The 57,671-nt window shown below is 46.2% G+C and carries 50 protein-coding genes (1 of these 50 running past the window's edge); 10 read left to right on the top strand and 40 right to left on the bottom strand.

Annotated elements, in window-relative coordinates:
• The 4 genes in view from A3EU_RS0117875 to A3EU_RS0117860 are tightly spaced (at most 44 nt apart) and all read right to left on the bottom strand, a layout consistent with a single transcriptional unit that may run on beyond the window.
• A protein-coding gene (locus A3EU_RS0117875; protein WP_020537562.1) for a hypothetical protein crosses the window boundary here: on the bottom strand, nt 1–26 show its 5' end (the start). It extends 1,231 nt beyond the left edge of the window; 26 of the gene's 1,257 nt are visible here — the first part of the coding sequence; it begins with the start codon at nt 24–26; the stop codon falls past the left edge of the window.
• Nucleotides 27–44: 18 nt separating this feature from the next.
• Nucleotides 45–1,052 carry a hypothetical protein gene (locus A3EU_RS0117870; RefSeq protein WP_020537561.1) on the bottom strand — a complete coding sequence of 336 codons (1,008 nt, stop codon included), beginning with the start codon at nt 1,050–1,052 and terminating at the stop codon, nt 45–47.
• A 44-nt stretch (nt 1,053–1,096) separates the two neighbouring features.
• Complete coding sequence (locus A3EU_RS0117865) at nt 1,097–2,917, bottom strand: hypothetical protein (protein WP_026211453.1); 1,821 nt, start codon at nt 2,915–2,917, stop codon at nt 1,097–1,099.
• A 10-nt stretch (nt 2,918–2,927) separates the two neighbouring features.
• Nucleotides 2,928–5,006, bottom strand: a complete 2,079-nt coding sequence (locus A3EU_RS0117860; RefSeq protein ID WP_020537559.1) for a hypothetical protein — start codon at nt 5,004–5,006, stop codon at nt 2,928–2,930.
• Nucleotides 5,007–5,220: 214 nt separating this feature from the next.
• Here A3EU_RS0117860 and A3EU_RS0117855 point away from each other — a divergent pair, with 214 nt between their 5' ends.
• Nucleotides 5,221–6,510: a glycoside hydrolase family 2 TIM barrel-domain containing protein gene (locus A3EU_RS0117855; RefSeq protein WP_020537558.1), complete on the top strand. Its 1,290-nt coding sequence runs from the start codon at nt 5,221–5,223 to the stop codon at nt 6,508–6,510.
• Nucleotides 6,511–6,768: 258 nt separating this feature from the next.
• Here A3EU_RS0117855 and A3EU_RS0117850 read toward each other — a convergent pair whose 3' ends face one another.
• From A3EU_RS0117850 to A3EU_RS0117795, 12 genes are all read right to left on the bottom strand, one after another.
• Complete coding sequence (locus tag A3EU_RS0117850) at nt 6,769–7,296, bottom strand: hypothetical protein (protein WP_020537557.1); 528 nt, start codon at nt 7,294–7,296, stop codon at nt 6,769–6,771.
• A gap of 57 nt (nt 7,297–7,353) precedes the next feature.
• The gene (locus A3EU_RS30985) at nt 7,354–9,591 is read right to left on the bottom strand and encodes an efflux RND transporter permease subunit (RefSeq protein WP_020537556.1); all 2,238 of its coding nucleotides are present in this window, start codon (nt 9,589–9,591) and stop codon (nt 7,354–7,356) included.
• Between the two features lie 17 nt (nt 9,592–9,608).
• Nucleotides 9,609–10,244: a 4'-phosphopantetheinyl transferase family protein gene (locus A3EU_RS33055; protein ID WP_020537555.1), complete on the bottom strand. Its 636-nt coding sequence runs from the start codon at nt 10,242–10,244 to the stop codon at nt 9,609–9,611.
• A complete protein-coding gene (locus A3EU_RS0117835) occupies nt 10,241–10,489 on the bottom strand; it encodes an acyl carrier protein (protein ID WP_020537554.1) in 249 nt (82 codons plus the stop codon). Before A3EU_RS0117835 ends, A3EU_RS33055 begins: the two co-directional genes overlap by 4 nt.
• The gene (locus A3EU_RS0117830) at nt 10,482–11,759 is read right to left on the bottom strand and encodes a beta-ketoacyl-[acyl-carrier-protein] synthase family protein (protein WP_020537553.1); all 1,278 of its coding nucleotides are present in this window, start codon (nt 11,757–11,759) and stop codon (nt 10,482–10,484) included. The genes A3EU_RS0117835 and A3EU_RS0117830 overlap by 8 nt, the downstream gene beginning before the upstream one ends.
• A gap of 134 nt (nt 11,760–11,893) precedes the next feature.
• Nucleotides 11,894–12,346, bottom strand: coding sequence for a 3-hydroxyacyl-ACP dehydratase FabZ family protein (locus tag A3EU_RS0117825; RefSeq protein ID WP_020537552.1), 453 nt, complete (start codon nt 12,344–12,346; stop codon nt 11,894–11,896).
• Nucleotides 12,346–13,122: an SDR family oxidoreductase gene (locus tag A3EU_RS0117820; RefSeq protein WP_020537551.1), complete on the bottom strand. Its 777-nt coding sequence runs from the start codon at nt 13,120–13,122 to the stop codon at nt 12,346–12,348. The genes A3EU_RS0117825 and A3EU_RS0117820 overlap by 1 nt, the downstream gene beginning before the upstream one ends.
• 146 nt (nt 13,123–13,268) lie before the next feature.
• Nucleotides 13,269–14,318: a type III polyketide synthase gene (locus A3EU_RS0117815; protein ID WP_020537550.1), complete on the bottom strand. Its 1,050-nt coding sequence runs from the start codon at nt 14,316–14,318 to the stop codon at nt 13,269–13,271.
• A 215-nt stretch (nt 14,319–14,533) separates the two neighbouring features.
• Nucleotides 14,534–15,262: a methyltransferase domain-containing protein gene (locus tag A3EU_RS0117810; protein ID WP_020537549.1), complete on the bottom strand. Its 729-nt coding sequence runs from the start codon at nt 15,260–15,262 to the stop codon at nt 14,534–14,536.
• A 539-nt stretch (nt 15,263–15,801) separates the two neighbouring features.
• Nucleotides 15,802–16,929, bottom strand: coding sequence for an NAD(P)/FAD-dependent oxidoreductase (locus tag A3EU_RS0117805; protein WP_020537548.1), 1,128 nt, complete (start codon nt 16,927–16,929; stop codon nt 15,802–15,804).
• 120 nt (nt 16,930–17,049) lie between these two features.
• Nucleotides 17,050–17,424, bottom strand: a complete 375-nt coding sequence (locus A3EU_RS0117800; RefSeq protein WP_020537547.1) for a hypothetical protein — start codon at nt 17,422–17,424, stop codon at nt 17,050–17,052.
• Nucleotides 17,417–17,794: a hypothetical protein gene (locus A3EU_RS0117795; RefSeq protein WP_020537546.1), complete on the bottom strand. Its 378-nt coding sequence runs from the start codon at nt 17,792–17,794 to the stop codon at nt 17,417–17,419. Before A3EU_RS0117795 ends, A3EU_RS0117800 begins: the two co-directional genes overlap by 8 nt.
• Nucleotides 17,795–17,952: 158 nt before the next feature.
• On the opposite strand from A3EU_RS0117795, the gene A3EU_RS0117790 reads away from it, so the two are divergent.
• Genes A3EU_RS0117790 through A3EU_RS30975 form a run of 4 tightly spaced genes read left to right on the top strand, consistent with a single transcriptional unit; the run spans nt 17,953 to nt 21,270 of the window.
• A complete protein-coding gene (locus tag A3EU_RS0117790; RefSeq protein ID WP_020537545.1) occupies nt 17,953–18,960 on the top strand; it encodes an aldo/keto reductase in 1,008 nt (335 codons plus the stop codon).
• An 11-nt stretch (nt 18,961–18,971) separates the two neighbouring features.
• Nucleotides 18,972–19,328 carry a bleomycin resistance protein gene (locus tag A3EU_RS0117785; protein ID WP_020537544.1) on the top strand — a complete coding sequence of 119 codons (357 nt, stop codon included), beginning with the start codon at nt 18,972–18,974 and terminating at the stop codon, nt 19,326–19,328.
• A gap of 34 nt (nt 19,329–19,362) precedes the next feature.
• Entirely contained in the window at nt 19,363–20,364 is a 1,002-nt protein-coding gene (locus A3EU_RS0117780; RefSeq protein ID WP_020537543.1) for a hypothetical protein, read from the top strand.
• 24 nt (nt 20,365–20,388) lie between these two features.
• On the top strand, nt 20,389–21,270 hold the full coding sequence (locus A3EU_RS30975) for a DUF4349 domain-containing protein (RefSeq protein ID WP_020537542.1): 882 nt from the start codon (nt 20,389–20,391) through the stop codon (nt 21,268–21,270).
• Between the two features lie 405 nt (nt 21,271–21,675).
• Here A3EU_RS30975 and A3EU_RS0117770 read toward each other — a convergent pair whose 3' ends face one another.
• The 3 genes from A3EU_RS0117770 to A3EU_RS0117760 all read right to left on the bottom strand — a co-directional run bounded on the left by A3EU_RS0117770 (nt 21,676) and on the right by A3EU_RS0117760 (nt 25,543).
• On the bottom strand, nt 21,676–22,992 hold the full coding sequence (locus A3EU_RS0117770; protein WP_020537541.1) for a glycoside hydrolase family 2 TIM barrel-domain containing protein: 1,317 nt from the start codon (nt 22,990–22,992) through the stop codon (nt 21,676–21,678).
• Nucleotides 22,993–23,082: 90 nt separating this feature from the next.
• Nucleotides 23,083–24,639, bottom strand: a complete 1,557-nt coding sequence (locus A3EU_RS0117765) for a sugar porter family MFS transporter (RefSeq protein WP_020537540.1) — start codon at nt 24,637–24,639, stop codon at nt 23,083–23,085.
• A 46-nt stretch (nt 24,640–24,685) separates the two neighbouring features.
• Nucleotides 24,686–25,543, bottom strand: coding sequence for a glycoside hydrolase family 16 protein (locus A3EU_RS0117760; RefSeq protein WP_020537539.1), 858 nt, complete (start codon nt 25,541–25,543; stop codon nt 24,686–24,688).
• A 259-nt stretch (nt 25,544–25,802) separates the two neighbouring features.
• On the opposite strand from A3EU_RS0117760, the gene A3EU_RS0117755 reads away from it, so the two are divergent.
• Together A3EU_RS0117755 and A3EU_RS0117750 are read left to right on the top strand one after the other, a co-directional pair.
• Entirely contained in the window at nt 25,803–26,594 is a 792-nt protein-coding gene (locus tag A3EU_RS0117755; protein WP_026211451.1) for a hypothetical protein, read from the top strand.
• Between the two features lie 478 nt (nt 26,595–27,072).
• On the top strand, nt 27,073–28,746 hold the full coding sequence (locus A3EU_RS0117750; protein WP_425412705.1) for a helix-turn-helix and ligand-binding sensor domain-containing protein: 1,674 nt from the start codon (nt 27,073–27,075) through the stop codon (nt 28,744–28,746).
• A gap of 30 nt (nt 28,747–28,776) precedes the next feature.
• Here the strand turns inward: A3EU_RS0117750 and A3EU_RS0117745 are convergent, their stop codons facing one another.
• The 11 genes from A3EU_RS0117745 to A3EU_RS0117685 form a co-directional block, all read right to left on the bottom strand.
• Nucleotides 28,777–29,640: an NAD(P)-dependent oxidoreductase gene (locus A3EU_RS0117745; protein WP_020537538.1), complete on the bottom strand. Its 864-nt coding sequence runs from the start codon at nt 29,638–29,640 to the stop codon at nt 28,777–28,779.
• A 442-nt stretch (nt 29,641–30,082) separates the two neighbouring features.
• Complete coding sequence (locus tag A3EU_RS0117735; RefSeq protein WP_020537536.1) at nt 30,083–30,967, bottom strand: helix-turn-helix domain-containing protein; 885 nt, start codon at nt 30,965–30,967, stop codon at nt 30,083–30,085.
• A 158-nt stretch (nt 30,968–31,125) separates the two neighbouring features.
• Nucleotides 31,126–31,998, bottom strand: coding sequence for a pirin family protein (locus tag A3EU_RS0117725; protein ID WP_020537534.1), 873 nt, complete (start codon nt 31,996–31,998; stop codon nt 31,126–31,128).
• A 149-nt stretch (nt 31,999–32,147) separates the two neighbouring features.
• On the bottom strand, nt 32,148–33,524 hold the full coding sequence (locus A3EU_RS0117720) for a hypothetical protein (RefSeq protein ID WP_020537533.1): 1,377 nt from the start codon (nt 33,522–33,524) through the stop codon (nt 32,148–32,150).
• An 11-nt stretch (nt 33,525–33,535) separates the two neighbouring features.
• Nucleotides 33,536–34,093 (bottom strand): RNA polymerase sigma factor, encoded by a 558-nt coding sequence (locus A3EU_RS0117715; protein WP_020537532.1) that lies wholly within the window; start codon nt 34,091–34,093, stop codon nt 33,536–33,538.
• Between the two features lie 96 nt (nt 34,094–34,189).
• Complete coding sequence (locus A3EU_RS0117710) at nt 34,190–35,212, bottom strand: hypothetical protein (RefSeq protein ID WP_020537531.1); 1,023 nt, start codon at nt 35,210–35,212, stop codon at nt 34,190–34,192.
• Nucleotides 35,213–35,516: 304 nt separating this feature from the next.
• Nucleotides 35,517–35,903, bottom strand: coding sequence for a GxxExxY protein (locus A3EU_RS0117705; RefSeq protein WP_020537530.1), 387 nt, complete (start codon nt 35,901–35,903; stop codon nt 35,517–35,519).
• Between the two features lie 287 nt (nt 35,904–36,190).
• Complete coding sequence (locus tag A3EU_RS0117700) at nt 36,191–37,102, bottom strand: flavin reductase family protein (protein WP_020537529.1); 912 nt, start codon at nt 37,100–37,102, stop codon at nt 36,191–36,193.
• A gap of 78 nt (nt 37,103–37,180) precedes the next feature.
• Nucleotides 37,181–38,416 carry a fumarylacetoacetase gene (gene fahA, locus A3EU_RS0117695; RefSeq protein ID WP_020537528.1) on the bottom strand — a complete coding sequence of 412 codons (1,236 nt, stop codon included), beginning with the start codon at nt 38,414–38,416 and terminating at the stop codon, nt 37,181–37,183.
• A 42-nt stretch (nt 38,417–38,458) separates the two neighbouring features.
• The gene (locus A3EU_RS0117690; protein ID WP_020537527.1) at nt 38,459–38,818 is read right to left on the bottom strand and encodes a four helix bundle protein; all 360 of its coding nucleotides are present in this window, start codon (nt 38,816–38,818) and stop codon (nt 38,459–38,461) included.
• 175 nt (nt 38,819–38,993) lie between these two features.
• The gene (locus A3EU_RS0117685; protein WP_020537526.1) at nt 38,994–40,154 is read right to left on the bottom strand and encodes a homogentisate 1,2-dioxygenase; all 1,161 of its coding nucleotides are present in this window, start codon (nt 40,152–40,154) and stop codon (nt 38,994–38,996) included.
• A gap of 213 nt (nt 40,155–40,367) precedes the next feature.
• Here A3EU_RS0117685 and A3EU_RS0117680 point away from each other — a divergent pair, with 213 nt between their 5' ends.
• Nucleotides 40,368–40,637: a hypothetical protein gene (locus tag A3EU_RS0117680; protein ID WP_020537525.1), complete on the top strand. Its 270-nt coding sequence runs from the start codon at nt 40,368–40,370 to the stop codon at nt 40,635–40,637.
• 183 nt (nt 40,638–40,820) lie between these two features.
• On the opposite strand, the gene A3EU_RS0117675 is transcribed toward A3EU_RS0117680, so the two are convergent.
• Together A3EU_RS0117675 and A3EU_RS0117670 are read right to left on the bottom strand one after the other, a co-directional pair.
• Nucleotides 40,821–42,827: a DUF3857 domain-containing protein gene (locus tag A3EU_RS0117675; protein WP_020537524.1), complete on the bottom strand. Its 2,007-nt coding sequence runs from the start codon at nt 42,825–42,827 to the stop codon at nt 40,821–40,823.
• Nucleotides 42,828–43,364: 537 nt separating this feature from the next.
• Nucleotides 43,365–44,060 carry an outer membrane beta-barrel protein gene (locus tag A3EU_RS0117670; RefSeq protein ID WP_245569372.1) on the bottom strand — a complete coding sequence of 232 codons (696 nt, stop codon included), beginning with the start codon at nt 44,058–44,060 and terminating at the stop codon, nt 43,365–43,367.
• Nucleotides 44,061–44,265: 205 nt separating this feature from the next.
• Here A3EU_RS0117670 and A3EU_RS0117665 point away from each other — a divergent pair, with 205 nt between their 5' ends.
• On the top strand, nt 44,266–45,150 hold the full coding sequence (locus A3EU_RS0117665) for a hypothetical protein (RefSeq protein ID WP_020537522.1): 885 nt from the start codon (nt 44,266–44,268) through the stop codon (nt 45,148–45,150).
• Nucleotides 45,151–45,225: 75 nt separating this feature from the next.
• On the opposite strand, the gene A3EU_RS0117660 is transcribed toward A3EU_RS0117665, so the two are convergent.
• The 8 genes from A3EU_RS0117660 to A3EU_RS0117620 all read right to left on the bottom strand — a co-directional run bounded on the left by A3EU_RS0117660 (nt 45,226) and on the right by A3EU_RS0117620 (nt 57,307).
• Nucleotides 45,226–46,656 (bottom strand): TlpA family protein disulfide reductase, encoded by a 1,431-nt coding sequence (locus A3EU_RS0117660; RefSeq protein WP_156825811.1) that lies wholly within the window; start codon nt 46,654–46,656, stop codon nt 45,226–45,228.
• A 369-nt stretch (nt 46,657–47,025) separates the two neighbouring features.
• Nucleotides 47,026–48,132, bottom strand: coding sequence for a DUF2341 domain-containing protein (locus A3EU_RS0117650; protein ID WP_425412704.1), 1,107 nt, complete (start codon nt 48,130–48,132; stop codon nt 47,026–47,028).
• 310 nt (nt 48,133–48,442) lie between these two features.
• Nucleotides 48,443–49,651: an MFS transporter gene (locus A3EU_RS0117645; protein WP_020537518.1), complete on the bottom strand. Its 1,209-nt coding sequence runs from the start codon at nt 49,649–49,651 to the stop codon at nt 48,443–48,445.
• Complete coding sequence (locus tag A3EU_RS0117640; protein WP_211213948.1) at nt 49,648–50,493, bottom strand: DUF5995 family protein; 846 nt, start codon at nt 50,491–50,493, stop codon at nt 49,648–49,650. The genes A3EU_RS0117645 and A3EU_RS0117640 overlap by 4 nt, the downstream gene beginning before the upstream one ends.
• A 220-nt stretch (nt 50,494–50,713) precedes the next feature.
• Nucleotides 50,714–52,507 (bottom strand): SBBP repeat-containing protein, encoded by a 1,794-nt coding sequence (locus A3EU_RS30965; RefSeq protein WP_083937473.1) that lies wholly within the window; start codon nt 52,505–52,507, stop codon nt 50,714–50,716.
• 288 nt (nt 52,508–52,795) lie between these two features.
• Nucleotides 52,796–54,007, bottom strand: coding sequence for a phosphatidylserine decarboxylase (locus A3EU_RS0117630; protein WP_020537515.1), 1,212 nt, complete (start codon nt 54,005–54,007; stop codon nt 52,796–52,798).
• Between the two features lie 406 nt (nt 54,008–54,413).
• Nucleotides 54,414–55,868: a Gfo/Idh/MocA family protein gene (locus tag A3EU_RS0117625; protein WP_020537514.1), complete on the bottom strand. Its 1,455-nt coding sequence runs from the start codon at nt 55,866–55,868 to the stop codon at nt 54,414–54,416.
• Between the two features lie 191 nt (nt 55,869–56,059).
• A complete protein-coding gene (locus A3EU_RS0117620; protein ID WP_020537513.1) occupies nt 56,060–57,307 on the bottom strand; it encodes an alpha/beta hydrolase-fold protein in 1,248 nt (415 codons plus the stop codon).
• 142 nt (nt 57,308–57,449) lie between these two features.
• Between A3EU_RS0117620 and A3EU_RS30955 the strand changes: the two genes are divergently transcribed.
• On the top strand, nt 57,450–57,671 hold a 222-nt coding region (locus A3EU_RS30955; protein ID WP_156825809.1), incomplete at its 3' end, for a COG3415 family protein.

Below are 57,671 nucleotides of genomic sequence, written 5' to 3'. Positions count from 1 at the left end.
CTTGAATTTTGCTTATCTACATTCATAACTTCTCGTTTTCTGGTTTATAATTCAAGCGGTTGTCCAGCGGTAAAGGTGAGGTAGTCGATCCCGAAATCTACCTGTAAAGGCGGATTCGGTTGACTATTCATATCTGAAATCAACAGTACTCGGATAGCAACGATCTTACTTACCTGCTCTTCCGTCATACCCACGTCGGCCATGGTGTGGCTGAATTGCCGCCAACCGACCCAGTTGAGCGGGAAATCGCCATCCAATTGGAAAGCAGCATCTTGGCCATCTTCAAAAGCACCAGTGTCATTGGAGTCATAGATGAATTGGATCACTGCAATCCCGTGTGGGCCACCGTCTGCATAAAGGAAGGTGTTGAAGTACAGTTCTTCTGGTACGGTGGTAGGAATGGGGGCATACGTATTACCCGTAATTGTAGATTTGATGTCAATCAAACCCGCAAAGAAATTGGGTACAACATTGTCGGTACCTTCAAAAAGGTAATACCAATCTCCTTCTGCAGCCAAACCATCATTTTTACGTCCGGTGTTATTGGTAAGCTCAAACTCGAAGTTTCCAAAAAAGATATTGTCCAGTGGGTCGACTTCAAAATCAGTGAAAAGATTGCCTTCATAGACTTTCGTTCCGACGATTTCTACTGTGCCTGTTTGCATCAATGGGCCAGCTTCAGGGATAATCAATTCAATCTCTACCAACTCTTCCCGAAAGAAAGGCAGCTCAGTTGTTCCTCCTTTCCAAATGGCATTGGTTTCATCCAGTGCGTTGTCAAAGCCAGTAATCAATTTCACAGCACCACTTTCGGTACCCGTGAGCTGAATGGTGAAATTGACGCTCTTGTTGAACCTGGCAGTCATGCGCACATCTTCGCCCGCCGAGAAATCCACGGTAGTACGATTGATCATTAATGGCTCAACTAATTGAAATTCACCAAAGCGATCAACCAGGTTTGGGCCATCAAACTGGTCTGTATCATGGTCACAGGTAGAAAAAACCGTGATCACCAGACTTAGGAATAAAAAAGTTACGATGCTATTTTTCATAATACCTTTAAGCTTTTTTCTAACAATACGATGGGTATTGTGGGTTAAAATTTCATGACATACTGTGCAAATACTTGCTGTAGGTCATAGTCATTGGTTGGGTCTAATGCCCGCTCCAAACTAAACTGCTGGAACTGTATCGTCAGGTATACATCATCCTTGAAGCGGTAGCGTAGGCCTGCTCCGATCATGGTTTCCTGATCATCTGCAACAAAGGCAGCGGGGAAATCTTCGATATTATTGAAAGCATCAATACTTGGAATATAATCCCGTCCTTCCGCAGAAAGCATCTTTGCACCCAGTAGCAGATCGAAACGGTTAAACAGTTCTGCTTCCAAACCAATTTCCAAAAGGGTAGAACTCAGGTCTACTTGCTCTACTTCAACACCATCACGATTGGTTTGTTCCTGCTGTAGGCCCAAAGTGATTTTAGTGGTCTTGTCCCAATCAAGCATCTTGTTTAAGTAAACATTGGCAGCCAAGCGAACCTGGAGGAAATCTTTCAATTCGAAAGTACCTTGTCCACGAATCTCCTTTAGCAATGCTACTCCTAGTTCTGCATCAAAAATGCTGCTGTCGTCACCGTAAACAGCACCGAATTGTAGGCCAGTACGGTTGGCAGTAGCTTTGCCATAAGGCATAACATTAGCATAGCGAGGGTCATAAGTCATCAAGTTTTCCGACAGTTGGAAATTGTACAAGGCCCGATCTCGGCCCAAGTCAAAAAGGGTAGGCATCCGTAGGCCGCGATCATTACCAATACGGTTGTAGAAGGTTTTATTCCTGTTAAAGGCTACTCGCTTGCTTTGTGCAGCAATGCTGAAGAAGTCAGGGCCTACATCCAGGTAAGTCGCAGAAAGGCGCAACTTGCTGGCTTTGAGGTCCACGGCTACTCCTGCTTCCAGGAAGGTGTCATCTTTGGTAAAGGTTACTTTTTGGGAAGGAGTGAAAAGGGGTGGGTCTCCTGGTTGTTCTTCAGACAACTCTATAAGCGACTGACCGACTTCACCCAGCGCTTGGATTTTGATTTGCTTATTCTCGAAAAGGTGAACTGTAAAGTCTAAAGAGATCACCTGGTTGGTAATACCCGAAGTAACAGCACCGGTCTTCAAATCATCCCATACACTGGAAAGATTCAGACCAAAGTCTGCTTGCAAGCCTACAGAGTCACGTAAGCTACGGGTACTGAAGTCCAACGTTCCACCGCCTACAAAACGATTGGGGGTCGTGAAAAAGTCGGTAGGCCGAATCCGTGCCACGAATCCTTCTGCTTTCATCTCTCTGAGGATCATCGGGAAGGCCAAACCAAAGTCCAGCTTGGCACCCTGTAGTCGACGGCTATTGTTATCGGTATAAAACTGTTCGTAATCGATCACGTCTTTCTGTGGGCGGAAGACTTCGGGTTCGTTTACGGTACCTTCCTCGTCGGCCAGGAATAAAGTGTAGGGGGTCATCACGTGATCGAAATCACCCACGCGATAGCGGACGGTATTGGCAATGAGGCCGCGAGCCCAAAGCTCACGAACTTCAACGGTTACGCCAGCACCGAAAAAGCCTCCAAATTCGTTACGAATACGCAGAATACCCTGCACCTCGGTATTGTCATTGGGCTGAGCGTTGATCGCTACATCCAGCAGGAACTCCCCATCGGAGAGGCGGCGGGCTGTAGTGGTATCGGTATCTAACAAAGCGCCATCGATACTGGTATTGTTTAGGATCGTCCGGCCCAAGCCATTGAACTGAACTTTTGCTTTAGCGTCGGCATCTTCTCTGCTGGGCAAGGAAGAACCATCTTGTGTTTGTCCTGTCGTCCAACAGCAAAGTAGAAGCAGGCAAAATATAGGATATAGTAGATTTTTATTCATTACTGGTGGATTAAAAGAAGGTTTTCAATTCAATAGTGATTTCATGGCCTTTGTATTGGTCGAGTTCAAAGTTTTTGTCCTCAAAGTCCATGTGACGATAGCGGAAGTAGAGCCCTGTAGCATCGTTAAGCGTCCAGTCGAATCCTGCACCGATACCTAGACCGGTTTGATCTCGTGGGAGGTCATTTTCTCCCCATTCGGTGAACCGTCCTCCTTGGGTGCGTTCTAGCCCCAGATAGGTAGTCAATACAAATTTCGGGAACAGCTCGTAATAAATATCCAGTTCATGGTATTGAACATAGAGATAACTTTCCGGGCTGAGAGTTGGCCATAAAGTAGCTTTTGATTTGGCCGCCATTAGGTTGCCCAGATAAAAAACGTATAAAGGCTTCTCATTGAGTTGAGTCTTGTACTTTGCCTGTAAGTCTACTGAACTATAGTACTTCTTGGTAAGGGGTGCTGCCGTAGCAGGATCAATGTCGGTAGTTTTAACGACCTCCGCTACTCCTCTGAAAAAGGAAAACTGGCGGTTATAAGGCCCAAAGACGGTCGCCGATGTGGCGTTGGCCGGGAAGGGATTGTAAATCCGTGAAAGTGCCAAGCCATTGATTCGGTGTACAAAAGAAATATCGGAGTTGAGTACTTCCATCTCTCCGGCTAGTCCCCAACCGAAATTGAATTTGAAGTCCTTGTATTTTGCTTCGGTATTTAAGTTAATCCCTCGGCGATTATGTGCCAACTGTCCCACCTGGGTAAGCAAGCCTCCGGTAGAAACTTGCCCCGCAATAACATTGGTCGCAAAATTTCTTTGAATCTCAGGATTAGAGGTCGTATTTATTGCACCATTAAGATTATAAAAATCTTTTCCAATTTGATACACTTGGATGTCCAAAGGAAGTATGGAAACTTCTTTAGGAATGAGGAAGCGCAGCATCAAGGATTCTCCCCATTTGCGTTCTGTAATAGGACTCTCAAAGCTACCGCCTCCTAATTCTCCTTCTACATATACTTTCCCAAATCTCCAGTTGACCGACAGGGTATGTACCTGATAGTTCATGTTGTCGTTGGAAATGCTGTCTAAAGTAGTATGACTATAGATGGTATTAAGAGCGAGCTGGTTCCTCTGCGTTCCGAAAATTTTGGAGATTTTACCACCTGCAATGTAGTTAGGTAGAACTCTTGGAGTACCTGCAAAACCTTGATAGGTAGGTATATTACCCGCTTGTCCTGGGTTTTGGATGGTAAGGTTGGGATCAATTACTGCGTTGGCAAGGCCTCCGTTGGGTTGTGTCTTACCCCAGAATAGATCAAAACCTAAGTCACCGGGAAGGCTCCTGCCGTCGATGATCAGACCTTGAAAGGCTTGGTTGTTCCAACGTAAATCTCCAGGATTGGGCGTGCCAGACCGGAAGTAGTTGTCGTATTTGTCCGTATTATTAACGCCTTCCCAAGGAGTACGATCAAATATAGAGAAACGATCAAGTAACTGGTATACGCCTACGGTAAAAGGACTGAGGTTGTACCAGTGGATACCACCAGCACGGACGCCAAATTTACCAATGTCAGTACGGAAGTTACCATAAAAATTGAGCCCCAAGTTGACAGTAAAAACATTGTCCGTAGCTCGAGTGTTGGTTCCTATATAGGGGGTGAAAAAAAAGAGTTCCGTCCCGAAAGCAGACCGACCATTGGGGCGGGCTAGCAAATTCAAAGACATCATGGGTTCCCGATAGCCATCGCCTACGCCATAAGCACGCTCATAAGGGGCAAGATTGGGATAAGCTTCGGTCATGTTACGACCGTAAAGGAATAAGCGATAATATCCAAAAACAGTCAGTTTTTGTGGCTGTTTTTTTAGTTTATCACCAATGACAGTGCCACCGCGTTGGTCTAACCAAAGCAAGCTTGTTGTATCTGTTTCCAGTGCTGCCTCGGAAGGAGTCGCCCAGCGAGTCATCGTCTGACCAGGTGGTTGATATTGACCGAAAAGGGAGAACCCATAGCAGCAGCCCAGTAGCACAAGAAGTGCCAAGGTGCCACCACGACCAGGAACCTTTCGATGTTGTTCTATACGGTAAATAGATGCCATACACAGGTTGATTGAAATGATAAAAAGGTGCTCTTAACAAATGTAGCTACTCCTTGGGCAGGATTTTAGGAGGAAGCTACATCAAGGCTACATCCAGCCGAAATTGACCTACATCATTAGTACATCAATTCCGTATTTTCTTGGCTTTTAGCCTTGCTTTGCCTAATTTTTGGATAGATTTCTAAAGATTATGAAAATAAACCTTATAGAGGACATGAGGCAGTTTAAATATTTACTACTAGGATTGGTATTCTTTTGGGGAATGAGCATCCAGGCTCAAGAGACCGGGCCTATAAAAGTAGAGCTGGTAGAGCAAGATGGAAAGTGGCAACTGCTACGCGGAGGAGAGCCTTACTATGTGAATGGTGTAGGCGGAAAAGATTACCTGGATCAGGCAGCTGCTTATGGTGCTAACTCTTTGCGTACCTGGAGCCCGGATGGCGCACAGGAAATTCTTGATGAAGCACATAGCAGAGGAATGACGGTTTTAATGGGCCTATGGGTTGGGCAAGAACGACAAGGGTTTGATTACGATGACCCGAAAAGTGTAAAAGCCCAGCTGGAAGGCTTCCGTGAAGTGGTAAAAACCTTTAAAGATCACCCTGCACTGTTGATGTGGGGAATTGGCAATGAAAACGATTTATTCTATTCTAATTTCAAAGTTTGGAATGCGATAGAAGATATTGCCAGTATGATCCACGAAGAAGACCCTAATCACCCGACAATGACGGTCACCGCCGGACTTGATGTGGCAGAGGTGCAACTGATTAAAGAGCGAGCGCCGAGTATTGATATATATGGTATCAATACTTATGCTGGATTGCTAGGGGTTGGCAAAGAACTCCGCCAGTTTGGTTGGGATGGACCGTATATGATTACGGAATGGGGGCCTAATGGCCACTGGGAAGTACCCAAAACAGCCTGGGAAGCTCCGATTGAGCAAACCAGTAGCCAGAAAGCGGCTTCTTACCAAGAGCGTTACAACAAGGGTATTGCAGAAGATACTGATATGTGTATCGGGTCTTACGTATTCCTCTGGGGGCACAAGCAGGAAACGACCGGCACCTGGTATGGTGTATTCTTGGCAGACGGTACCGAAACGGAAGTGATGGACGTGCTAGAGCACTCGTGGACGGGAGAGTGGCCTAAAAACCGCGCGCCTCACATCAATAGCTTTACCATGAACGGGAAGAATGTCACAGAAAGCATTTTCACTCAACAAGGAGACGTTTGTACCATTAATATTGATGCCTACGATCCCGACAATGATAAACTAGATTATCGTTGGGAATTACTACCCGAGAGCACCGACATCCGCTCAGGCGGGGATGCGGAAGCAAAGCCCGAAGCGATGGATTTTAAAATCATCAAAGAAGAGAATGGTACCCTACAGTTTCGAGCACCATTAAAGAAAGGCCCTTATCGCATGTTTCTCGTTATCTATGATGGTAACGGTAATGCAGCCACCGTCAATATTCCTTTTTATGTGAAAGGGGATAGTTGAGGTGGATTTTCGGCTTTGGCCGAAAATCGTAGAGGGATGCGGAGCGATAACATCGCTCCTTGAGGTAAAGGGTATAGGGATTTTGAGAACCCAGGAGGAGTCCATTCTCTCTACTCTATACCTCAGGGACGCATAGCGACCGATTCTCTCTACTGACTTTTGCGGAAGCTCCAACTAAGAATTTAATTTTGAGAAACCCTTACCTAAATTGCTCGGGCGCTCCATCACTACGGGGCGCCCATTTTTGATTAGGTATTGCTATTCCTGATAAATAGAAAACTCATCTATCAATACCTTACCGGTTACCACTTCTGTACCTCCCGCAGAGAAATAGATGACCAGCGATTCATTATCTGCCAAATCAAGGGCAAAACTATGAGAAACAAAGGTCCAATCTTCTTCCGTTAAGGAAACAGTAAGCAGATTTTCTTCATCATCACTACCTGCAAGCCGCTTGTTGATGGCAAAGGTGCCGTCCCAATTGATGGTTTTAAACCAAAAATCTATATGGTAATTGCCACTGCCAGCTAGGAGCGGTACATAAGATGCTTCGCCAACGCTGGGCAGCCATTGCGGCTCAAGGGCCAGGCAGTAGCTGCCTCCGCTAGCCGGGCTGTCTTCAAGCAGGGTGTAAAGTCCTTCCCAGCCTTCTTGTTCCAAGGTCGTTTGTTCTTCAAAGCTAGTGGAATAGACCAGTGTTTCCGGAATTTGATTGATGTCTACTGATTCCTTTTTACAAGAAAAAAACAGGATGACTAATAGCGGGAGTAGGATTATTTTGGTCATGTTACTTGCGTTCGTTTCTGGGTAAGACGGAGAACTGGGGTAGGGGGTTGGGTGTTTTTATAAAGTTTTCTTGAGCAAGGCTGGCAGAACGATTACATCGGCGATCAAGGCCGCTAGAACGGTAAAGGCGCAAAGTAATCCAAAAGTGCTGACAGAGATCACACCGCTCATGCCTACGACCAGGAAGCCACAAACCAACGCAATGGTTGTTGAAAACAACGCTCCGCCGGTATAATGCAATGACTGGTCGAGCGCTGCGGTAACGGTCTGTCCAGCTGCTCGTCGCTCGCGGTATTTGCTCATGAGATGGATAGTGTCGTCCATTGCTACACCCAGCATAATAGGGGCCAGCATGGCATTGGCGGCTTCGAGTGCTACGCCAAAAATAGTCATGACGATAATCGTTAGAAAGAGGGGGAGTAAGTTGGGGATTAAGGCCAGAGCTGCAGTTTTTAGGTCGCCAATAAAGTAGACCAGGATGCCAAAAGCTACTAGGAATGCCAGCCCAAATGACCGGAACTGCGTTTGCAAAATAAATTGATTCAGCTGGCCAAAAAGTGCAAGGAAACCGTGTACCTGTAATTCGTAACCTACTGGATCGAAAGATTGAGCAAAATTACGGTCAATCTCTACCAGAAGCGCTTCTAGTTGTTTTGTTTTGAGTTCTTTGACATTAACGGCTACGCTTACCTCTGAAAAATCGTCAGAGAATAACGAAAAGAAAGGGTTCGCTGTTGCGGATGGTGCCTCTAGTAGACTCGGCAAGTTTACCGGGTTAAAGACTGCCAGTGGCGAACGCCGATTTTCCAAAAAAGTCTTAAAATTAATGATGGAAACAGGCGTCGCCAGCTGTGGATGGTCAGCTATCTTCTGTTGGAAAGTAGCTAGTTTATCCAACTCGTCACTGTTTAGGAACGTGCCGCCGTCGCGTTTGCGAATATTGATCTGAAAACGAGCATTGCCACCTATTTTGGCTTCAATAGCATGCAGATCGGTCTTTGCCTTGCCATCACCCAACAAGTGTAGCGAGTCGGTATTAACCTCCAGTTTAGAGACGGCCGCTATTCCGCCAACAGCTACAATGGCTGCCAATGTGAAAATGAGGGGCGCCCGCTGGCTGGTCCAGAAATTTATGCGGGTTACAATGCGCGGAATATTGATTTTGCGAACGCGTGCTTCTAGCTTCACTTCTTTGAGCCAATAAAAGCCGATGGCCGTCACGATGTACACCAAAACGAAAGCAAGGAGCATACCCACAAAGGTGAAAATCCCCATCACCTTAAAAGCAGGTAACGGCGAAAAATAAAGAGCCAGGTAACCAATAACGGTCGTGAGGGTAGTGAAAAAACAGGGCTTAAGGCTTTTTTGTAAAGCTTCCACAATCTGTTGTTGCCGATTCTGGAATGGGTGGTCTTGCGCGTGCTGATGGAAAATATTGATGACGTGAACAGCATCCCCCACACTGTAGACCATCAAGATGGTAGGGATCAACATGGAAATCAGGTTCAGCGAATACCCTAGACCTGTCATCAGGCCCATCAGCATACTAATGGGCACCGCAATGGCGACCAAGGCAATGGGCACGTAGAGCCAATGAGGTAATAAAAAGAGCAAGAGTAATAAGATGACTACGACAGTAGCAACGGCAAAAAAGTTACTCTCGTTATAGATAGTATCATTGAAAGCCTCGTTGAGAATGGGCTGTCCAGAAATACGAGCATTCGGAGAAATTCCGATAATGAGTTCTTCAATTGCGGTGACAATCTGGTTCCGTTGATCCTCGATTTGGTCGGTAGGATTCAATTGGACATAAAAGAAAATATGCTTGCCTCTGGTGGTCACCAATTGCGTCTTGATGGCCGGCAGCTCCTCCAGTAATTGGTTCATTTGCTCAGCCGTACGCCCCGATTGGTAGATGGGCCGATAATAGATTTTTCGGTTGGAGTATACGGGATAGCGCGCATTGGCCAAGCTAAAGGTAGCCGTGACATCAGGCAAAGAGTCGATTCGCTGGTGCAACTGTTCAAGGAGTTGGATGGCTGAATCTCCCAGGGCTTCCTCTACGGGAAGCATCGCGATGATAATTTCGTCAGAACCTCGTTCTTGTTGAAACGCTAAATAAGCCTGATAATCGGGATTGTCGTCCAAAAACCAGATGGATACCGCATTATTGATACGTAAGTTAACAGCGGTAGAAAGCGCGCCCGCAATGGTTGCGATTAATAAAAAAGCAGCAAAGAGCCACCTAAAGCGGATAACAAAAAGGAGACTGCGCTGGAAGCTGTTCTTAAACATCTAGGATATTATTAGTGTTAGCTCTCACCCTCTGCCAGCACAAAACCTCCGTAACGACCGTGGTGAGCCAATGATAGAGACAACGGACACTTTTTATTTTGGTAATAAACAAAGGGCCTCCCGTGTTCATTTTTTTGAATACTTATGTCTGTTGGCGACCACAGAAAATGCTTGGAAAGGTGTTTCAATAACAAAGACCTGGTAGCTATGGATAAGTCCTGTTGTCCAAGTGGCGCAACTTCCAAGAGGAGGGGTTTTTTACCCTCTGTTAAAGTCCAGCTGTGAATAAGGTCATCTTTTAAGGCGGTGTACACCATATAGTGATGGCCAATGATGCGCACGGAACAAGTGTAATGATGACCTACCTTTTGCTTGCCCATCTCCGTAGTGGTTAAGTCTTGTTCTTGGATTTGATAAAAATCAGTACTCTCCATTTTTTTAGGAAGGAAGCGTCGCTGCTGGGTTTGACTGGCCCACCGTTTGTAGGCCGCTTCTTTGCAGCTCCATAGTAGCCAGACCATGACCTCTGGTGCCTCAGCTTCGGCAATTCGTTGTTGTTCTTCTTGTGTGAAAATTTTCTCCAAATAGCGAGGCCGCTGCCAGTTGCTTTCCTGGCGAGCCTGTTGTAGATCCACTATATCGTTACCGATCACTTTACTTTCTCTTCGATAATCGCAAGGGCAGCGCCTACGGTAAGCATCTTCTCCATGGCTTCGTCTTCGATTTCAATATCAAACTCGTCTTCTACATCGAGGATGATATCTACGAGGTGCGCAGAGTTGATATTTAGGTCTTTGAGAAAATCGGTGTCTTCATTCAGGTTCTCCAAGGCTGCTTTTTCCTGAACATAAGGTTCTACGATTCGCTTAATAGCGGCAATTCTTTCTTGTTTATTCATTCTGGTATTTTTTTAAAAGGACGCAGGCGTTTACATCACCGAATCCAAACCCTGCTTTGGCAATAATGTTTACAGGAATATCTTCTCTTGTCTGGCGGATTATTTTTTCGCTAGAAATTACTTTGAGAATTTCCGGATGGGGATCTTCACAATTAATGGTAGGGAAGACAAAATTGTGATGTAAACCGAGCACGGCAGCCACACTTTCAATGCTTCCAGCGCCACTAATACAGTGTCCAATCATTGCTTTGAGTGAATGAATGTACGGAAAGTCTGCGCCATTTCTCCCCAAGGCAGCGGCCCAGTTTTGTATTTCGTCAGGGTCTTTGGCGGTAGCGGTAAGATGACCATTGATGAGGTCTACTTCGCTGGCTTGCACATCTGCATTGCGCAAGGCATCCTTGATACACCGTTGCACTGCTTCCGAGTTAGGAGCCGTCATGGTGCCTCCCTGTCTTTGGCCGCCAGAATTGACGGCACCACCCAATACTTCAGCGTAGATGGTTGCTCCCCGGTCTTGGGCACTACGTAGTGTTTCGAGTACCAGTGCGCCGGCACCGCTGCCAGGAACAAAACCTGCCGCAGTGGCACTCATGGGGCGAGATGCGGATTCCGGGTTTTCGTTGCTACGAAAATTCATCACTTTCATCGCATCAAAGCCTCCCCAGATGTAGGGCCCACTATCACTGGTGCTACCGGCGAGCATTCGCTTGGCGGAACCATTGGCCACCCGTTCGTAAGCCAACAAAATCGATTCTGTCCCCGTCGTGCAAGCCGATGAATTGGTGGTCACCTGATTGCCCAGCCCCAGTAAGCCTCCGAGGTAGGCACTCACGCCACTGGCCATGATCTGGGGAACGGTGGTACTACCTAGCCGCTTTACTTTGCCACTGTCTAGTCGGTAGGCGGCTTCCCGCATTTTTTCCACGCCAGAGCTGCCAATGCCAAAAATGGTGCCGCTGTCCCAGTCCGGCGCTTCCTCATTACGAGATAGCCCCGCATCGGCCCAGGCGTCCAGTCCAGCCATACAACCGTAAAGGATACCAGAGCTGATGAAATTTCGCAGCATCAAGGGAGGGAAATATTCCAGCTTTAGTGCTTCGCTTACCTCCGGCTTACCGGCGACACAGCACGAGAAATTCAATTCCTGCAGCGCTTCGAAATAGCGAATCCCCGACTGCCCGGCCCGAATAGCCGCAGTAAAGGCTTCTTTACCTACACCATTAGGTGCCGCTACACCCACTCCCGTAATAACTACTCTTTCTTTCATAATTCTTTGCGTCTTGTTCCCAACCACCAACCTCTTCTCAAGATCGGCCTTTTGAAGTATTTGACCCCGCACCTAGCACCCCGCACTCTCGCACCTAGAATCCCGCACCTAGCACTAAATTCGGAAGCTCACCATCAACCAACCCTTACACCCTTACCAACCATCCCCGCCAGCACTCCTTTACAAACCAATTCCCCTTGTGCATTGTACATTTCAACCTGACATTTTAACTTCCCAAACCGGAAATACTGTTTTTTAGCGTGTACTCGTACACGTTCACCGGGGTAAACAGCTTTGTAATAATCGACGGCTTGCGAGGAAAAGGCCATACCGGGTGTTAACCCATTGGCTATTTTATCCCTTAAAAGATAGATCCCCATACAAACCAAACCAATTTGAGCCATCGTCTCCGTGAGGATGACGCCCGGCGTGACGGGGTGGTTTTTAAAATGCCCCTGGTAGAAAAACGCATCCTCGCGGTAGGTGTAGTGCCCCACCACTTCGTCTTCCGTCACCACTTCCAGGGTATCCACAAAGAGGAAGGGTTCTGAGTAGGGCAACAGTGATATAATCTTTTGCTTGTCCATTACCTAATGTGTTCTCCACCATCTACAGGAATGACGGCACCATTGATCCAAGCTGCCGCTGGTTGCACCAATAGGCCTACCACGCGGGCAACATCTTCGGGCTCGGTGAGTCGCCCAAAAGGATTGCGTTGCAAACTGTGTGCTTTGAGCTGTTCACTACCAGGAATCATGCGCAGCGATGGAGTATCTGTGGTGCCGGCCTGGATACAATTGGCCCGAATTCCATAAGGCGCAAACTCCAGGGCAATGTTGCGCGTGATGGCCTCCAGGGCGGCCTTGGCCGCCGACACCGCAGCGTAGTTTTGCCAAGCTTTGCGATTGCCTTCACTGGTGAAACTGATGATGCGGGTATCGTTAGCAAACAATTGTGCTTCAAATAACGCTTGCACCCATTCGTACAGGCTAATCGCCATGGCTTCAATCGTCAGTTGGAAATCATCCTGCTGTAGACGAGGGCCGTTTTCAGCAACCATCGGTTTGAGGTTTCCTTTGGCGATGCTGTGGACCAATACGCCCACCTTTCTCTCGGTACCCAGTAGCGTTACTAATTCGTCAAGAATGGCTTGCCGCTTTTCCGTCCTGAGGGCATCTACATTGAAGGACTGAAAGCCCACGCCCGTCGCAGCGATCTCCGCAAAATGATCTTCCACTTCCCTCATCACCGATTTACGGTCACGATGGACAATGGCAATGTTCCAACCCAAACGGGCCAGTTCTTTGGCTGTCGCCAGCCCTAATCCTGAAGATCCTCCTAGTATAATCGCCCAATTCCTCATTGGTGGATGGTTTAGTTAGCTTGTTTTGGAATAGTGCTTAATGTAAAAACCTGTGTTGATTCGCTTCGCGTCTACTTCGTGGTCTGTCAAATCTGTTTAATCAGCGTTCTATTCTGTTTTGTGAGTTTCTCTTTACGCTTTTATTTCTACCACTCTAGCAAGACCCGCTGCGCCGAAAACCCAGGCCCAAAGCTTAGCATCAGCCCTTGGTCTCCTTCGGGAATTTCACGTTCTAGAAAGCGCTCAAGAACGTACAGTACGGTCGCACTCGACATATTGCCGTAAAGGCGCAACACTTCTTTGGTATCGTTGATGTTTTTTCCCATCGTGCCAAAGAGGTCTTCTACAATTTGTACGATTTTCTTACCGCCAGGATGGAAAACCAAGTGGTCGATTTTCTCAATATTACTCCCTGCTCTTTCGAGGAAGGGGTGGATAATATCCCCAAAATGGGCCTCAATCGTATCGGGTACAGATTGATCGAGGATCATGGCCAAGCCGGAGTTTTTGAGGGCAAAGCCCATCATATGCTGCGCGCCGTAGAAGTGGTACATCTCTTCGTGCAGAATAGCGGGCCCTTCATCATCAGGGTGAGAAGAGAGCAGCACACAAGCAGCACCGTCGCCAAAAATGGCGGCACTGACGACATTGACCATCGAGAAATCATCTTGTTGGAAAGTCGCCATCGGAGACTCTACAGCGATGACGGCCGCGCGTTTTCCGGGGTTGGCCTGAAGAAAATTCTTGGCGTAGATGATACCAGAGACGCCAGCAGCACACCCCATCTCTGTTACGGGCAGGCGCACAATATCCTGCCGCATATCCAACCGGTTAATCAAATGGGCATCCACGGATGGAATCATAAACCCGGTACAACTGACGGTGATAATGTAATCAACATCTTTGGGTACCCAGCCTGCTTTATCAAGCGCCTTGGTGAGGCAAGCTTCACTCAATTCTATGACCCCTTTTATGTAACGGTCGTTGTTTTCCGCAAAGGTGCGAGGCAAAAACATTTCCTCAGGCGGGATGATCGAATAGCGATGATCAACCCCCGCATTGCGGAAAATCTTGACCACCTTCCGCTGAAAGCGTTCCTCTTGCCCGTTTAGCCAATGCTGGATGAAGGGAACGATCTCCGCAGTGCTACGGGAGTAAGGGGGCAATTGTTTGGCAACTGTGGTTATTCTAACCATGAAGTTCAAAGTCTTTTTCGCCGAAGAGGTAGGTAGGCGCCAAGGTTTTATCCAATGCACTTTCCCAGTGTCTTTATAGCGGTTATTATGCTGTCTTTTCTTTAGCTGTACATCACAGTTCTCTCCTTAACAAAGAATTTAGCCACTGTGAAACGGAGTATTCAAAGGGGGGCTTAAAAAAACTCCGTGTCTTTGTGTCTCCGTGGCTTAGATAATTAAGATGAAAATAGCTTATCTGTCCACAATATCCATTGATATCGGAAGGCCCAGCGCCAGCGAAGTCGGCTCCTTCTTTTAGGTAGCTTTTCGGCCAGTGCCAGCAATTCTTGTTGTTTAAACCCACGAAGAATGGAGGTTAAGCCATCTTCTCTTACCATCCTGTTGGGAATAAATAAGGTGATAAGATTAAACAAGAAGTAGGCGATACGGCTACGGTGAAGGTCGTTGATCACGACCCCTACCTTTGCCTGCTTGCTTACTAACATCAACAGGTTTTGCAGGTCTTCCGTTGTAAAATGGTGGAGAAATAAGGTACAGAGTACGACATCGTAATTGCCTTCCGCTAAAAAGGGGGAAGGAATCATTTCCGCCCGATAGCTGATTTCCGGAAAATCGACCGATAGTTTTTGTGCATAGTTAACGGTAAAGGCGTTGCCATCGATACCGATCAATTCCAGTTGACGACCGGTTTTTCTGCCCCATTTAGCCACCACTCGCAAGAGGTCGCCATTGCCACAGCCCAAATCTAGTATTCGCAAAGGTGCCGAAGGCGGCAAGTCTTTTAAAAGTACCTGGAGCCCTACCAAAGTGACACGGTTTCCACCTAACCATTGGTTGATGAAAGCAATTTGATCAAGGGACGAGCGCAGGGTTTCCCCTTCCATCTGGAAATCATCCATGATTTCGGTCGCTTCGCTCCGGTGGCGTGTATTGATAAAGATCATTAAGTAAGAAAGGAAATTTGAGGAGTAATGTTTGGTTATTGGGCTTCTTTATTTCGTAAAGACGCTTTGTCAGAAGTGTAAGGGTTGGAAACGTGGAAGTGTGTAAGGGTTGGATACCCCTCCCTAAATAACGTTGACAGGTTTACATCTTTCCATCACTTCCAACTTCCAAATTGGCGGCAATAACCTTTACACCTTTCCACCTTTGAGAAGGGCGCTCCCACTCCCGGTGGTCGTGGTCGGGTCATTCGCCACTCGCTGCTCGCTCGGCCCTTCCTTTGGTCGGTCTCCCCGCGTTGCGGGGCTGGCTACTACCCCTAGCGCAGGGAGTAGCTTAGGTCTCAACTTTCCCCAAAGAACTACGGCAAAGATCAGAAGAATGTAGCTTTACTATCGTCTTAATGGTTGCTTACTACTAACCCCACTCAAAATGTGTCCCTCGGGAGGGACCGATCCAAAGGATCGAGGGAGGACGACCCTAGCCGCAAGGCCCATTCCGAAGGAGCCCAGGCGTAGTGGTGCTGCGTCTCTACCAACCATCAAACCAATTCCCCATGCGTCTGCCGGATAAAAAACGGCAAAAGGCTCGGCATGACCGTCAAGAAAGAAATAGAAGTGGCGAAGAGTTGGGGCCGATAGAACAACGCATTAAAGGCACGACCAAAGAGGAGGCGCTTACGGAATTGTTGTTTCCATTGAGTGGTGTAGTTCTTTTCAAGCTGTCGGCGATCAGGGTGTTTGCTGGCGAAATATTGGAGGGTTTCTTGAGAGAGTAACTGCGCACTGGTGATGGCCATACCCATGCCGTTGCCGCACAAGGGGTGGATCATTCCTGCTGCGTCGCCACTCATGAGGACGTGCTCGCGGACGTTTTCCTTGCTAGCAAAAGAGATCTGACTGATGGTCAGCGGTCGTTCGAAGAGGGGAGTAACCCGATTGAGGATATCATTGAGTAAAGGGTTTTTACGCACCACTTCCTGTTCGTAGGCAGCTAGGTTTTTGTAGGTTTTAAAGGTGTCATAATTGGCCAGGTAGCAGATGTTGATCCGGCCCTCCTCTACTTTTGAGACACCACAGTAGCCACCCTCAAAGTTATAGAGCGCCACCAAGTCTTCGGGAAAATCGCCTTCATAGTGTGCTTTAACGCCCAAATAGGGCGCATTCTTTTGCATAAAGGGGCGATCCAGTGTCACATCTAATTTAGAGCGTTTGCCAAAAGCTCCGATGACGAGTGGCGCGGTATACGCTTGCCCCGATCGGGTGCTGACCGTAAATTGATCTTTGTTAAATTGGACCTCTTCGACCGTCTCCTGAAGAACTTCCCCGCCTTGCGAAAGCACCAATTTATAGAGTTCTTCATCCATACGATAGCGACTCAGTCCAAAGCCGCCCAGCGGTAAAGGTGCCTCAACGGTTTTCCCTTCCACTGTGCTAAGCAAGCATCGTTCCATGGCCGTCGCCCCCAGCGAGAAAGGATCAAAGCCCAAGCTGTCCAGATAGGGGAGGACCTCATTGGAAATGTACTCCCCACAAACTTTGTGCCGTGGGTATTCCCCCTTTTCCAGCAGCCGTACGTGCAGCCCTGCCTTGGCGAGGTGCAAAGCATTGGTGAGGCCAGCAAGGCCGCCGCCGAGAATGAGGATATCGCTATGGAGAGGGGTTGGCAATTGGGCTTGTTTTTAAGGACAACAAGATACCGTTTGAAAAGTTAGGAGGAACAAAAACAAAAGGCTCCCCCTTGTTACACGAGAAGCCTTTTCTAATCATAGATCAAAGCTATAACATCATCAAGCCACCGCGGGGGTGTCTGTTCTACGAGCATTTTTCCTCCCTCGCAGGAAGAGGTACAAATTGAGGAAGAGCACTACGCCCAGGTAAACAGAGAAAGCACCTACTTTGACGGCCAGGTTTTCTACCAGGTCTTGGGTGTCTGCGATGCCATACATCTTTACCGTGTAGAGCGCGAAACCGATATTGAGGAGGTAGAACCCCATCTCAAACAAGCGATTAGTAGCTAGTGCGATGGTTTCTTCTCCGTGAAAGATCGCTAGCATGAAATGTTTTCCGTTCGCAAAAAGGGTTCTGGAGACGTAAATGGTCAACGCGATGGCCAAGGGCATATAAATTAGATAGCCGATGAGAATCAATTTGTTATCAACCATGATAATTGTTTTTAAGGGTAAATAGATCAATATGGTTCCACTTTGCGTACAGATATAGGCAAAGAATATTATTGTAGTGAAGTACTGCCAACAAGAGGTAGATAATGCCAATGCGCTCTGTCAGGATCAGTAGTAAAGCCGGGAAATTGGCAATGGGCTCCCAATAAGAGATCGTCATAAATAGATAGCCAATATTCACCAGGTAGTAACCAAGTAAGAGCAAGTTGTTGACACTGTTCGCGGTCTCTTCATTGGTGAAAATCTTCCTGATAAAGTGAATGCCGTTACCGTGTAATCGCTTCCCAATAAAGACAATAGTGTAAGTAGAGAGCAGTAAGTAAAGTAGGTATCCAGCAATATTCCAGGTCATAATTGGTAGGATTTAATAGTAAAACGCAATAAACTTATTAAAGTTTCAGAAAATACTGAAAATAAAGAATAATTATACTTTTTTATTCTCCTTTTCACCTGACGCCTTTCTAAATCACTGCTTAACAGGTATATTTACAAAAACAACCCCAACTGTTGATGAAACATACTCCCATTGGCCGTTCCGGCCTGATGACCAGCCCGCTCACTCTGGGTTCCATGCTGTTTGGTGAAAAGAGTGAACGTACCACTCCTGAACCAGAAGCACAACGTATCATGGATCACTATTTGGCTACAGGTGGCAATCACATTGATACAGCTAATGTTTATGCAGAAGGCCGTTCTGAAGAAATCATCGGACGCCACCTTGGTGGCAAGCGCCAGCAGGTGATCCTATCTACGAAGGTGCGTTTCCCAATGGGGGAGGACCCTAACCAGAGCGGCCTATCTCGGCTGCATATTATCGAGAGTGTCCACGACTCACTTCGTCGACTGAACACCGATTATATCGACCTCTTGTACTTGCATTGCTGGGACCCCATCACACCGCTGGCTGAAACGCTACGGGCGCTGGATGATTTGGTGAGCAGTGGTAAGGTTCGTTACCTGGGCATCTCCAACTTTAAGGCTTGGCAACTGATGAAAGCGCAGGGTATGGCCCAGCAATCTGGCTATTCGCCCTTCATTGCGGCCCAGTACCAGTACAGTCTAGTGAAACGCGATTTGGAATACGAGTTTGCCGACCTCTGTGCCACGGAAGGGCTGGGCTTATTGCCGTGGGGCCCGCTGGGTGGCGGATTCCTTTCAGGCAAGTACACGCCTGATCAGCAGCCTACGGAAGGGCGTATTGCCACGACTGCCGACCACACAGAAGAAAGCTGGGAACGCCGGAATCAAGCACAAAACTGGGAGATTCTCGCAGTCGTAGACAAGATTGCCAAAGCACGTAACAGTTCGCACGTAGCAGTAGCTTTAGCGTGGTTGCTACACAAAGAAATTGTACCTTCTGTTATCATTGGCGCACGCACGTTTGTGCAGTTGGAACAAAACCTGGAAGCTGCCACCCTGGAACTCAGTACCGACGAGATGGCTCAATTAGATGAGGTGAGCAAGTTGCCAGAACTTTACCCTTATCGGATGATTGAGGCCTACGGAGGAAGAAATTAAATAAATAGCTAATGCTCACAAGTATCCATCCTAAACTCCCCATGCGCGACAAAGCGGTGACTCGCGACTATTACCTTAATAAACTAGGATTTGAGTTGGCTAGTGATACCGATTATGAAGGCTATCTGATGATAAAGAAGGACCAGGTGGAGCTTCATTTTTTTGAATTTAAAGACCTTGATCCGAAAGAGAATTACGGGCAAGTCTATTTTAAAACAGAGGACATTGAAGCTATTTATCAATCCTTACTGGAAAAGAAAGTCCCCATTCACCCCGCAGGGCCCTTACAAATTAAACCCTGGGGACAGAAAGAATTTGCACTACTCGATCCGGATAATAATTTGTTGACTTTTGGGGAGAGCGTCTAAAGTTGAGGGGCTAGGATGTACTAAACTCAAAGCAATGCGTGAGAAAAAATGTAAGCCTTCTGCCTACCTTGTTTTACTGCTAGTGGTATTGACCGCTTGTGGAGGTGCTGTGCCAGACGAGCAAGAGACCACCACCACCGCTGTTTCGGTACCTGATACTTTTGCTTATCGCCAATATTTACCAGTTGGCATGGATCTACAGCTGACAGAAGGTACAATTGATACACTGACTGGCGACAGTGTTGAGTTTGAAAATGCCAACCTATTTCTAGGTTACCGCAGTGGTATAAAGCATAATACTACCCAAAACCTACTGCTTAATTTTAATGGAGAAGAAAATATCACCTTCGCAGATTTAGCGCGTGTACTTGAAGGGGTAAAAGCAAAAGTACTGGCGAATGAAAGAGGTAGAATTGTTCTCAATCTGTGGGTTGATGCCAGGGTGCCTTATTTTGTTCTTGATTATTTACAGTTACAAATTCGCAGGGAACATTTGTTGTCTATAAGTTATCCATTAGCTGATGGCTTACAATTATGGACTAAGCTGCCGCCTTTTTCAGATAATGAATGCATGAATAGGAGCAAACGCCCTTGTTTACACAAGCCGCTGCTCTCGGCTGACAAGCAAAAAATATTGAATGATAACGGCTTGCAGGCAAACTGGGCACCAACCTATCGTTACGAGGAGTTTGTCCTTAAAGAAGAAAATCTTTTCACCATTTATGTAAATAGCGGGAATCAGCTGGTTAAAGACGAACAGTTGATTGAACAAGATAGCATTACCCCACGGGCACAGCGTTTCCTGGAATCAGCACCGGCCCCTTACAAGATATTTTTTCAAGTAAAAGTGAAAGAACTGGCTACTTCCGCAAGTTTTCTACAAACTTTTGGCAGCCTCAAGCAGATGTATGAGCAGGTGTGGGAGAATGCCAGTCAAGCTACTTATGGCCAGCCGAGAAAGGATTTGATAAGAAAAGATGAAATCAGTTTACGCTCTAAATATCCAATTGTCATTATGGTAGAACAAGTACCATAATTTAACCCTCAAAATTTTACAACTATGCGCTCTTTCAAAACACGTTTACGCAACACAGTTATTGGCTTCGGTCTGCTGTTTGTATTATTATTTATTGCTCGCTTGATCTACGGATATGTCTATTATCCAGAAAATGAAATCATTTATCGTGATAGTTCGAATGGCAGCGTGTCCCAGTCTGTTCGCAGTATGGATAACCTGATGACGAATGTTGCTTCTTCTCGTTATGAATACAAGAAGACGGATGTCTCCCAAGCCCAAGTGACGACTACTGTTCAGGTAGATCAGAAGTACGAGAAAACGGCGAATATGAGCGCCAGCAGTACTGCTTTTGGAGAAGATGAAGCCAGTATAAAAGCAGCTATTGAGGAAGAAAATGGGATCATTCAGTACCAGCAAAAATCTGGCAATGAAGGGAGCCGAAAACTGAGCTTGCAAATTGGTATTCCTCCATTGGCTTTTGATGATTTTGTAGCCCACCTGCAAGCCAACTACAAGATCAACTCCATCAGTATTGTTAAGACGGATAAGACCAACGAATACCGCGAGTTGAACGCCAAACGTGCCACGCTAAATAATACGCGCCAATCCCTGATGGAGTTGAAAGCGAAAGGCGGAAAAATTGAAGAATACATCAGCTTGGAGAACCGTATCCTGGAGATCGATGGACAGCTACAGGCTTTAGGTGTACAGCTCGGTAGCTTCGATTCGGAGAACGAGTTTTGTACCGTCAAGCTAGACCTTACCGAAAGCAGGGTTCGGAAAGTCTCGTTTATAAGTCGTCTGCGTACGGCTTTTTCGTGGGCGATTGAGCAATACTTTATGCTTGTAGGGTTATTGTTACTTACGGCAGCGGCTTCCTTCTTTGTATTGAAGATTGTGGACTGGCTGAAAGAGAAGATGTAAGAGAGTTGATCTCTACTGAGGTCAAAACACATGAATGCGTCTCAACCGTAGATCACACTGGTACGATTGGCGCAAAATTGTGTGCAAGGCGGAGCCTGAAACACGGCGGACGGAGGAGCAGGACAAGCGATAGTAACTGCTATGTAGGGCAGGGTTTCACACCCTGCATGAAGGAGCAGTGGATAGCGCGGTGCCGATCCCGTCCCGACTAGAAAAGTCGGGACGGGAGACGGCATGGCCCCAATTATCATAACAAAACAAAAAGATAGCTCCGAACAATGTCCGGAGCTATTTGGAATAGAACAAGTCTATTCTTTGCTTGTCCTTTAGTATTTATCGAAGTCGGAAGTGGTTACCCAACCCTTACACCTTTACACTCGTCTAACCCTTACACGGTTTGACTTCCTACTTCATCGCTTTCACATAAAACGGAATATTGGCGTGGCCCATGTGATTTTGTCCATCTGCTACGGTCACCAATATGCGGTAGGCACCTTCCACTTCGGGAGCGGTGAAGGTGATAGCGGCTTTCCCATTTTCGGTGATCAATCCTTCCAAGGACTGAGGGACAGATTCATGGTCGCCACCATCGCCGAGGTCGGTACTTTCTGGCTTGATTTCGTAGTGGTAAGTGATTGGATCTCCATCGGGGTCGCTGGCGAAAACCTGGCTGGGGTAGGTCGCTCCTGCGTCCAGATAGATGCTGCTGCTTGCTACTTGCCCGTTGAGTAGGAAGGAGTCCAATTGTGGGCTGCGATTGTCGGGCCAGGTATCATTCCATAGGTAGTGCATCACGTCTACGGAGGCTGTTTCTTCGCCATCGGGCATAAACATACCGTACCAAGTGGGAGTGCGTTCCTGCTTCTGTCCCCAGAGAAAGACGTAAGAACCTACACATTGGTCGAGGTTGGGCAAAATAGCTGTTTGGTAGCGTTCTTGGTAGAAGTTGGCTTTCTGGGTGCTGTTATTTTCCAATGGTGCGTCCCAGGCTGTCGTTGGTACTTCCCAGTGACCGGTAGCTCCCCATTCGGTGACCATGTAAGGGCCTGTCCAGCCCGATTCGGTGACCTTCTGCTTTAGGTTGACAATATCACCATACATCTGGATACTGAGCAGGTCCAAATCGGTAGCTCTTTCCTTGATATGGTCGATCAGCTCTTTGTCAATGCCTGCGAGGGTAGAAGTGGTGAGGTGGTTGGGGTCTACTTCGTGGATATATTCCGAAATCTGGTTGACGGCGTCCCAAACTTTGGGGTTTGTTGAGCGAAGGTTGAGCTCGTTGCCGATAGCCCAGATGATGAGCGCAGGATGATCTTTATACGCCAGAATTTCTGTTTTTATTCTTTCGAATTGCTCCTTGACGGCTGCTTCATCATTGTAGTCGAAGCCATGTCGCTCACGGGCTACCTCGATGCCCATCGTAACATATAGCCCGCTGGCCTGTGCCCGGTCGAGCACTTCTTTGCCGCTAGATTGGCCATTGTCGGTTCGCCAAGTACGAAAGGAGTTGCCACCGTGTTTTGCGAGTGCTTCTATATTACCAAATTCGAGGCCAGCACCTTCGATAAAGAAAGGTTCACCATTTACAAAGAGCTGGTAATTGCCATCCGTTTGGCGAATTTCAGTTGTTGTAATGCCCGATGTTGGATCTTCGGAAGGTTGTGAAGGTGTACATGCCTGCAAAGCAGCAAGGGTAAATAGGAGGAAGCTTAGTCTTATCACAATCGTTAGTTTTTTTCAAAAATACAAATAGGTGGGAATAAAGCCTTGGAACACGTTAGGTCAGGTGCCCCAAGGCTTTTCAAAGAAGGCTTATTTTACAAGTTGTCGCTCGAGTTCTTCCAGCGATTTTCCTTTAGTTTCAGGTACGACCATGAGAATGAAGATAAGGCCTATTAAGCCAAATACGCCATAGATCATAAATGTAGTACCAGTACCGAGGGTAGCAAGCTCCCACGGAAAGACCAGTTGTACCAAGAAGCTGACGGCAGAGTTGATCAGCCCCACAAAGGATATAGCGATGGCCCGTACTTTATTGGGGAACAGTTCGGAAAAGAGCACCCACATCACTGGCCCGATAGAGACGGCAAAGGAGGCTACGAAGCCAAGAATACCCAGCAGTACCAAGGTCGGGTTGATGTTAATAGCTCCTTTCAAAAGGTCGGACTCATAAGTGCCCGCAGCATCACCAATTGCAGCCGATAAGGACGCCTTATAATCCAAGTCATTGTCAAAGGTGGTGCCGATCATGGTAGCCAGTGCATCTTTATTAATTTCAGCTGGTAGGCTGGTGACGGCAGTTTCGGTGAGCGTATAAGTAGCAGAATTGAAACTGTAGGCCAGTAAGAACATACAGATAACAATACCCGCCATACCGCCAACGAGCAAGGGCTTACGACCCAGTTTGTCGATAAGTGCGATAGCGATAAGGGTAAACACCAGATTGATGAGCCCTACGTAAATAGCCTGGGAGAAAGAAGCATCAGTACCAATACCAGACTGCTCGAAGATCATAGGGGCGTAGAAGAAAACAGAATTGATACCTGTGATCTGTTGCAGTACACCAATCACAATGCCGATGGTAAGTACCAGTGTCATGGATTTTTTGAAAAGCTCGCTGAGTGGAGCTGTTTTCTTGCCGGTATCACTGTCAATGGCTTTCTGTATTTCTGACATCTCCTGATTGGCGACTTGTGGGCCAGTGGCTTTGCTCATCACTGCGAGGGCTTCGTCGAACTCTCCTTTCATGACCAACCAACGTGGACTACGAGGAACGAAAAACAAACCAAGAAAATAGAGAATGGCAGGAATAGCTTCGATACCAAGCATCCACCGCCAGTTCCATTCGTTGAAATTGAGCATCTGTGCCCAGTTGGCATCAGAACTACCCAATTGTAGGATCAAATAGTTGGTGAAGAAAGCGACAGAAATACCTAAGACAATATTCAATTGATTGAACGATACCATGCGGCCGCGTATGGCCGCGGGTGAGATTTCGGCAATATACATGGGAGCAATGATAAGAGAGGCTCCTACTCCGAGACCGCCTAGCATCCGGGCTAATACGAGTGCAATAAAAGAAGGTGCAATGGCCGATAAAATTGCCGAAAGGGCGTACAGGATGGCCGCGTATTTGAGCACGTGGCGCCGCCCTAGCTTGTCGCTTAATGGCCCTGCCACGAGCATGGCCAGCGTAGCGGTGAGGGTAAGTGAACTCACCGCCCAGCCTACTTCTAGTTTGGTCAGGCTGAACTCTAGTTCAATGAATTTATTCACTCCTGAAATCACCGAGGCGTCAAAGCCCATGAGGAAGCCCCCAAGCGCAACGATGAGTGCAGTGGAAACGATGTAAGAAATATTCTTATTCATCTTGTAGGTTTTATTTAATTAGGAACATGAAAGAAAAAGACCTGGGTTATTTCTCTGAGAAAACACGTACATAGTCCACTTCCATCGTTTGAGGGAACTGGGTTGCTGGAGTAGGGTTGCCAGGCAGGTTGCCACCTACGGCTACGTTAAGCAAGATGTGGAAGTTTTGATCAAAAGGCCAAGTCGTTGGTAGGGTTGTGCTTCTTGAGTAAGGGCCGGCGAATTTCTCTCCGTCTACCATCATCATAATACAATCTTCGTTCCAGAGCAGGGTGTATACGTGAAAGTCTTCGGTGAAATTTGGACCACTTTCTTTAGTGATACCCTCGGTGGTATAGCGCCAGTAATCATGCCCGTAATGAATGGTACCAAAAATGCGGTCTGGTTCACTGCCTATGTTTTCCATAAGGTCGATTTCACCACTACGCGGCCAGCCACCGTAAGCCTCGTCGGTAGGCAGCATCCAGATGGCAGGCCATAGCCCCTGGCCGATAGGTAAGCGTGCTTTGACATCTACTCGGCCATAGCGAAAATCACCTTTGTTTTTTGTAACCAATCGCGATGAAGTGTATTGGTATTGATTGAGGTAAATCGGTGATTCCTTGCGGGCTTTGATGACCAAATTGCCATTTTCCAGGTAAGCGTTTTCCGGACGATCGGTGTAGTACTCCAATTCGTTGTTGCCCCAGCCGCAAATACCCAGATCACAGCCATCTCCGAGATCATAGGACCATTTGCTGTCGTCAATCTCAGTGCCATCAAATTCATCATTCCAGATGAGTTCGTAGCTGTTTTCTATATCAGTAGGAAATTGGCAACCAGCGATCTCTTCTGGCTTGTCGCAAGCAAATAGTATGCTGGAGAGAAGAAGTGTTGCTAGAAGGTATGTTGGGAAATTACTCATTTTACTGGATTTTAATTTCGTTAAATTTTATGCTTCCAAATTTATGAACTATATGGGTAGTGTGAATACATCACCTATACGTCTATGGTCATGTACCTAACATAATACCTCATCATTACTACATCATTTCAATTAATCAGCTATCTTCGTTTAAACAGGGGTGTATGAACTCAACCCAATAAACAAAGGAAGAAGCTTGCGCAATCGTTGACTGTTAGTGTTTGTCTGCAAGTAGGTTTTACTTTCTCATAATAATATTATGGCTACATCACAAATCAGCCGACTAGGGATATTACTGTTTTTTTTGATCGGATTATCAGCACAATCTATTGCACAATCCACTGCTTTGGGGATTCCGCAGGTTATTTCTTTTTCTAAAGAAGAATACAATGCCGGTACTCAAAATTGGAGCGTTATCCAGGATGATAATGGAATGATGGTTTTTGGTAATAACAAAGGGGTGCTGTTTTTTGATGGTACCCGCTGGGAGGTATTGCCAATGCCTAATCGGACGATTGTTCGTTCAGTAGCCAAAGGATTAGGTGGCCGTATTTTTGTGGGCGGCCAGGATGAGTTTGGTTGGTTAGCTAAAAATAAACAAGCTCAGGTCGAGTACCATACTTTAACGGATCAGTTGGCACCAGAGGATCGTAATTTTGAAGACGTTTGGAAAATATTTCCAACAGAAGAGCGTGTTTTCTTTTGTACACAAAGAGCCTTGTTCGTTTATGAAAATGACACCTTTTTGATAACCAAATCTCCTCAACGATTTCAGAATTTCTTTTTTGTCAACGATCAATTGTATGCGCAGGAACGGGGGAGAGGTTTGGTGCGTTGGGAAGATAGTCGATTTGTATTGTTGCCCGGAGGGGAGCAATTTGATGACTTTCGGATAGCGAGCATTCTCCCCTTGGGTGAAGAACTATTGATTATTTCTGATTTTTCTGGTCTTTATCGCTTTTCCAAGAATAAGATTACACACTGGCAGACAGAGGTTTCATCGTTTTTGCAAAAAAAATCAAGCTTACTGTGCGTTGTTACTGCCCAATAAGGATATTGCCATTGGTACTGCTCAGGACGGCTTGGTAGTCATAGATCAGGAGGGGAAAACGTTGGTTCATCTCAATAAAGATTCTGGATTGCAGAATAATACAGTGCTGGCTATTGCGCTAGACAGGTTGAATAATTATTGGCTGGCTCTGGATAATGGAATTGACTACGTAGAGGTTAGTAAACCTTTTGCCCGGATAGCCGATGAAATAGGACTACAAGGTACCGGTTACGCTGCTGAATTGTATGAAGGGAAATTGTACCTGGGAACCAATCAGGGGCTTTTTAGTATTGACTGGCCTTTGCTCTACAAGAGTAATATTCGCAATCATGTGAGAAAAGTTAATGGGGTAAATGGCCAGATATGGGGATTGAATCGCCTGGGCGAATCGTTCATTATAAATTCTCATGCGGGTACTTTTCAATTAAAAAAGGGGAGCGTATATCCTATTTCTCCACCTCAGGGTGCATGGAAATTAATGCCACTGGCTGAATCTACATCTCTGGCTATAGAAGGAGGTTATACTGGTTTATTTCTTTATGAAAAAACAGGAGAGGATGAGGCCTCTTCGGCCAATTGGCAATACAAGCACCGTATAGAAGGCTTTGACGAGTCGGCCCGGGTAATGGAGCAAGACAAGGACGGTAATATATGGGTGTCGCATGCCTATAAGGGCTTGTTTAAAGTTCAACTCAAAGACGATAACCAGCGGGCAGATGTACGTTTTTTTAGCGAAGAAGATGGCCTANCGGGGAACATCGCTATCAATGTGCTCAAAATTGGTGGAGAGGTTTTATTTACTACGCTCCGTGGGATTTATAGCTATGACTCGGAAAAGGATCATTTTGAGCCCTATGAAGCCTTCAATAAAATCTTGGGTGGCGAACAAGAGATCCAACGCCTGCTACAAGACGAAGAAGAACGATTGTGGTTTTCAATCGATAAAGAATTTGGATATTTTGATATTCAGGAAAAGGGATTCCTTGAGCAGCCCGAAATTGATCAGTTTTTTTTCAACCATTTACAAGAAGGATTGGTGGATGGGTTTGAGGAGGTTTTCGCTGTTGATGAAGAAAATACTATTATCGCAACAGAGAAAGGCTTTGTAATTTATACGCCAGAAAGAGGGAAACAACGAGATTTACAGCTCAATGTACTACTGCGCCAAGTACGGACCATTTCAGGAACGGATTCCTTGCTTTTTGGCGAAGGCCTCTCCTATCCAGAGGTGTCAGTGGATGATGAAAATGAACTTGCCAGTCATCTCAACGCACTACATTTCTCCTATGCGGCGCCTTTTTACGAACAAATTGACCAATTGACTTACCGCTATTGGCTAAAAGGTTACGAAGAAAATTGGTCGGAATGGAGTGCGCGTACGGATAAAGAATATACCAATCTTGAGAGCGGAGATTATGAATTCCAGGTACAAGCTAGAAATACTTACGGCACGATCAGTGATCCTGTTGTGTACCGCTTTACAATACTGCCTCCTTGGTATGCTTCTTCGCTTGCAAAATCCTTCTACTTCTTATTTGCGGTGCTTGCACTGGGAGGCGTTTTCGTTTATTTTTCTAAAAAGATAGAAAAGGAACGCCAGGAATTAGAGGCTAACCAAGCCAAAACACTGGCAAAAAAGGAGGCAGAGTTTCAACAGGAAAAGGAAAAATCTGAAGAAGAGATTGACCGCCTTCGAAGCGAAAACCTACAGTCGGATGTCAAGCATCGAACCTCACAATTGGCTTCGGCAACCATGCACTTGGTTCAAAAAGGAGAGGTGCTGCTCAAGATAAAAAAAGAGCTGGTGAAGGTTCATAAACAAGCAAGTACGGAAGAGAACCGCAAAAAACTGCAAAAAATCATCCACACCATCGACGGCAATATTCGCCTCGATAGCAACTGGGAACAGTTTGAAGCTTACTTTGATCAAGTGCACGAAAATTTCTTACGCAATTTGCGGGAAGCCTACCCGGAATTGACTCCGAAGGACCAAAAGCTTTGCGCCTACCTGCGTATGAACCTTACCACTAAGGAGATCGCTCCTCTAATGAATATTTCGGTGAGAGGAGTAGAGATTAGTCGGTATCGCCTTCGCAAAAAACTTGACTTGGATACCAATACCAATCTCACGGACTTTATCATGCGATTTTGATGTTTTTATAGAAGCATTAGAAAAGCACAACTAATTGGTTTCCAAATAACGATGGATAGCCGCAAAATCAAGTCGACTCATCCCTTGTTTACTGGCCGCAGCAAACAGCTCTTTGGCTAGATTGGCAAGATACAAGGGTTGCTGGTGTTCATAGGCTGTAAGTGCAGCAAGGTGAAGGTCTTTTTGCATCCATTCCAATGGAAATTGTACTTCATAATTATCCTGCCGCACCATTTCAGCCTTGAACTTAGTGAAGGGAGCCGCTACGGCAAGATTGGGCAAGGTATCGAGTAAGAAATCCTTGTCAAGTCCCATCTTTTCACCAAGAATGACTGCTTCTGAGAAAATAATCATTGATTGTGCCAACATGATATTGACCAGCATCTTAAAAGAGGCTCCTTGACCGGTGCTTCCCAATGCAATCGTTTTTGCTCCCATTGTTTCCAAGTAAGGCGCTATAGTTGCTAAAGTAGCTTTGTCTCCTCCCGCGAAGAAAACAAGTTCAGCATTCTGAGCCTGTGGTTTGGTACCAGCTACTGGCGTATCCGCAAAGCGAATGCCATATTGCTGCGCTTCTAGCGCAGCTTCTCTACTAAAAGAAGGGTTAACGGTCGTGCAGTCTGCCCAGATAGCTTCGGGTTGCATGGCTGCTAAAGCCCCCTCTGGTCCAAAGAACAAGTCCTGCACGACTTCTGGGGTAGACAGCATACTAAAAACGATATCGGCATCTTTTACCGCGTCAGTAATGCTGGTTGCCGCAGTAGCACCTTGGGCTACCAATGTCTGCATGGCTTCGCTCGACCGATTGTAAACCGTTAAGTCTGTACCTGTTTTCAGAAGATTCGCTGCCATACGGCTGCCCATAATCCCTAAGCCGATAAATGTGATTTTCATTGTTATAGTATTGATTAATTATTCCACAAACTTCGGAATTGATGATGCGCTAATCTAGCCAAGATCACGCAAAAGTAGTACAGAGGCGTCAGAAGATATTGGGAGGATAAGGATACAAAGACCGCGAGAGATAGGCGATGGATAATGGATTGTTCAATTGTGTACACGCCCGCCAGGGCGGGAACCCACCCATTCTATGGAGTAAGTTCCATCCGGGTCACCACGCACCGCTTACCTCTATGGCAAGGGCACACTTCTATACCTCCACTCCAGAAGGAGTAGAGCCAGCATTGTGTTAAAAAAAAACTCCGATTTCACCTCACAGACCAGTGAGGGGTAGTTCCGCTGATTGGTGAACAACTGGTCGATATTGTTCAGTGGTAAAAGTAAGAAAAAATAAATAAAAACACAAATAATGTGCATTTTTATCATTGAAACACAATTAGTGTTTTAGGTTGTTTCTGTGCAAAGCCAACATGTACTGTTTGGGAGATAAACCAGCTTTGTCTTTGAAGGCCCGAATGAAATAAGAGATGTTTTCGTAGCCTACTTCGTATGCCACTTCTGTCACGCTCATTTCTTGCTTGCCCAGTAATAGTAAGGCTTTGTCAAGCCGTTGCTCTTTGAGCCACTGTTGCGGCGTTGTTTCAAAGTAAGCCTTGAAGTCTCGTCGAAAGGTACTCATACTGCGACCTGTCAGGTATGCGTAATCTTCGACTTTTAGCGGTTTGTCATAGTTCTCCTTCATGAACGATTTGATGTTACGCTTCTTGGGCAAAGTCAATCGGAAAAGAAAGTTAGCGAAAGTTTGATCTCCATTTTGATGATTAAGGAGTAAGAGCAGTTCCAGTATTTTCAATTCCAACACCCCCTTGGTGCGTAGACGATGCTGCTCATAAATTTGCAGTGTCGCTTCAACAAAAGATTTGAGGGGCGCGGTAATTGGAAACTTTAGATATTCCGGTACTTTCTCCCGCGTCACTTCTTTGACGGTGGTATTTGTAAGAAACTCCCTGATCGTATCATCATTAAAATAGAAAAGTACACTCTCAAAATTCCCACCTTTCTCTGGCAATAAGTCCGTCACATAGTAAACGCCTCGGGGGATAAATACCAATTCTCTAGCACGTACTTTGATCACTTTGCCCTCATAAGTGCGTAGCTGTTGTTCGCCCGATAGCACCATCGAAATAGCATGGTTAGAGATATAACCTTCTCGGTTGAGAATGTTTTCTGTCAATGATTTTCGCAGAATGCAAACATTACCATCTCGTAGAATCGTACTTACTTGTGGACTGTCAAAAAGGCGCTGTGGAAGAAGGATCATAGTCGAAAATGTTTAACATCAATATCGTTTTAGCAGTAGAAAAAAATAGTCGCTTTACGGCAAAAACCATGCTGTTACGCAACATTTTGGAAATTATAGCCTGCTAAATCAGCATTCACAGATCCTGCCTTAGAGAACTATACATTGTTAGTAATACCTTATTCTGGCAGCGCAATGTAAGTATCATCACCTGGTACCGCCGGGAATTCTTTGGCCCGCCAGTCGGCCTTTGCCTGTTCAATGCGATCCTTACTTGAGGAGACAAAATTCCAGTACAGAAAACGCTCTTCTTCCAACGGTTGTCCACCAAATAGCAATAAGTGGGTATCGGCGGCCAAGTCCAGGCAACATTCGTCTTCCGTTTTCGCAATCAGCATCTGCCCTTGACCAACCTTTTGCCCATCGCTGATAACCTCCCCTTTTACAACTACAATCGCAATTTCTCCCTTTAACTGACCTTTGATATCCAAATGGTTAGACTTGCCGGTCTTGATATCCAGCATAAATAAAGGAGAGTAGACAGGCAGCGGAGATTTTCGCCCAAAACCTTCTCCGGCAACCAGGGTCAGCTTCATACCCTTATCTTCCCATTGTGGCAAATCAGCCTTGGGGATATGCACAAAACTGGGAGCTATTTCCTCTTTTTCTTTGGGCAGTGCTACCCACACTTGGTAACCATGAATAGGGTAGGAGCCACCATCTCGTTGGTGCGGTGGCGTGCGTTCTGTATGGGCCACGCCATAGCCCGAAGTCATGAAATTCACAGATCCAGGTGTGATCAATTGCTCCGCTCCGGTACTGTCTTTATGTTCCATTTCGCCTTCGAGCAGGTAGGTCAGCGTAGACAATCCTATATGCGGATGTTGGTCTACATCAATGTAGTTTCCTGGCCCAATCACTGAAGGCCCCATGTGGTCAATAAAGGTAAATGGCCCGACTTGGCGCTTGCGCCGAAAAGGAAGCAGCCGGCCCACTAAAAAATTGCCAATATCGCGGCTTCGTTCCTCTACAAGCATTTTGTTGTTCGTCATCTTCTCCTGCCTTGGTTGCTCACAAGATAAGTATAGTCGCCCATACCTCGCACCCAAAAAGGGAAATCGAAAGTGAGAAGTCGGAAATTTCACCGTACCCCGCACCTCGCACTCCGGACACCGCACTCCGCACCACCAATATTACGTCATTATTCCCTCCGCCAGCTCACCCCCAGGCTCCAATCCGTCCGCAAGGCGCTGCGCTTCAATCCATATATTTCTGATTCTCCCAGCGCCTGATAGCTGATTCCAGGCCGGAAATGTAACCGAAATTGCTGGCCTAGCGGATAACTCAAATGCGGCTGTAGGTGATAGGAAAGGTAAACATCGGGGTAGGGAGCACTGGCAGCACTATAGGTGAACACCTCCCCCGAAGCATTAAGTGACCTACCAGCGGTCTCCAATATCAAGTTCAATCCTACTCCGGCATTGATGCCCAGTTGCAGCTTTGGGCCTTGGCTGCTCCATCCTGCCAAGAGGGGAATGGTTAGTGTTTGCATACTGTTATGATGCTTCACTTCCCGAAGTCCTACCGCATTAATCAAATCTGCGCCAGGAATGTTGTTGCGGTATATCATCGTATCCCAGCTCCGGGTATATTCAAAAACAGTCCGGCTATACGTGTAGTGGAAGCCACTAATCAGGTCAATGGATGATGATACCGGCAAACGTATTTCCAGCGCCGTAGTAAGCCCCGCCTCCGACTTGTGTACTTCGTCAAGCTGCTGGGCAAAAGGACTATCATTTCCCGTTGATCGTTCTTCCCAAAAGGAGATACCGGTAAAGAACTCCAGACTTAGTGGCAATGCCTTGGTACTACCAACAACAGGCGCAGGCAAAACAATCGCTGGCAATGCTACTTTTCTAGGTGGCAACGCCAAGCTGTTTATTGAAGTAGCAAGCTTCGCAACAACAGCTAGCGTATTACTTTCTTCAGCACTTATTCCAGAGGTAGTTTTTGCAAGTGTTATGGGCAATGCCTTTTCTTTGTGTTTATTTGCCGGGGCTACGGTATTGGTAATCGTGTTGTTTTCTGTTGGTATAAGCTTGTTCTTATGCGGTACTGTGGTAGGGTTTGAGTTTCCGTTTCGTTTCCCTTTAAGTACTACAATGTCTTCCGTTGTAGGTGGGGGCAATACAAGATCATCTCCCGCTAAAGAAATAATGGTTTCCGCTTTATGGCCAGTAGTATCTAGTGAGGAATTGGTATGCACTTGCTCATCAGCAGTAGAGGCCGCTGTATTTACGGTGTTTGTGTTGCTGATAGCTTCGTCTCGAAGAATAACAGCGACCTCTCTGTTGGTGTTAATGTCTTTTTTATCATTAAAATAGAAATGGTACGCCCCCGTAAGTATTCCGAAGATCAAAAATAACACCAGACTCACCCATAACCATGCCTTCCGTTTGGGCTTTTCTTCTGGCGGCAAAGCACTTTCGATATTGGCCCAAAGCTGGTCAGGGGCTACACCATCAGTAGACTGGCCCTCTTTGAATCGTTTTTGATATTCTTCTTCGAAGTAATGCATAACGGAAGTATTTAAAGCTTGTTGAGGTGTAATTGGGTTTGCAAATGCTCCGGTAGTCTTTGCTTAAGCCAAGCCCTACTCCGGGTCAGCCGTTGCCGCGACAAGGATTCATCAATCTGTAGTAACTCGGCAATCTCCCGGTGCGAAAAGCCATCTACGACATAGAGGTTGAAGACCTGAAAATACGGTTCCGGCATTTTTTTCAACCACCTCAATAAATCACGTTCACTAAGGGTTTTTATGATGGTGGGGTCAACAGGTGTTTCGTGTAGCGGAACAATTAATTCTTGGGTTCCCTTTCTTTGATAAACCGTATTGTTTTTTAGGCAGCAGTTGATCGCAATCTGGGTCGCCCACGTTTTGAAACTAGCTCGCTGGACGTCAAACTGTCGGATGTTTTTGAAAATCAGAATAAAAACCTCTTGTAGCGTATCCTGCAATTCCTCCGTATGATTCAGATATCGTTTACAGATGAGGTTCAAATAGGGCATCAGTATCTCATACAACTGGCGTTGTGCGGCTCGCTCATTAGCTATACACCGTTCTATCAGTTGAATGCCCAACTCCATACACTAAGTCCTTATCGTAAAGGCTGCAACCAGCATAATCCTGGTTGCAGCCACCTGTTATTTTAGTAGGAATAATATTCCCAATATGCGCCAAGCTTATATACAGTCACAAGTTTGGAGCACATATCCTACTGTTCCATCAGCCTTAATGCAATCGTCACCAAAGTTAAGTTGTAAATCAGGACACTGGTACTCACATTCACAATCTGCGGTTACTCTACCGAAGTGGTCATCCAATGGGCAAATGTCTCCAATATTGAGGCCCAGTTCCGGACAGTCTACGGTAGCTACTTCGCATTCGCAATCTGCATTTACGGTGCCTGCTCCCATTATAGGATTTGAACAATCGTCGCCGATGTTCAAGCCCAGCTCCGGACAGTCTACTTCCGGTAGTTCACATTCGCAATCTGCATTTACAGTACCTACATTACCTGATGCAGTCACACATTCATCGCCAATATTAGCATTGATATCCGGACAATCATAGTTGATGACAAAGATACAGTCACAATCCTCATTGATTATTCCAAAAAATCCACCCTGGATAAAACATGCATCGCCAATGTTTCCATTCTGATCCGGGCAATCATAGCTGTTAGGTAGTTCACACTCACAATCTGCATTTACAGTACCTACATCCCCCGCAGCAGTGATACAATCATCACCAATATTGGCATTGATATCGGGGCAGTCATAGCTGGTGGATAGTTCACACTCACAATCTGCATTTATGGTGCCAGTGCCTCCTGCTGGCGTCTCACAGTCATCACCAATATTAGCATTGATATCGGGGCAGTCATAGCCGGTGGATAGTTCACACTCACAATCTGCATTTATAGTACCAGTATCCCCCGCTGGTGTCTCACATTCATCACCAATATTGGCATTGGTGTCGGGGCAGTCATAGCTGGTAGGTAGCTCACATTCGCAATCTGCATTTACAGTACCTACAACTCCCGCAGCAGTCATACAATCATCGCCAATATTCGCATCAATATCGGGACAATCAAAAACCGGTGTGAAGGAAGTATCGTCAATATTTTCAGGGTCACAGGCTACTAGGCTAGTAGTCACCAGTAATAAGGCCAAAAGGCGGGTGAATAGTTGTGTATTAGTCATCGTTTGTTGATATAAGTGGTTAATAATTTTTGCTTGTTTACTCACTTATATCTATGTCAATGGCTTAATGTGACAGTAGATTCCATTTTTATTTTAAAAAACCTTTTGAGTACTTGCCCTTTAGTTGTTTTGGGGCCATGCCGTCTCGCACCGGGCTATTTGCTGCTTCTTCGTGCAGGGTATAAAACTCTGCCCTACGGAGCAGCTTCTATCCCTCGTATACCATTCAACTCTTCAATGTATATGCTCTTTTTAACCACGGAAGACACGGAATACACTGAAATATTCAACTATCTGAGGGGTGTTATTTTATGATTCTCTCTATAGTTGCTTTGGGGTAGTGACCAAAATTCACCAAAAATCCAAGTCGCAAGCCAGTTGCTTTCAAGTAATTGTGCAATTGAGCCCGGTGTTCATCTGCTATTTCCTTTACGGCCTTCAACTCTACTATAATCTTGTCATAACAAATCAAATCCGGCCTATATGTCGTAATCAGCTTTTCCTGCTTGTAAAAAAGATTCAAGGTAGGCTGTGACACAAAGGGGATGTTCTGGTTGTGCAACTCTCTTTCCAGGCATTCCTGATACACCGCCTCCAAAAAACCAGCTCCCATTTCCCGGTAGACCTCATATACAGCACCCCGAATCAAATAACTCTCCTCTTTATACAATAACTCATTTTGCCCATTCATATCCTTAATTTATTCAGTGTATTCCGTGGTCTACCCTATACCTCCTTCCGTATGTTCAGTGTATTCCGTGGTTTATATTATACCTCCTTCCGTGTGTTCCGTGTATTCCGCGGTTTACCCTATACCTCCTTCCGTGTGTTCAGTGTATTCCGTGGTTTACCCTATACCTTCTTCCGTATGTTCAGTGTATTCCGTGGTTTATATTATACCTCCTTCCGTGTGTTCGGTATATTCCGTGGTTTATATTATACCTCCTTCCGTGTGTTCGGTGTATTCCGTGGTTTATATTATACCTCCTTCCAAAGCAATACCATCAGCGCTTCCTCTACCTTGTCAGCAGCCAACAGGGTTTGGGCGTAGCGGTGCAAGGCTTCTTCTAAATCTGTAGGTGAACCGGCCTTTGCTACGAGTAGTTTTTGCATTTCCGGATCAGTATTCACAAAAGCCTTTACTGTAGCATCATCTGGCAGCTGCTCTATATTTCCCAGTCGGCCCAGGTTGTTGCCGGTGAGGATGCTGCTATTGCGGACGCTTTCCGGCAGTTGATCTACGCCAATACCCAGGGTTTGGAGCGGTTTAGGAATCTCAAAAAGGGCATCACCGCTGGCGCGGCAGTACCAGCTTTCGCCCATACGGGCCACCAGGTCTAGCTTGTGGGTGTCTAGCGTTCCTTGCTCATTGAGGTATTCGTTGCGAATGTGCATGGCCACGACTCTGGCGATAACTAAATTGCCAGCACCGCCTTCCTTGCCTGTTTCTATGACCTGCTCTACCACGCACTCCATGGCTACCGGTGCTTCTCCTACACGGGGTGGCCCTACTTTTTCGGAAGCTACTTCGGTCAAGCCGGCCTTCATGAATTCATTGACCCCTTTGTCGTACTCGGTACTACTCAGCGACATCTGCTCAACGATCGGGTAGTTCACAATATTGATCACCACTTCGGCTACTTCCTTAATGTTCTCCAGCGTATGTTTGGTCGTATTGTTCCGCACGCGCCGTGCTGGCGAGAAAATCATAATCGGAGGGTTGGCCCCAAAAACATTGAAAAAACTGAAAGGACTCAAGTTGACGTTCCCTGCTTTATCAATCGTACTGGCAAAAGCAATCGGCCGCGGCGCTACCGACGAGACCAAAAAACCATGTAACCTGCCCGTGGATACTTCACCGGGAATAATCGTAGTGATACCTTTATTCATTACTTATGATTGATTCTCTATGTTTAAAACCGTGTAAATCCGTTTAATCCGCGTTCTATCCTATTTTTGTTGGGCAACCTATTTCGCCGGCAACACCTTGGTCCTTACTTCACCAAATCCTACCCGCATACCATCCTTCTCGGCGTGGCCTTTCATGATCACCGTATCGTTATCTTCAATAAAGGTACGTGTGCTGCCATCAGCCAAAGTGATGGGTTTACTGCCCGACCATGAAATCTCTAACATAGAGCCATAAGCACTGGCATCTTTACCACTAATGGTACCTGAAGCCAGCATATCGCCAATACGCATGTTACAACCATTGACCGTATGGTGGGCCAGTTGCTGAAGCATATTCCAATACATGTATTTGTAGTTCGATTGGCTCACAACATTATCTGTACCATCTTCGGTTTCGATACTTACTGATAGGTGAATGTCGTAATTGTGCAGTCCCTCGTATTCGAGGTAGGGAAGTACTGGTGGATCTTGCGCCGGGCCTTGTACTCGAAATGGAGCAAGTGCCTCCATCGTCACTACCCACGGAGAGGCCGAAGACGCAAAGTTTTTACCTAGGAAAGGCCCTAGTGGCACGTATTCCCATTTTTGGATATCTCTCGCTGACCAATCATTGAAAACCACCATCCCGAAGATATAGTCCTCGGCTTCGGAGGTACTCACTGGTTCTCCCAGTTCATTTTCTTTGCCAATGATGAAGGCCATCTCTAATTCAAAATCAAGGCGACCACTGGCTTTGTAGACAGGTTTGTCGGCGCCTTTAGGCATCAGTTGCCCCTTGGGGCGGTGGATCGGTATTCCCGAAGGAATAATAGAGGAAGCCCGCCCGTGGTAACCTACTGGAATGTGCTTCCAGTTAGGCAGCAGCGCATTTTCCGGGTCACGGAACATCATACCTACATTAGTGGCGTGCTCGATACTCGAATAAAAGTCGGTATAGTCGCCCACGCGCACCGGTAGGTGCATCTGAACATCACTTTGTGCGACCAATCCAGCAGGATGTTTGGCCAGCGGAGAGGCCTCGTCGCAGAGCCATTCCTGTACCCTGATACGTACCTTGTTGGTCGTTTTTTTTCCTAACCCAATGAAGCGATTGAGGGTCTTCTGTTCAAATACCCAACTGTCAAATCCCAGGTCGGCAAAGTAGCCTTGTTGCCCCATTTCGCAGAGGTCAACAATCTGATCCCCAATGGCGATACCCGCCCGAGGGCTGAGTTCTTCGGTGGAGAATATGCCAAAAGGCAGGTTGTAGATGGAGAAGTCGGGGTTGGGGGTGGTATTAAGCCAGGGGGTCATATTATTTGGTTGTAAGTTGATTGTTGTAGGTTGATGGTTAGGTCAATTGTTTCTTAGATACTTGATTAGGCCCCATGTTTGTTTTTGGGTTGTTGTAGCCAAGTCTCTCAAGTGTTGAGTTTCGGTTAACTCTAAATAAGATAAGTCTTCCAAGATAAAGAGCATACTTTGTACTTCATTAGTCGAACTTTGAGCTATTTCTAAATAGCGTATTTTTTCTTTATTTGAGAACCTCCCATAACCTTCGGCTATGTTGTTCATTATGGATATTGAGGCTCTTCGTAGCTGATCTCTTAGACCATAGTCCTTATTTATTTCTCCTTTAAGTTGATAAATAGCGACAGCCAATTTTCGCGCATTCTTCCAGCAGTCCAAATCTTGAAAACTATTAATTTTTGACATAACATCCTGCTTTTTATGATGAGGAAATATCAAAAAATACAAAATAGTTTAAAATTTAATTTTTGAAAATAAAAATTGATTAATTCGATTCAAACCGAAAGTTCTTATTATAAAAACTATCCTCCTGACCTTCCCATCAACCATCAACCATCAACCATCAACCATCAACCATCAATTAATGATCCAACCACGACCGGAAATACTTCCCATCGTCAAGCTTCATTGCTGCCTCGGTGAGTTGTAGTGGTTTGAAGGTATCGATCATGACAGCCAGTTCCTCTGTTTTTGTCTGACCGATACTGCGTTCATAGGCGCCAGGGTGAGGGCCATGAGGAATGCCGCCAGGATGCAAAGTGATAACGCCAGGGCCAATATCATTTCTACTCATGAAATCGCCATCCACGTAGTAGAGCATCTCATCCGAGTCGATATTGGAATGATTGTAAGGTGCAGGAATAGCCTTGGGATGATAGTCGTAGAGCCTTGGGCAGAAGGAGCAAATTACGTAAGCTTTCGACTCAAATGTTTGATGTACGGGTGGTGGCTGGTGTACGCGTCCGGTAATGGGTTCAAAATTGTGAATGGAAAACCCGTAGGGGAAATTGTAACCATCCCATCCGACCACATCAAAGGGGTGGGCCTGATAGACGTAATCCGTTAGGGTCTGCTGCTTCTTTATTTTTACCAAAAACTGCCCCTTTTCTGTATGCGTTTCTAGATCCTGGGGAAGTTTATAATCACGTTCGCAGAAAGGGGAATGTTCCAGCAGTTGACCAAACCAGTTGCGGTAACGCTTGGGCGTATAGATGGGGTCAAACGATTCTGCGTAAAGAATGCGGTTTTCTTCTGTGTCAAACTCGATTTGGTAGATCATGCCCCGTGGGATGATGAGGTAATCACCATATTCAAAACGAATGTTACCTACCAGGGTACGCAACGTGCCAGTGCCTTGATGGATGAACAGCATCTCATCTGCATCAGCATTTTTGTAAAAATACTCGGTCATCGATTTGCGGGGAGCAGCCAGACCAATATGAATATCGCTATTGAGGAGCAATGTGACCCTACTGTCCAGGAAATCATCCTGTGGTGGAACATCAAACCCTATCAGCTTACGCGACTTCATGTTCTTGGCGACCGCTAATTTGGGGCTTACATCTACCGATTCACCTACCGATTCTACCATGGTGGGGCGGTGGTGGTGATAAAGCAACGACGACATTCCGTCGAAACCGATAGTGCCAAACAGCTGCTCGTGGTATATGCTGCCATCTGGCTTCTCGAAAATGGTATGGCGCTTGGGCGGCAACTGACCTAGACGGTGGTAGATGGGCATGAGAATGGTATTTGGTTAGGACTGGCATAAAGATAAAGACAGATAGTTGTCATGGCAAATATTTTGCAGCATATCTTTCTCCTAGTCGTTATGTGTTCTTGGAAATGCAACAAGGACTTTAGTCAAATATCGGCTTTTCATCCAGCTTTGTCGAAAGCAAGTTACAATGCAAACTGATTAGTTGTAGATTGGTGGAGAATTAAAAAAGCCGCCATGAGCAATGCCTATAAAGTTGAGTTTTTATCCAGCATCGAAGATCAAGAGAACCTTAAGTGGTCTTCTACCCCTCGCCGTCCGCTGACGGGAGAAGAAGTTGCCCAGAATCTTCAGCAATTAATTGATGATCATGTCCACCAGGGCTATCGCTTGCAGCAAGTGATGGATGCTCACACACGGACGTCTGACAGGACAACTGATATGAGCCACACGCATCCCAAACCTGATGGTTTATTGGTGATCTTTGTAAAAGCTTCTATGTTTTAGGGCAGCAGTTTGCCATGTAATTAGCCACAAAAACACCAAGGCACTAAAATCCACAAAAAATATTCTGTGTTTTGTGTCTCTGTGGCTGAAAAAAAACGCTGTAGCTCTGCGTCTCCGCGCCTCCGTGGCAAAAAAAACTTTCGTGTAATTCCGTGTTTTAGTGCTTTAGTGGCTATTAAAGTTCTACTCCTTCCGCAACACCACCATGGCCTGCTGTTGTTCGACAACTAGATCAAAGAAGTTCTTGAGAGCGGCGTATTCCTGAGCATAGAAAAAAGGATCATCGAAGGATAGTTTTTCTATGATTTGGAGGTTGCCATTGAGTTCGATAAAACGAAGCGAGTAACGCCCTTTCCCTTCGGGCAGCGCAAATTTGATAGACTCCGGAATTTCCTCTATGACAATGCCTTCCCCCAGGTCCAATTGTAATACGTAGACATACTCCCGAGGAACTTGTAAGTCAACCGGGAAGAGCCTTGTTTCGGTAGTGAGCGGGTTTTCTGGATAATGGGAGGCCATAATGGCATTGACGTAATATAGGTTTTCATTGTTCATCACGGCTGCAGATGCATCCATTTGTGCGGTGACGTTGATATCCTCATAGCTGTTGTCAAACCCGGTGGTTTCTACCGCTGACATGGTTTGCCCTGTCCATTTTTCAAGGTGTTGCTGGATGTTGGTTTCTTGGTTCAGTTCTCTACGATCCTCCAGGCTTGCATATCCGGAGGCTTTATATTTGGCAGTACCATTGAGGGAGCCATCGGGTTGTAATGTAAGCTTCAGTTGTAGGGCTGTTTTGTGTTCGGAAGGAGCTGTCAAGTCTACCCAAGTAGAGGACTCTTCCAGGATAAGACGTCCTCGGTCGTTGAGGTCGTGTAGGGGCAGGAGCGGTAGCGGGACGTCACCTTGGCTGGCATCGAGTAAAAGATAGCCGTTGTCGGGAAGTGTAGCGTGTACGATGACGTGGTTGAATTGCTGAAGCGATGGGCGGGCGAGTGAGAGATAGCCGTTATTACGGGTACTTACCAAAACCGGATTGGCAGTGATGCCAGCGGCCCGCAATGCACTAATAAGGAAGAAGTTGAGGTCGCCGGAAGTACCACTACTCAGTTCCAAAAGTTTAGCTGGGGTAATACCGGCAGCCAGGTCATAGCGGCCATCCCATTCCAGGCGTCTTTTGACTTGCTCGTAAATGACGATTAGTTTTTCCGCGGGGGCGTCAATACCGCTGGTCCAATCGGCGACCATTTCTTCTACCTCTTTTTTGGGATTTAGATAAGCCCGGTTGCCCGAAAATTTACGGTAATAAGTAGCAATATCTTCCCAGCTTTGAGAATAGTTTCGGCCTAGCTGACCAGGAAAATTAACGCTGGCCAATTCAAAATCGACCCGAAAGAAGTAATTGCTGGCTGCTGGTGAGAAGGTTTCTGATTGCAGACCAGGAATTTCTTTTGCCGACCAACGGTAGCTTCTTGTACTAAAGTCAAGCTGTTGATTACCGTTGCGGCCACCGGGAATAATTAAGGATCTGGAGCCTGTTTCAGCTACGGTGTTTTCGAGGAGTCGATCATTGAAAAAGCCTTTCATATCTACCGAGTAGAAAAAATATTCCGGAAAAACAGCTTCGAAATAACTGTAATCGGTAGGTATACTTCTTTGAAAATACCAGGTCGGAATATTTGCTATATAGTCAGATTTGTAAGTGTACTTCAAATCAATAATGGCACCTTCCTTCACTTGCGGAAAGGTAATGGTGAGTTGATCTAACCCATCGCTGATGGATTCGTCAAAGATGCCTTCCTTGGTGAGTTTAACTTCCTCTTCTTCCCCGTTTGCTGTATTAAGGGTGATACCTTTAATATTGATGATTTCTTCTCTGGACGAAGTGGTGGTACTATTGGAAAGCCGAAAGATAAAGGTAGCATGATCCACGCCGGTGGCTTTTAAAATTTTGAGGCGATGATGCCTTTCCATCATGAGTTCAAAACCATCGGTGCTGGGGTCATAGTCCATCCACATTTTGCCTTCGCTAAAAAGGATAACAGCCTCCGCATCGGGGTCAAGGGAGTAGGTTTTTAATTCAATTTCCTCGTCGGAAAATTTACCAAAACGGACTTTGTTTGGGTTGACAATTTGGGCGTGTAGGCCCCAGGCGAGGCCTGCAAGCACTAATAATAGAGTGAAGCGCATAATTCAGAAAGAGGTTGGTTTAAATTACAATGTAGGATTTGTTTTTTGAAAAATAAAATTTTCCAAAAGGGTTAAACTGGACTTTTGGTATTTGGGCTAAACTTGTAAAGGGATGCGTTGACGATGGTATCGCCATTTTGAGTAGAGGGTAGAGGGATTAGCCCGCTCATGTTAGTTTCCGAACTATCCCGACCTCCTTGGTCGGGATTATATCCCGCTGGTCTCCCGACCAGCAGTCAGTATTAGCCCATTTTACGCTGGTCAGGCGACCAGAAAGATAAAGTCCCGACCAAGAAGGTCGGGAAGCCTGTATATTTGAGATGCTGTCCCAACCGTAGATCGCACTGGTACGATTGGCGCAAAAAATAGGCGCGCAGGCCAACAGGCCGGAGCGCGGTGCCAGGATGGCGCAAGGACAAGTGATGGGCAGGAGCGCTAGCGACAGACAGCGCGGTGCCGTAGGGGCGTTTGCAACGCAACGCCCCTACCGGCATGGCCCCTGAATATGATCCAAGGAAAGCTTTTGCTATAATGCGCTTAGAACCCTGGGCGTGCTGGTGTCGGACGTGTGTTGCTACTGCCAGTACCTACTTTTTGCACTCCACCAAAGTAAAACTGTACGCCGATGGAAAGGTCGAACTGGTTGGTACGGGTCGTGGTTTCGGAGATGACGCCGTTAATGTCCGTATCAAAAGAAGAACGGGCAAAGTTGTACTTGAATAATGCTTCAATACCAATGGCTGCGTCGGAGAAGATGGTAAAACCAGGGCCGACACCTAAGGCAAAAATGTTGGAGGTGATCTTTTGGCGCTGACCGGCAATTAGCAAATCATCGGAGGCATTGCCAAAACCGAAGTCGGTCTGAAAAAACAAAGCCGTATCGTCATTTAAGGGAACGTAATAACGCATGAAAGGACCAAAAAGCAGGTTGCTATCTTCGTTACGATCCTGGTTGGGTTCGTCGATACTGCTGAAGGTGTAGTTCATGCCGAGGCCCAAGACAAAATTATCGACGGGAAAATAACCGACGTTAGGTGCCAAGGTAAACTGTGCAGAAGAAGGGCCTTCTCCTTCGTCATCCATATTGGTCGACTGGAATTTGATGCTGGATTGCGCAACAGAAAAACCGACGGTAGAGCCGATCATAAAGTTGCCCTGGTCTAGAACCTGAGCAGATAAGGCAGACCCTGTGAATAAGAGCCCAAGGAGTAGCCCGTACATTGATTGTTTCATAATAAGTTTTAGTTTATTGCCCCTAAAGGTAGGACATTTAGACGTTCGATGAAAGAGAAGTAACAAAGCTCACCAACTGTAAGTAACTTGATGGGCCAGCTTATGGATAAGTAGGAATTTTTTATTCCAAAATATCAATAGGGAGTAGCTTGTTGCTGTTCGATCAAAACCATTTGCGTAACCTTTTGAAAAACATATATGTTGTATGAAAACACCAAAAAATATTTTGCCTACAAGGTTTCGGGCCGCGCTTTTGCTCAATTATGTTTTTCTAGTTGCGTTACTGGTATTGGTGCTGAATGATCATTTTTGGAAAGCTATTTACGCTAATGATCTTACTGGAAAACTATCAGATTTTGCCGGGTTGATTCTGCTCCCACTCTGCCTCGCTTATGTGTTTCCTCGCTTGAAAGAACGGGCTATTTTATGGAGTGCTTTATTTTTTCTTTTTTGGAAAACGCCACTGGCAACACCGTTCATCGAATGGTATAACCTTATCGCGCCTATACCTATCAGTAGGGTAGTGGACTATACGGATTATATTGCGTTGTTGATCTTGCCTTTGCCTTGGTGGATGATCCGGAAGCCTCAGCAGTTCCATGGTTGGGTGCTAAACCTTCAGCCCGCTCGATGGAGTGGGGTGTTTTTATTAGTAACGGCAGGGAGTTTCGTAGCAACATCTCCTCCTTATTGGTATCGCCTTTCGGCGGATGCGCCAGGGAATGTACGGTTTTATGAGTCTCCTTACAAGATCAAAAAATCTCCAGCGGAAATCCTTGATCGGCTCACTGAAGAAGGCATTGTTTTTGAGGAATATGAGCGCCAAGATTCTGTAGGAGCTTATCGCTATTTTGGGGACAGTACTTCACAGGCTCGCCATCAATTTTACGTTATTCCCCAATTGATTGTAGACGATGATACGCTAAACGATATTCATTTTGTCCTCAGCCCAAGTGCTACAGACGAGGCCAGTTTAATCTTGCAGAGCATGAATGTTCCTGACTCCTCGGCTGCTTACATCGTCGGTAAAATGAATAAAATGTACCTCCGTTTGCTGAAGAAGGAACTGGTAAGGAAGGCAAAAAAGTAGAAGGTACTTAGTACTAGGTACAAGGATCAGCGGAGCTAAATCCCAGTACCCAGTACGACGAGGTGAAACCTCGTATTATTTACTCCGCTCAATTTCGAGGGTCTCTTCCTCTAGCAGGCGGTTGAAGAGTTCTTCGAGCTGTTCGGCTCCCAGGCGTTTGGAGATGATTTTTTTGTCTTTGTCGAGGACGTAGATCTGTGGGGTGGTCTTCAAGTCGTAGGTCGTCATAAAGCGAGACCGACCATAGGGGTCTACAACGTGAATCCATTCGCCAATCTCATTTTCGTCGATATAATCCCAGCATTCAGGCACTTCATCACGAAGCTTGGCACAGCCAGCGAAAATTTCTACGCCACGGTCTTTGAATTTTTGATAGAACTCAGCCAGGATGGGCGTTGATTTTTTACAATGGCCACAATCATAACGCCAGAAGTAGAGTACCGTGTAGGGCGAATCTACATCAGACAGGCTGATTTTACTACCATCACGGCGTTCCATGAGCAAATCTGGTGCTGTCTCGCCGATAAGTAAAGGACGAAGGCGGTTGGCATTGTCAACAATCTTATCGAGTTGTTCCTGCTCGGTCCAGGGAGCGAGGCCTACGGCGTAGTATTTGTCTACCAAATGAACATAGACGGCGTCCATACCAACAAATTTAGAGGCAGCATAGAAGTTTAGGAAGTGGATCAGGTAAAATTTGAAGTTGTCTTCTGAAGGGCGCATCTTTTCTAGTACAAAATCGACAGCAATAGCGATACTGTCGGGGTGCTGAACATGCAGCTTTTGTACAAAGTAATCGACCCTTTGGAAAAGGAAAGGTGTACGCAGCATACGCGTGTCACCAAGATTAATATTGTCGAAATAATGCTTTTGCATCCAGCGCCATTTCTTATTGTTGATCTCTTCTTCGGTGCCGGTGAACTCGGGGAAATCAGTAGGCAGGTTGGCCTCGATGATGGCTGCGGGTAGACTGCCAGCGTGGTCTGTGATGAATTTTTGCTGATAAGCCAGTACTTTGTCACTCAGTCCTTCAAGCGCCGTTTTTGCTTGTTCTTTATCCTTTTCAGAAGCGTTTTCTGAGCTCAGGGTCTTTTGGAACTCATCTCCTTCTTTTCTTTGATCAGCGAGATACAGCAGGTAATCGTAAAAGTCTTGATTGTCTGGCGAGTTGGTAAATTGGGTGTTTTCCAGCTGGGTTTCTCCCATTGCTGTCGTAAGGCTGAATCGTTGGTTTTTTTCGTCAACCAAAATCTGGAAAAACTGATTATCAGGTGCCATTACGACCAGGTAAATTCCTCCTTCCAGTGCTTCTTCGCCACTGAAAGTATAGCTACCGTCGTCGGCTCTGGCCACGGTATCTAGTATGTATTGCTTGTCGCCGAGGTAATACGCAAGGTAAAGTTCTTTTTGCTGGTAACCGTCGATGTTTACTTTGATTTCAAAGCCCTCTTGGGCCCAAGCTGTCAAGGAGAAGGCTAAGAATAAAAGCGTAGTTATAATTCGCATAGTTAGAGAAATATCATTTTTGCAAAAATGCAGATTTTTTGGGAGACCAATGTCAATATTGCGCAAAAAACCAATTGCACCTTCTTCTAAGTTTTTCAAATAGTTAACACGCTTGAAATGAACCGCTTAGTCAATTATTTGAAAAACGAATGTTCAATTGGTTTTCGTGCTGTTCTATAACGCCAAATTCATTGACAGGATTTTAACAAAACGTAAGAAGTAAGTCAAAAAAAATACCCGAAGCACGCTTCCGTGCTCCGGGTACATCAATAACTGCATTGATTTTTTGGGATTTTTCGACAGTATTAAAAGAAGGAAGATCGAATTTTTCCTCTTTCACTACTTTGAAACTTTGGGGGATATTTCTAATTACTTCACCACGCTCAAAGAATGGGTGTGTAACAAAGCACCATCTGATAAGCGATTAAATTGAAGGAGGTACAGACCTGCAGGTAATTGTGAGGTAGCCAGGGAAGCGGATTGCCCCGGATTCAGGCGAATATTTAAGTTGCTAAACTGCTGGCCCTGAGCATTGAAGACTTGCACTGATACCGGTTCTTGGTAATCAATGCTGATCTGGCTCTGCTCGGTAGCAGGGTTAGGAAATACCTGCACGCGGCTAGGGTCAATCAAGGAGGTCAGGTTGCTTGGATCAAGAAATATTTCTGCCCCGTTGGTACTCACCGGAGGGGTAGCTGTATGCTGACGTACGCGAATGTTGTCCATTTCAATGATAAAGGTGTTAGAAAAACTACTCACGATAAAATGAAAACCTGGCATATTGATATTATTGACGGTGAAGGTGTCCAGATTTTCATCACCGAGGCCTTCGTTGGCAAAACGAGTGATCACAAACTGATTATCATCGTTGATATGCGGGGTAATGGAAACAGTATTAAACGCGAAACGGTCAAAACGCAAAATCGGGTAAGTGTTTTGCGATGCTGAGCCATTACTAGTGGTGTCCAGCATAACCGCAATTTGATTAAGTGTATCAAATCCAAAACCAGAATCTCGGATAAGGAAGCGACTCAGGTCTTCTTCCGAACTGCTGAACCCAAAACCATCCGCGTTGGTTCGTTCAATAACAAAGTCAAAAATAACTTGCTCTGAGAAGGTAGCTTTGCTGCGGGCGAACTTGAACCGTGGGCCTGGATTCATAGCGGTACTGGCGTACTGAAGGAACCCGTCGTTGACTCCAAAAGTAGCATATTCGCCAACGGCTTCCCATTTGTTTGCATCCACTTCGGCTCCCTCAAAATCATCGAAGAAAAGAAACGTATTGTCACCATCGGCAGCCGACGTAGCATCAGCTTTNCCATAGTAAACTTGTACATCCATACTTGCACCAGCAGCGATACTCGGAATTTTGACCCATACCTGGGTAGCGGTATTGAGCCCAAGGCTATCAGCCCAGAAGGGGAGTAGGGTACAATCGGTGGTGTAAACCCGCAGATCTGCACCATCGGCGCGCATTTTGCCTTGAGCAACCAAGTCTGCAGTGTTGAGTTCGATGGCTACCTGGTAATCGGTAAGGTTACCGCCCAAACTATTGTCGATGCTTACGTTTTGGTAATACGCCCATCCAGCTGCGCAATCTTGGGCGTGAAGGAAATAGCAGGAAAAAGAAAATAGTAATAGGGTAAAATACTTCATAGGGGAATGTTTTTAGGTTTAAACCTCAAAATTAGAGGACTCCTTGCTGTGTCTTACCCCTGAAAACAGGTAGGTTAAAACTCTATGAATTCTGGTAGAGGAATTATGCGGCATCGGCCATTGGTTACCATCAAATTTTAGGCATCCGAAATTGAATGATTAGAGAAGATACAATTGTTAGTATTCCGATGAGATAAATGGCGTATTGAACACCGAAAACATCGGCAGTAACCCCTGAAATGACAGCGCCGAGTGCGTAGCCTAGGTCCCTCCATAGCCGGAACGNTCCAATACTTTCTGCTCGTTGGATCGGGGATGTAGCCTGAGCAATAGTAGACAGGAAGGTAGGGTAAACCAATGCGGTTCCAAGTCCTAAGGTTGCGGAAATAACCGCGAGCATAAAAAAGCTACTGGTTGCCGGAATGAGCATGATGGCAATTCCTTGCAATAACATACCCCAGAATAGCATGGCCTTTTTAGAATAATGGTCCGACATTTTGCCGGTAAACAGTTGTCCGAAACCCCAAACGGTGGGGTAGATAGCTCCGATGATGCCGATGTTTTCATGATTATACTGAAGGGAAAGAAGTACGATAGGGAGCAGCCCCCAGATCATGCCGTCATTGAGGTTGTTGACTAATCCAGCCTGCGTTACAGAACTGAGGGTTTTGTTTTGAAAAGTAGTCTCGATAAAGATGTTTCCTAAGGGCTTGGTATTATCGGCAGCATTTTCTTTTTGCACAAAAATATTGGTGTCTTTGACCCAGAAGTAGGTAAGTAATAGTCCAGCGATTGAGATGAAAATCCCCAGGTAAAACGGATAAGGAGTAACGCCGTATCGGTTGGCGATATAACCAGACAGGAAGGCCACTAGCCCCACCGAAAAGTATCCGGCAAATTCATTAATACCCATGGCGAAGCCTCGTTTTTTTTCTCCGACTAGATCAATTTTCATCACTACAGTGCTACTCCAGGTTAACCCTTGACTAATACCAAGGAGAATATTTGCAAAAATCACCCAAGTCCAACTTTGGGCATAAATTAGGAGAAAGGGAATAGGAATGGCAAGGAGCCAACCAAGCAATAAGAGGTTTCTTCGACCCAGCTGATTGGCTAACCGTCCGGTATAGTAATTGGCGATGGCTTTGGAGATGCCAAATGCAGTGATAAAGGATAAAAGGGCTGTTTTGGAAGCTATACCAAATTCAAGCTCGGCAAACTGAGGGATGATTGTTCTTTCCATACCAACCATTCCCCCTACAAAGGCATTCACGATGACCAGAAGCGTAAACTGTTGCCAGTTCTCTTTCAGCCCTAGCTTTACCTCTTTTTCATTCATTTCGATGCGTTCAATTCCCTGATCTTTTGCCGGATAGTACCCCTCTCTCCCAGCCGGATGATTTTCAAAGCAAAGCTGATAACCCACCCCGGCTGGCTGATGATACTGCCATTTCGTGCTACCCTTTCATCTCGATCATGAATGGTAACTGCCCACTGATCATCAGTAGTATGGGCGATTTTTTTTGCGAAGCGCCAAGCCCCATCGCGAGCCGTTTCCATACTGAAGTCGGTGAGGAATTTATTGATCCGATTAGTTTTACGGAGTATCCAGTGAAGTGTTGGCCAAATGGTGGCCAGTTCTTGCTGTACTTGATTGACAAGCCCCGCCAAAATAGTATTGATACGATTAAAGTCGGTGTGCAGTCCCTGAATATCTTGCCCCTTCATGACCTCGGCCGAAGCAATGCCCAAATCCAAATTGATGTGTGCATTCATGCCGCTGAGCAAGTGCTGGATAACAATAGGCCAGTACCCATCGGCCATCGCGAATGCCGCTTCCCAGGATTGACTGATAGCTTTGCCTTGTTGGTGGGCAAAGTAGGCATCAATGTATCGCTTTGCAAAGGTAACGTCCAGCTGTTCCATCCGGTCATTATCCTGAAAGTCGCCAGCAAGAATGCCTGCCTTGACCTGACGAGTAACCTTTAAGTAAAGGGCTGCAAAATAGCCTTGCGTACTGTTGTTGTCCTCGGATTCCTGGATGATGAATTCCAGCGTAGCAATGACATCGTCAATCGTATTTATGGTCATTATGGATGAAAGGTGGTGTTGGATAAAGGTAGGGTTTTCGTTAGAAATCCTCCCGACGCTGATGTGTTTTTCACCTGAGAGTTTCTTCAACGGGCAAAAGTCTAGTGCATTGAGGTTGGTCAGAGTAGGGGAGGGTGATCGTACCAGTGCGATTACGCAATGGTACGATCACAGGCGCGCGCGGCTTGCTAAAGCACCCGCGGGCCTTAGAAGGGAGAGGGTTTACTTGAGGTGTTAAACCTCCTCTTAAATGCCCTTATAATCCCTAATATGGTTCAAAAACGGTAGTTCGTAATATACGATGGAGCCTCTAATTTATCACTGCCAATTTTTTAACAACCACTGTCTCGTCGGCAAAGATGACTTTGACAAAGTATTGCCCCTCAGGAAGACTACCGGTTTCCAATATTTGGCTAACATCATTGATGTTTTCGACTTTCATTAGTACCTGGCCGCTAGTAGCTATAACCATCATCGTTTTGATATTCTGACCATTGGTCGCAATACTTACTTTGTTGTTTGTAGGGTTAGGAAATAGCGATACGCTTGCTGATGAATTGATCAAAAGATCTTCAAGCGCCGTAACTTCTTCTGCTTCAAATTGAGCGAGGTAGCTATCGGGTTGGTTGCCATTAGGGCTGGCGTGCATCGGCTGAAAGGCTCCTGCTGTAATTGGAAAGTCCTCTGAAGCAGTTTGTCCAGATAGGGTAACCGTACCGTCGTCACTAAGCCCAAAAGCACGAACAGATTCGTCATCACTTCCGCCGTAGTAGCTGCAAAAGAGAGCCTCTGAAAAATCAAGATTCAATTTTACAACAAAGCCATCGTTCCCGCCCGCTAGCTGCGCCTGAGGAGCATCAGCCGTGACTGGCAAATCTATGGAGCTACTACCTCCTCCAACATAAAGGTGTCCATCCATATCTACCCTTAATCCTTCGGGGCTATCTACGTTGAGGCCACCAAAGTAAGTGCATGCCAGTAGTTGGGAGCCATCAGCAGAGAGTTTGAAAAATAAAGCATCCACATCATTGATGTCCGTTTTTGTGGGTTTGATAGCACCTAAGGTGGTGGGTATATCGGTAGATAGAGTTCCACAGGCAACGTAGGCTTGGTTGAGGTGATCAACGTGTAAGCTGTGGGTTTCAGAAAACTCATCACTATTCCCGCCGAAGTAAGTAGAGTAAATCAAATCGGTTCCATCTGGTGCAATTCTGGTCACGAAAAAATCACTGGATCCATTGCGCTGTGTTTGTACAGCACTGGCAGTGGTAGGGAAATTGTTCGACTTTGTTGACCCACCTATAAATACACTTTTGTCCGTTCCCACCCGTACGGCAGGGCCACCGCGGTCTTCTCCCGAGCCACCAAGAAATGTCGCCCATTCAACAGCACTTACGTCCTGATTGAATTTTACGGCAACCATATCGTAGCTCCCATTATGGCTGGTGTCAAAAGCATCGATGGATATTCCTGGAGGTTCGAGGCGAACGGCATTTAAGATACCGTATACGTAACCATCCTCATCAACGTCGATATCTCGAAAAAAACCAAAACTATCCCCTCCGTAGTAGGTTGCCCACACGAGGTCTGCGCCGTCGGGTGAGAGTTTGGCAATAAATCCGTTTTGGTGACCATACAGGTTATTGATGCTTGACCCTTGTACAAATTCCTCCTGGAATGCCCCCGTAGTGGTTGGGAAATCGTCGCCTGCTCGGCCACCCACGTATACGTATCCATCGTCGTCTACTTCTATAGCGTAGGCCCGGTCGTAGTTGGGGCCTCCCAATAGCGTCGACCACAAAAGTGTTCCTTCTGGCGAAAATTTAGACACAAAAACCATCATTGGCCCCCATCCGCCTACAGTTGCGCTGCCAGCATTGTTATAAGTTGTATTGTAAGCTCCTGGAGTAGTAGGAAAGTCATCAGAAGAAGTGCCACCGGTAATGTAAATGTTGCCTTCGGCGTCAATTGCCAAATCGCGGGCTTGCTCAAAGTGGCTTCCTCCCATGAAAGTGGAGAAGTCAAGACTGTACTCCACCGTGTTTTGCGCATAATTGCTGCCAAACAGAAGGATGCATAAAATAAATAATGTTGATTGTTTCATCTCGTAAGTAGGATTAGTAATAAAAAGTAACCTCTTGAGCCTGCTGGTTGTCAGCGACTAGAAGTAGTAATTATTCCTTACGTAGATGTTTGTTGTTGATTGACGGAGATTGCTAATTCGCGCAAAACGTCATATCATAAAGATGAGAAAAATTTATTGATGCAACGGCCAGAACGAGAGCTGGAAATAGCTGTTTTGGCTTCTTTATCCGAAGTGTAAATGGTGCAATCCTGGTACTAAGTAGTGATTAGCAGGGGTTTAGGTTTTCTAAACCCCTGCTTGTTATCTCTAAAAATCATCCAAATCATCACAGTGAGCAATCACCGAACCGTAGCGATGGTACTCCGTACTGCCGCCGATCAGTGCATTAACACCATCTTGGAAGAGGACGATAATATCGGAACCACCAAAAAGGAAGTACCCAAACTCATCTCCTTTGAGCATCTCCGCACCCGGCGTAGCCGTCATGTGTACCGAAGAGACCTGGGTCATCCCGATGGGGATCACAGCCACAATACCCACATTGCCATAGGGCGAATCCGTAGTGTCAATGGTGATAATGCCGCGTGCCTGATAAAATTCGTACCCTCCCTCCGAGTTATCTGGCGCGTCAAATTGATTGTCGGTAATATTTACATCCAGAAAAACCTTGCCCATCACTGGATAGCACTCCTTTACCACGCCCGATACTGGCAGGTGAAAGCGGTGGTAGGAGTATGGCCCCAAGAAGTAATGCGTAAAATGCCCATTCGCAAAGGCATCTTCGTAATCACTGCCCTTGAGGAGTTGCTTGATGCTGGCGTATTTATGTGTTTTCTTGACGGTGATTTGATCAATTGTCGAGTCTGGCCCAATGCGGTATTGTGCCCGGTAGGTACAGTCGGCTGGGCTCACCACCACAGAATTATCAAAAGGATCTGCAATCGGGCGAAGCCCTGGGTTCAGCTCACGGGCAAAAAACTGATTAAACGTCAACCACCCGCTCGGATTATTGGGTTTGCCGTTGACCATCGAGTTTTCTACCTCATATTTTGGCGAGTCTTTAATAAAAGAATTCAGGATATCATCATTGAAGGAATCGGTAGAATCCAGGAAGCTCCCCCAATCGTTGGCGTAATCCACCAACCACTTCGAAAACCAAGGCAAATTCTGCACAATCACCGAATTTTTTGGCCCCACGGGCTGGTCAATCAGGTAATAAAAATGACACAAACGGTCGTATACCTCTTGCTGCTCATCGGTGCCGGGGGCCGTCCAGGCGGGATCACTACTCTGTTGGGGGATCCAACGCGCAAACTCCTCCAGGTACTTTTGGTAAGTCGCCAGTTTTACGGGCCAGTCTAATGCTTTATACAGTAGATCATCCAGGTTTTTCTTGGCCGTTTTACGAGCCTTTTCAAGGGAGTCGAGAAGCAATTTTGTTAGCTTTTTATCCTTGGCCAACTTTTTCATCAACTTGTCAATGACGGGGTCATTAGAAGACAGTACGGTGTTTTTCATAATGGTATTATTTATTGAATATGGTTGTATAATATTATGTTTATTAGGGGCCATGCCGTCGTTCCTCGGCACCAGGCTGTCTGGTCGCTGTCGCTTCCGGCCATCCCTTGTCCTTGGTCGTTCCTCGCCCCGCGCTCCGGCCTCACGGCCTGCGCGCCTAATTTTTTCGCCAACCGTACCAGTGCGATCATACGGTTGGCACACCTCCAGGGGCTGCTATGCTAAAACCTGACCCATATTTTTCCGATAATCCAATATTCACAAAAAGAAAGGACGCATACAAGGGTATTTCTACCTGAGTTTGGCTTGGTAGCCCTGTAGCGACGGTTTCACCACATAGCTTGCCTTTTCGGGGTTAAGATTGTTTTGAAAAATCTATGTGATAAAAAAGCTCCTACCTCTTTTCCTACATCTCCCAACCCTCTCGATACTGTCGTCCTACAAATTGATTAGCTTCCTCCATGTTGGTGATCCGCATATTTTCGCCGTCCCAGAGGAGTTTTTTGCGGGCATAGAAGTCCATGCCGCCTTCTGCGTTTTCGCGACGTAGGAGGTAGCTGCGGATAGCGAGATTACCCATCAAGACGGTTTCGGTCATGGGGCCAGCATAGTCGAAGGAGGAGGTGAGGCCCTGGTGTTCTTTACTGCCAAAGCCAGCCTTACAGGCGTCTACCCACAGGCGTTGGTGGCCATATTCGGGTTCCATGTCCTCTTCCGTTTGTGGCCCAATTTCTACAGTGCCGTCGTTGAGGTAAAGCTTGGGCATCAGCGGTGAGCTGTCGTTGACGTTGGTGGCAATGAGGCCTTTTTCGCCAATGATGAGCACACCGTTGGCACTCCCTGGGCCGCCCATGTCATCGTCGGCAGGAATGATGTCGGGGTGAGCGGGGCGAATACCACCGTCGCTCCAGGTCATTTCGATGGGAGATTGGCTCTTGCTCGTTGCGCCAAATTTGAGGGTCACGAAAGAAGAAGCCGGGCAGCCTTCCGGATAATAGTCGGCGTTCCACATCCGGGAATAGATGGCCCCGATGCTACATTCTGCCGAAGTAGGGTATTTCAGCCCCAGCGTTCGGAAAGGAATATCGATCAGGTGGCAACCCATGTCACCCAGTGCGCCGGTGCCGTAGTCCCACCAGCCGCGCCAGTTGAAGGGGTGCAGGTTAGGCGTGTATGGGCGTTCGGGCACTGGCCCCAGCCACAAATCCCAGTTCAGATCAGCGGGTTTTTGGCTGGTATCGGGTGCCGCCATCGCAACGCCTTGTGGCCAAACCGGGCGGTTGGTCCATACTTGTACTTTACTGATCTTGCCTATTTGGCCGCTATCCACCCATTGCTGTACCAACTGCAAAAGCGGGTTTGATGCTCCTTGGTTACCCATCTGAGTGACTACCTGTTGCTGGCGGGCCATTTCCGTGAGCAAGCGTGCTTCGCGAATATTGTGTGTAAGGGGCTTTTGTACGTAAACGTGTTTGCCTCTCGCCATCGCGAAAGCCGCTGCCGGGCCGTGAACATGATCGGGGGTAGAAATCGTTACGGCATCAATATCTTTTTCCTGCTCCAACATCACCCGGAAATCTGCGTACAATTTCGCATCAGGAAACTGTTCTACGGAAGCCGCTGCTGAGCCCGAAAAGTCGACATCACAAAGTGCTGCCACTCGTTCTCGGCCATTGACGGAGGCGCGCAAAATATCAGACCGCCCTTTTCCTCCAGCACCAATAGCCGCCAGCACCAGCTGATCACTGGGAGCCGTGTAACCCACACCTCCCAATACGTGTCGGGGAACAATAAAAAAAGAGGAGGCAATCACCCCGTTTCTGATGAATTCCCGACGGGAGGTGTTCTTCTTCGCTTTCATAAGGAGGTATGTGGTTTTGTTTCCCTAAGATAAGCTAAGTTTACACGGTTTGAAAATCTGTAAAAACGCTGAGGTGCTTGCAACAACTCTGAGGAACGAAGTGACGATCACCGAAGATCATCCCGTTTTTAGTGAACTGCTCTCTTATTTGGTGCATTTGCCTTGATAGGTAATTTGACGTTCCGCTGTAATTATCTACCGTCTATTTTTTCTTGCAATTCAGAGATTCTGTCTTTGTGATAAGGATCTCCACTTATTTCAAAGGCTTTGGTTACTTGTAGGAGCGCATTGGTGTAGTCTTTTTGCGATTCATAGAAGTCGGCCAATGCGTCATAGACATTAGCGCTTTCAGGGTAGTATTCGATGTTGAATTGGAAAAACATACGTGATTTTTGGGGCTGACCCATATCTAAATACATATAGCCTAGAATGTTGAGGAGGTCTTCTTCGTAGGGCGGTACAAAGTAACCGAAGTGTGTTTTTAGTTTAGCTTCCCGATACCGGATGACGGTTGTCAAATCTTCAATTGGGGCGTCGGGATTATTGAATTTGTCGGTGTTTTCCATCTGGAACCAGTCAAAAAGCGCTATCAGCCCATCGAGGATCGAAGGTAGGGGAACGGTGCCGTGGAGGTCGTTGGGGTAGAACTTCCATTTTAGATCAAGGGCGCTTGCACCGTGGTCTTTACCCAGTTGGGAAAACTCGATATTGGAACGGGGAAAGAGGGTGAATTCCGAACTGTCTTGCATCACATTATCAATGGTGATGGAATAATCTCGGGGGTGTAGTTGGCCACTGAGGGTAAGGAAGAGGGCTTTTTCGGCAAAGCGATCAGGGCGGGTACTGGCCTTAGCTTCTTTTAATAGCTTTTGATCATCCCAGTCGAGGCTGGGGTCGATGGCGAGGTAGTTGTCGAACAGCTCCGTATGATGTACAAGGGTATTGATGGCAAACAAGCCACCGTAGGAATGACCTATCAGCGTGCGGTTATCTGTTACGGGGTATTTGCTTTTGACGTAGGGTAGCAATTCCTGCGCAATGAATTGGGTGAAGTTTTCTGCTTCGCCGTGCGCTTCTGTAAAGGGGGCATTATGCCTTGTTTCAATATTGGAAGTCGTTAAATCTCGCGTACGATTTTCGCTGTTATCGATACCAATCAAGATCATTTCTGGCAGAAATCCGCCGTAGTAATAGTTGTAAACGGTAGTGACCGCATCCATCAGTACCTCCCCGTCTAAGACAAAAACAACGGGGTACTTTTGGTCGGAATCGGGATTATAACTCGCGGGGAGTTGCACATAGATTTTCCGTGATTCGTGGAGAATGTTGGAATAAAGGCTGTCGACTGCTCCGATGTTAAAAAGATGCGTTGGCTGGGCACTTCCTTGTTGAAGGATAAAACAAAGAAGAAGGACGCTAAATGTTTTTTGAATAGACACGGCAGTAGATATTTAGGTTAAGTGTTAAAGATGCGCTATCGCTTGAGGATGGTGTAAGAGATACCTTTCCCCTATTGCAAGCAAATAGAAGTCGTACTATACCCGTCACTAAGTGTTTTGGGATAAATTCGTATTTTTTGGCGTGAAAATCAAGCTAAGTCAATCCGAGTACGATCAATTACGACAAATTCAGAAGCATCCGAATTTGCCACCTCGCCAATTCCGTAAGGTTACGGTCTTGATTATGTTGCATCAGGGACATAAGATTAAGGTCATTGAGGCTGCACTGGGGTTAGATGATAATACCATCAGGCGTTACGCGAAAGCCTTTTATGAAAAAGGTTTTACGGCTTACCTATTGGAT

The organism is Lewinella cohaerens DSM 23179, assembly GCF_000379805.1.
Taxonomy (GTDB): domain Bacteria; phylum Bacteroidota; class Bacteroidia; order Chitinophagales; family Saprospiraceae; genus Lewinella; species Lewinella cohaerens.
The sequence above is the reverse complement of the archived record's forward strand: the minus strand, read 5'-3'. Positions and strand labels throughout refer to the sequence as shown.

Excerpts from the sequence above, each read along its gene's own strand:
- A3EU_RS0117835 (WP_020537554.1), bottom strand. The coding sequence starts at position 10,489 with ATGAATAAACAAGAAAGAATTGCCGCTATTAAGCGAATCGTAGAACCT.
- A3EU_RS0117680 (WP_020537525.1), top strand. The coding sequence starts at position 40,368 with ATGAGCAATGCCTATAAAGTTGAGTTTTTATCCAGCATCGAAGATCAA.
- A3EU_RS0117670 (WP_245569372.1), bottom strand. The coding sequence starts at position 44,060 with ATGAAACAATCAATGTACGGGCTACTCCTTGGGCTCTTATTCACAGGG.
- A3EU_RS0117830 (WP_020537553.1), bottom strand. The coding sequence starts at position 11,759 with ATGAAAGAAAGAGTAGTTATTACGGGAGTGGGTGTAGCGGCACCTAAT.
- A3EU_RS0117625 (WP_020537514.1), bottom strand. The coding sequence starts at position 55,868 with ATGAAAGCGAAGAAGAACACCTCCCGTCGGGAATTCATCAGAAACGGG.
- A3EU_RS0117705 (WP_020537530.1), bottom strand. The coding sequence starts at position 35,903 with ATGAATGGGCAAAATGAGTTATTGTATAAAGAGGAGAGTTATTTGATT.
- A3EU_RS30975 (WP_020537542.1), top strand. The coding sequence starts at position 20,389 with ATGCGCTCTTTCAAAACACGTTTACGCAACACAGTTATTGGCTTCGGT.
- A3EU_RS0117825 (WP_020537552.1), bottom strand. The coding sequence starts at position 12,346 with ATGGACAAGCAAAAGATTATATCACTGTTGCCCTACTCAGAACCCTTC.
- A3EU_RS0117660 (WP_156825811.1), bottom strand. The coding sequence starts at position 46,656 with ATGCGAATTATAACTACGCTTTTATTCTTAGCCTTCTCCTTGACAGCT.
- A3EU_RS0117795 (WP_020537546.1), bottom strand. The coding sequence starts at position 17,794 with ATGACCTGGAATATTGCTGGATACCTACTTTACTTACTGCTCTCTACT.
- A3EU_RS0117790 (WP_020537545.1), top strand. The coding sequence starts at position 17,953 with ATGAAACATACTCCCATTGGCCGTTCCGGCCTGATGACCAGCCCGCTC.
- A3EU_RS0117715 (WP_020537532.1), bottom strand. The coding sequence starts at position 34,093 with ATGGAGTTGGGCATTCAACTGATAGAACGGTGTATAGCTAATGAGCGA.
- A3EU_RS0117760 (WP_020537539.1), bottom strand. The coding sequence starts at position 25,543 with ATGAGTAATTTCCCAACATACCTTCTAGCAACACTTCTTCTCTCCAGC.
- A3EU_RS0117675 (WP_020537524.1), bottom strand. The coding sequence starts at position 42,827 with ATGCGCTTCACTCTATTATTAGTGCTTGCAGGCCTCGCCTGGGGCCTA.
- A3EU_RS0117855 (WP_020537558.1), top strand. The coding sequence starts at position 5,221 with ATGAGGCAGTTTAAATATTTACTACTAGGATTGGTATTCTTTTGGGGA.
- A3EU_RS30985 (WP_020537556.1), bottom strand. The coding sequence starts at position 9,591 with ATGTTTAAGAACAGCTTCCAGCGCAGTCTCCTTTTTGTTATCCGCTTT.
- A3EU_RS0117850 (WP_020537557.1), bottom strand. The coding sequence starts at position 7,296 with ATGACCAAAATAATCCTACTCCCGCTATTAGTCATCCTGTTTTTTTCT.
- A3EU_RS0117700 (WP_020537529.1), bottom strand. The coding sequence starts at position 37,102 with ATGAATAAAGGTATCACTACGATTATTCCCGGTGAAGTATCCACGGGC.
- A3EU_RS0117725 (WP_020537534.1), bottom strand. The coding sequence starts at position 31,998 with ATGACGAACAACAAAATGCTTGTAGAGGAACGAAGCCGCGATATTGGC.
- A3EU_RS0117810 (WP_020537549.1), bottom strand. The coding sequence starts at position 15,262 with ATGATCTTTATCAATACACGCCACCGGAGCGAAGCGACCGAAATCATG.
- A3EU_RS0117780 (WP_020537543.1), top strand. The coding sequence starts at position 19,363 with ATGCGTGAGAAAAAATGTAAGCCTTCTGCCTACCTTGTTTTACTGCTA.
- A3EU_RS0117860 (WP_020537559.1), bottom strand. The coding sequence starts at position 5,006 with ATGGCATCTATTTACCGTATAGAACAACATCGAAAGGTTCCTGGTCGT.
- A3EU_RS30965 (WP_083937473.1), bottom strand. The coding sequence starts at position 52,507 with ATGAAACAATCAACATTATTTATTTTATGCATCCTTCTGTTTGGCAGC.
- A3EU_RS0117735 (WP_020537536.1), bottom strand. The coding sequence starts at position 30,967 with ATGATCCTTCTTCCACAGCGCCTTTTTGACAGTCCACAAGTAAGTACG.
- A3EU_RS0117720 (WP_020537533.1), bottom strand. The coding sequence starts at position 33,524 with ATGCATTACTTCGAAGAAGAATATCAAAAACGATTCAAAGAGGGCCAG.
- A3EU_RS0117745 (WP_020537538.1), bottom strand. The coding sequence starts at position 29,640 with ATGAAAATCACATTTATCGGCTTAGGGATTATGGGCAGCCGTATGGCA.
- A3EU_RS0117820 (WP_020537551.1), bottom strand. The coding sequence starts at position 13,122 with ATGAGGAATTGGGCGATTATACTAGGAGGATCTTCAGGATTAGGGCTG.
- A3EU_RS0117765 (WP_020537540.1), bottom strand. The coding sequence starts at position 24,639 with ATGAATAAGAATATTTCTTACATCGTTTCCACTGCACTCATCGTTGCG.
- A3EU_RS0117870 (WP_020537561.1), bottom strand. The coding sequence starts at position 1,052 with ATGAAAAATAGCATCGTAACTTTTTTATTCCTAAGTCTGGTGATCACG.
- A3EU_RS0117785 (WP_020537544.1), top strand. The coding sequence starts at position 18,972 with ATGCTCACAAGTATCCATCCTAAACTCCCCATGCGCGACAAAGCGGTG.
- A3EU_RS0117665 (WP_020537522.1), top strand. The coding sequence starts at position 44,266 with ATGAAAACACCAAAAAATATTTTGCCTACAAGGTTTCGGGCCGCGCTT.
- A3EU_RS0117690 (WP_020537527.1), bottom strand. The coding sequence starts at position 38,818 with ATGTCAAAAATTAATAGTTTTCAAGATTTGGACTGCTGGAAGAATGCG.
- fahA (WP_020537528.1), bottom strand. The coding sequence starts at position 38,416 with ATGACCCCCTGGCTTAATACCACCCCCAACCCCGACTTCTCCATCTAC.
- A3EU_RS0117815 (WP_020537550.1), bottom strand. The coding sequence starts at position 14,318 with ATGGTTAGAATAACCACAGTTGCCAAACAATTGCCCCCTTACTCCCGT.
- A3EU_RS0117685 (WP_020537526.1), bottom strand. The coding sequence starts at position 40,154 with ATGCCCATCTACCACCGTCTAGGTCAGTTGCCGCCCAAGCGCCATACC.
- A3EU_RS0117755 (WP_026211451.1), top strand. The coding sequence starts at position 25,803 with ATGGCTACATCACAAATCAGCCGACTAGGGATATTACTGTTTTTTTTG.
- A3EU_RS0117630 (WP_020537515.1), bottom strand. The coding sequence starts at position 54,007 with ATGAAAAACACCGTACTGTCTTCTAATGACCCCGTCATTGACAAGTTG.
- A3EU_RS0117865 (WP_026211453.1), bottom strand. The coding sequence starts at position 2,917 with ATGAATAAAAATCTACTATATCCTATATTTTGCCTGCTTCTACTTTGC.
- A3EU_RS0117710 (WP_020537531.1), bottom strand. The coding sequence starts at position 35,212 with ATGACTAATACACAACTATTCACCCGCCTTTTGGCCTTATTACTGGTG.
- A3EU_RS0117800 (WP_020537547.1), bottom strand. The coding sequence starts at position 17,424 with ATGGTTGATAACAAATTGATTCTCATCGGCTATCTAATTTATATGCCC.